This window comes from Burkholderia sp. AW49-1, assembly GCF_053427845.1.
The window spans coordinates 57,672-113,899 of record NZ_JBSAXF010000015.1 but is presented as its reverse complement, the minus strand read 5'-3'; the positions used below and the strand labels follow the sequence as shown (position 1 = coordinate 113,899).

The following is a 56,228-nucleotide window of genomic DNA, read 5'->3' as shown; positions in this document are numbered from 1 at the left end:
CCGGCGCCGATGCATCGAACGAACCGGCTGAACCCGTGCTGCCCGCCGCGACGACGATTTCGTCGGCGCCACCCGCGATCGTCGACCGCCGGATCGACTGCATCGTGCCGATCCGCCTCGGCGCGCCGCTGCCGGGCGACAAGATCCTGCCGGTTGCGCAGCGGCTGCGCCGCGCGGGCAGCAAGCCCGTGCATATCGAGGGCAAGCCGGAAGGCGGCCAGTGGGAACTGCTGCAGAACGGCGTGCGCTATGAAGAGCTGCGTGCCGCCGCCCAGCTCGCGAACCGCAGCGGCGCGCTGAACGAACTCGAATTCTCCGAATTCGTGACGGGCGTCCAGCAATTCGCCGACGCGATCGACGGCGCACCGGAATTCCCGGACATGATGGAGACGGTCGCGATGGCGCGCGAACTCGACGGCTTTGCCGCGCAGTGCGACGCGCAGTTGTCGATCAACGTGATGTCGGACGGCGCGCCGTGGTCGGCGAACTACGTGCAGGCCGTCGCTTCCCAGGACGGGCTGCTGCTGTCGCGCGACGGCACGCGCTTCGTGAAGCTCGACGCGAAGCAGAACCCCGTGTTCATGCTGCAGTTCGGCGACACGAACTTCCTGCGTGACGACCTGACCTACAAGGGCGGCAACATGATCACGCTGGTGCTCGACGTGCCGGTTGCCGAAGAGGACATCCTGCCGTTCCGGCTGATGTGCGACTACGCGAAGTCGCTGTCCGAGCGCATCGGAGCGCGGGTCGTCGACGATTCGCGCCGGCCGCTGCCGGAATCGACGCTGGTGGCGATCGACCAGCAACTCATGAAGCTGTACGCGAAGCTCGAGGAAGCGGGCATCCCGGCCGGTTCGCCGGTCACGCGTCGCCTCTTCAGTCAGTAACGCGTTTCACGGGCGACGGCCTGCGGTGCCGTCGCCCGTTGTCGTTGCAGTGCCGAACACACACCGCCGTGTGCACCGCAGCGGACCTGCGCGGCACGCATCGCGTGCCCCCGCCGCGGCGTCAAACTGAGATAATCGAACATCCGATTTTTCAGAGCGAATTGCCGCCAGCATGGCCCGAACCCAAGCCGAACCGCCAGCCAGCCACCCCGACGCGCGTGCCGCGTGGCTGCGCGATCAACTCGAGCGGGCGAATTACGCCTATTACGTACTCGACCAGCCGGATCTGCCCGACGCCGAATACGACCGGCTCTTCGGCGAGCTGCAGCAGCTCGAAGCCGATCATCCCGAACTCGTGACGCCCGATTCGCCGACGCAGCGCGTCGGCGGCGAAGTGGCGAGCGGTTTCGCGCCGGTCATCCATGACGCGCCGATGCTGTCGTTGAACAACGGCTTCGCCGACGAGGACATCGTCGCGTTCGACAAGCGCGTCGCCGATGCGCTCGACAAGACGACCGATCTCGCGGGCTCGGTGACGGACCCCGTCGAATACGCATGCGAACTGAAGTTCGACGGGCTCGCCATCTCGCTGCGCTACGAGCACGGCGTGTTCGTGCAGGCATCGACGCGCGGCGACGGCACGACCGGGGAGGACGTGACGGAGAACGTCCGCACGATCCGCTCGATCCCGCTGAAGCTGAAGGGCGCGCACGTGCCGGCCGTGCTCGACGTGCGCGGCGAGGTGCTGATGTTCAAGCGCGATTTCGCACGCCTGAACGAACGCCAGCGCGCGGCCGAACAGCGCGAATTCGCGAATCCGCGCAATGCGGCGGCCGGCAGCCTGCGCCAGCTCGACCCGAAGATCACCGCGCAGCGTCCGTTGTCGTTCTTTTCATACGGGATCGGCGTGCTCGACGGGATGCCGATGCCGGACACGCACAGCGCGCTGCTCGACTGGTACGAATCGCTCGGCCTGCCGGTGAACCGCGAACGTGCGGTCGTGCTCGGCGCCGAAGGCCTGCTCGGTTTCTTCCGCAAGGTCGGCGAGAAGCGCGAATCGCTGCCGTACGATATCGACGGCGTCGTCTACAAGGTCAACCGGCGCGACGAGCAGGACCGCCTCGGCTTCGTGTCGCGCGCGCCGCGCTTCGCGCTCGCGCACAAGTTCCCTGCACAAGAAGCATTGACGAAGCTCGTCGCGATCGACGTGCAGGTCGGCCGCACGGGCGCGATCACGCCGGTCGCGCGGCTCGAGCCGGTGTTCGTCGGCGGCGCGACGGTAACCAACGCAACGCTGCACAACGAGGACGAAGTGCGCCGCAAGGACATCCGGATCGGCGATACCGTGATCGTGCGGCGCGCGGGCGACGTGATCCCCGAAGTCGTCGGCGCGCTGCTCGACCGCCGGCCGGCCGATGCGGCCGAGTTCGTGATGCCGACCGAGTGCCCGGTATGCGGCTCGAAGATCGAGCGCCTGCCCGACGAGGCGATCGCGCGCTGCACGGGCGGCCTGTTCTGTCCGGCGCAGCGCAAGCAGGCGCTGTGGCATTTCGCGCAGCGCCGCGCGCTCGACATCGACGGGCTCGGCGAGAAGATCATCGATCAGCTCGTCGATCTGAACCTCGTGCGCACGCCGGCCGACCTGTTCAATCTCGGTTTCGCGACGCTCGCGGAACTCGACCGGTTCGCCGAGAAGTCCGCGCAGAATCTTCTCGATTCGCTCGAAAAGGCGAAGCACACGACCCTCGCGCGCTTCATCTACGGGCTCGGGATCCGCCATGTCGGCGAATCTACCGCGAAGGATCTCGCGAAGCATTTCGGATCACTGACGCCGATCATGGACGCGTCGATCGAGGAACTGCTCGAAGTGAACGACGTCGGGCCGATCGTGGCCGAGTCGTTGCACCAGTTCTTCGCGGAGGAGCACAATCGCACGGTGATCGAGCAGTTGCGTGCGCCCGGCAAGGTCACGTGGCCCGAAGGCCCGCCCGCGCCGAAGGCGCCGCAGGGCGTACTCGCCGGCAAGACGATCGTGCTGACGGGCACGCTGCCGACGCTCACGCGCGACGCGGCGAAGGAGATGCTCGAAGCGGCGGGCGCGAAAGTCGCGGGCTCGGTATCGAAGAAGACGGATTACGTGGTCGCCGGCGCTGACGCCGGCAGCAAGCTCGCGAAGGCCGAGGAACTCGGCATCCCCGTGCTGGACGAAGACGGACTGCACCAACTCCTGGAGGGCAACACGCCATGATTCGCGAGATCCTGAAGATGGGCGATCCGCGCCTGCTCGAAGTCGCCAAGCCGGTCGAGCGGTTCGATACCCCCGAACTGCACGAGATCGTCGCGGACATGTTCGAGACGATGCATCACGCGAACGGTGCGGGCCTTGCCGCGCCGCAAATCGGCGTCGGTCTGCAGATCATCATCTTCGGCTTCGGCAGCAACAACCGCTATCCTGACGCACCGCCCGTGCCCGAGACGGTGCTGATCAACCCGAAGCTCGAGTACATGCCGCCGGACATGGAAGAGGGCTGGGAGGGCTGCCTGTCGGTGCCGGGCATGCGCGGCGTCGTCAGCCGCTATGCGAAGGTGCGCTACAGCGGCTTCGATCAGTTCGGCGCGAAGCTCGACCGTGTCGCCGAAGGCTTCCACGCGCGGGTCGTCCAGCACGAATACGATCACCTGATCGGCAAGCTGTATCCGATGCGGATCACCGACTTCACGCGCTTTGGCTTCACCGAAGTGCTGTTTCCGGGGCTTGATCCGGCCGACGACGACTGACCTTCATGCGGCCGCGCGCGCCGCTGCCGTACCGAAACGAAAAAGCCCGCTTGCGCGGGCTTTTTGCATTGCGCGGCACGCAGTGCGTGCCCGCCGTCAGAACGACTCGTCAGCCGACAGATAGCGCCATTGCCCTTGCGGCAACGCGCCGAGCATCACGCGGCCCATCCGCACGCGTTTCAGGCCGATCACTTCGAGACCGACCAGCTCGCACATGCGGCGGATCTGGCGTTTCTTGCCTTCGCGCAGCACGAAACGCAGCTGTTCGCCGTTCTGCCAGCTCACCATTGCGGGCTTCAGCGGGACGCCGTCGAGCTCGAGACCGTGGCGCAGTTTCGCGAGCGATTCCGCGGGGAAGTGCTGGTCGATGTCGATCAGCCGTTCGCCGAAGCGCACGCGCACCAGGTATTCCTTGTCGATGTCCGACTGCTCGCCGATCAGTTGCTTCGCGATCCGGCCGTTCTGCGTCAGGACGAGCAGGCCGGTCGAATCGATGTCGAGCCGCCCGGCGGGTGCGAGCGCATGCAGGTGCTGCGGCGAGAAGCGCAGTTGCGAGCGGTCGCCGCTCCACTGGTTCGCGCGCGTGATCAGCACCGATGCCGGCTCGTAGCCGTCTTCCGCCTGACCCGACACGTAGCCGACCGGCTTGTGCAGCAGGATCGTCACCTGCGCGGCCTGCGCGGCGGACGCGCGCTCGTCGATCTCGATCTTCTGGTCCGGACGGACCTTGGTGCCGAGCGTGTCGATGCGTTCGCCGTCGACGAGCACCCAGCCCTTTTCGATCCATTCGTCCGCTTCGCGGCGCGAGCACAGGCCGAGTTCGGACATGCGCTTCGACAGGCGCATCAGGCCCGTTTCGTCGCCGTGGTCGACGCGGCGCTTGACCGGTTGCGCAGTCTTCAGCGCGGCGCCGGTCGAGCGGCGTTCCGTGCTGCTACGTTCGTTGTCGCGTGCGGGGCGCGCCGGGCGATCGGACGACGTGCGGCGTTCCGCGAAGCTGCGCTTTTCGGCTGCGCCGGCCGCCTTGTCGCGGTAGGGTGCGCGTGCAGCGCCTTCGGCGCCTGCGCGGCGCGGGCGTGCATCGTCGTCATTGCGACGGGCCGGGCGGTCGGATGTCGTGCGGCGTTCGCCGAAGCTGCGCTTTTCGCCTGCGCCGCCTGCCTTGTCTCGATAGGGCGCACGTGCGCCGCCTTCAGCGCCTGCGCGGCGCGGGCGCACATCGTCGTCGCTGCGGCGAGCCGGGCGATCGGACGACGTGCGGCGTTCGCCGAAGCTGCGCTTTTCGCCTGCGCCGGCCGCCTTGTCGCGGTAGGGGGCACGTGCAGCGCCTTCGGCGCCTGCGCGGCGCGGGCGTGCATCGTCGTCGCTGCGACGCGCGGGGCGATCGGACGACGTACGGCGTTCGCCGAAGCTGCGCTTTTCGCCTGCGCCGGCCGCCTTGTCGCGGTAGGGGGCACGTGCAGCGCCTTCGGCGCCTGCGCGGCGCGGGCGCGCATCGTCGTCGCTGCGACGCGCGGGGCGATCGGACGACGTACGGCGTTCGCCGAAGCTGCGCTTTTCGCCTTCAGCGACTGCCTTGTCGCGGTAGGGCGCACGTGCACCGCCTTCGGCACCCGCACGGCGCGGCCGCGCATCGGGCTTGCCGTCGGTGCCGCGATACGGACGGGCGTCGCCGCGTTCGGCTCGGCCGCCAGGCTTCGCATCGCTGCGATAGCCGCGTTCGGCGCCGCCGTCACGCGGCGTGCGCTTCGCCGGAGCGCGATCCGCACCCGGGCCCTCCGCGCCGCGCGGCTTGAACGCGCGTTCGCCGGCGGCGGCCGGCGAGGTGGCCTTCTTCGGGCGCGGCGGCTTGTCGGCCGCGGACGGCGCGGCGGGGCGCACCGCCTTGCGGGCGACGAGGCTGCCGGAGCGGACGGGTGCGCGGGTCGGCGACGCCGGCCGCGGATTCTTGACGGTCAATTTGGTGCGCATAAACGCTGGGATTCATTCAGACTGCGATCGCGCGCAGCAATTCGGTTTCGAGCTGGATCTGCAAGCGGTTGTCGGACAGGCCGGCACCGTCGAGCAGGAAGATGTCCTCGACGCGTTCGCCGAGCGTATTGATCCGCGCCGCGTGGACGCCGACCCGATGCTCGGCCAGGACGCGCGCGATCGAATAGAGAAGGCCCGGCCGGTCGTTGGCGGACACGGACAGGATGTAGTACTGACCGCGCTCGTCGGCCCGGAGGTCGACGCGCGGCGTGATCGGAAACGTCCGGGACAGCCGCGACAGACGACCCTTGGACGGCTCGGGCAGCGACGCGGCTTCTGCAAGGCGCGTCGCGAGTTGCTGTTCGACGAGATTCGCGATGTCGCGGTAGCGCACGTCGCGCTCGGTCTGCGTGACGATGAAGTTGTCGAGCGCATAGCCGTGCCGCGTCGTGCTGACGCGCGCATCGAGCACCGACAGCCCGTTGCGGTCGAAGTACGCGCAAATGCCCGCGAACAGGTCGGGGCGGTCCTTCACATACACGAGCACTTGCAGCGCGTCGCCGATCGGCGACGGCCGCGCGCGGACGATCGCGGTTTCGGCGTTCACGTGCCGGTACAGCACGCGCGTCTGCCATGCGATGTCGGCCGCGTCGTGGCGCAGGAAAAAGCCGATGTCGAGCTGATCCCACAGCGCGCGGTGCGCGTCGTCGGGCACGGTCTCGAGGCGCAGCAGCGCGAGCGCCTGCTCCTGTCGCGACTTCAGTTCCGAATGCGCGTCGGGATTGGCGCCGCCGAGCACCGCCAGCGTGATCCGGTAGAGGTCTTCGAGGAGCTTGCCCTTCCACGTGTTCCACACCTTCGGGCTCGTGCCGCGGATATCGGCGACGGTCAGCAGGTAGAGCGCGGTGAGGTAGCGCTCGTTGCCGACGACTTCGGCGAAGCGCTTGATGACCTCCGGGTCGCTCGTGTCCTGCTTCTGCGCGACCTGGCTCATAGTCAGGTGATGCTGGACGAGCCACACGATCAGCGCCGCGTCGTCGCCGGCGATTCCGTGCTCGCGGCAAAAACGCCGCGCGTCGGCCATCCCGAGCGTCGAGTGGTCGCCGCCGCGGCCTTTCGCGATGTCGTGGAACAACGCCGCGACATAAAGCACCCACGGGCGCTCGAAATTGCCGATCAGCTGGCTGCAGAACGGGTACTCGTGCGCGTGCTCGGCCACCGCGAAGCGGCGAATGTTGCGCAACACCATCAGGATGTGCTGGTCGACCGTGTACACGTGGTACAGGTCATGCTGCATCTGGCCGACGATGCGGCGGAAATTCAGCAGATAGCGGCCGAGCACGCTCGTCTGGTTCATCAGCCGGAACGCATGCGTGATGCCTTCGGGCTGCTGCAGGATCTGCATGAACGTGCGGCGGTTCTGCGGATCGCGCCGCCATGTGTCGTTCATGATCTCGCGCGAGTTGTACAGCGCGCGCAGCGTGCGGGCGGACAGGCCCTTCACGCCGCGGGTCGCCTCGTACAGCAGGAACGCTTCGAGGATCGCGTCCGGATGGCGTTCGAACACGCCGTCGTCGACGATCTCGAGCATGCCCTGCTTCTCGACGAAGCGATCGGGCGACAGCACGCGCGTGATGCCGCTCGTCGCGGGGAACAGCTGTGCCTCGATGTTCTGGATCAGGATCGTCGCCAACTGCGTGACCGCTTTCGCGGCCCAGTAGTAACGGCGCATCAGCTGCTCGCTCGCACGCTTGGCCTGCGTCGGCTGGTAGCCGAAGCTCTCGGCGGCCTGCGTCTGCAGGTCGAACACGAGCATGTCCTGGCGGCGTCCGGCGATCACGTGCAGCCGCGCGCGCAACGTCTTCAGGAATCCCTCGTTGCGGCGCAGCTCGCGCGCCTCGCGATCGGTGATGAGGCCGCGCGTGTCGAGCTCGCGCCAGCTGCTGCCGAAGCCGGCCGCGCGCGCGATCCAGAGGATCGTCTGCAGGTCGCGCAACCCGCCCGGGCTTTCCTTCACGTTCGGCTCGAGGCTGTACGGCGTGTCCTGGAACTTCGCGTGGCGCTGGCGCATCTCGAGCACCTTCGCGGTGAAGAACGCGCGCGCGTCGAGCGCCTCGTGATACCTGACGGTGAAACGCTCGAACAGCGCGGTGCTGCCGACGATGCGGCGCGCCTCGAGCAGCGAGGTCTGCACGGTGACGTCCTGCGATGCTTCCTCGATGCATTGGGCGACCGTGCGCACGCTGCTGCCGATCTCGAGGCCGAGATCCCATGCCATCCCGATGAAGCGCTCGATGCGCGCGTCGAGCGCCGGGTCGTGCGCATCGGGCAGCAGCACGAGGATGTCGACGTCGGAGTAGGGCGCGAGCTCGCCGCGCCCGTAGCCGCCGACGGCGACGAGTGCGAGCGTCGCGGGCAGCCCGCAGTCGTCCCACACGCGCTTGAGCACGTCGTCGGTGAGTTTCGACAGCGCGTGCATCAGCGACGCGACGTTCGTCGCGCTGCGAAAGCGCTCGAGCATGTCGGCCTTGGCGGCCTTGAATTCGGCGCGCCGCGACAGCGCTTCGGGCGAGGGGGCGGCGTGAGCGCTCATGGGCGGGCCGTTCAGGTCAGCGGGTCAGGGGCGGACTGGCGCGGCGGCGCTCAGACCGCGGCGGCCGGTTGCGCGAATACCGGGCGCGCCGGCGTGCCGGCGGACACGGTCAGCACCTCGTAGCCCGTCTCGGTGACGAGCACCGTGTGCTCCCACTGCGCGGACAGGCTGCGGTCGCGCGTCTTGACCGTCCACTGGTCCGGCATCGTGCGGATATCGCGCTTGCCGGCGTTGATCATCGGCTCGATCGTGAAGATCATCCCGGCCTTCAGCTCGATGCCGGTGCCCGGACGGCCGTAGTGGACGACCTGCGGATCCTCGTGGAACACCGTGCCGATGCCGTGGCCGCAGTATTCGCGCACGACGCTGTAGCCCTGCGCTTCCGCATGCTTCTGGATTGCGTAGCCGATGTCGCCGAGGTGGGCGCCGGGCTTGACCTGGTCGATGCCGAGCCACATGCACTCGTAGGTGGTCTGTACGAGGCGCTTCGCGAGGATCGAGCCCTCGCCGACGATGAACATCCGGCTGGTGTCACCGAAGTAGCCGTTCTTGATCACGGTGATGTCGATGTTCAGCGCGTCGCCGTTCTTGATCACTTTTTCGCCCGGAATGCCGTGGCAGATCACGTCATTGACCGAGATGCAGGTGGCCTTCGGGTACGGCGGATAGCCGGGCGGCTGATAATTCAGCGGCGCGGGGATCGTGCCCTGCTCGTTGAGCATGAATTCGTGACAGAGCCGGTCGAGTTCGGCGGTCGTGACGCCCGCGACGACGTGCGGCGTGATGAAGTCGAGCACTTCGCTCGCGAGACGGCAGGCGACGCGCATCTCGGCGATGTCGTGTTCGTTTTTGAGCGTAATGGCCATCGAGGTATGCCTGGAATGCGGTGAATTGACGGATTATCGCACCTTATGGCGGGCCTCGCAGCCCCTGCCGGCGGTGCCGATGCGGGTTTTCGCGGATTGTCCGGCCGACTGCCGCGCGGCAAGCGAAAGTGCCGGGCGACTTGAGAGCCGACAAATCGGCGTGCTATACTCTTTGGCTAAGTCGACATCCAAATGCCGAACATGTCCGTCATCGGGCGGTGCGGGGCGGCATGGCGATGAAAGGCTTGCGGCACGGGCATTTTCGCACGTGCCGAATCGCAAGCCGGCGCAACCAGGGTGCCGGCCGCGCGGAACGAGGGTCCTTCGGGGCGCGTTCGCGCGGCGGTACGGCAGCCGGCTTAAGACCCAACCCTCGTGGAGAATTTACATGGCAGTCACGATGCGCCAAATGCTGGAAGCGGGTGTCCACTTCGGTCACCAGACCCGTTTCTGGAACCCGAAGATGGCTCCGTTCATTTTCGGTCACCGCAACAAGATTCACATCATCAACCTCGAAAAGACGCTGCCGATGTTCACGGACGCACAGAAGTACGTGCGCCAGCTGGCAGCGAACCGCGGCACGATCCTGTTCGTCGGCACGAAGCGTCAATCGCGTGACACGATCGCCCAGGAAGCGCAGCGCGCGGGCATGCCGTACGTCAACGCACGCTGGCTCGGCGGCATGATGACCAACTTCAAGACGCTGAAGGTTTCGATCAAGCGCCTGAAGGACATGGAAGCGGCAGTCGAGGCAGGCGAACTCGAGAAGATGAGCAAGAAGGAAGCGCTGCTGTTCGAACGCGAAATCGCCAAGCTGCAGAAGTCGATCGGCGGCGTGAAGGACATGGGCGGCATTCCGGACGCAATCTTCGTCGTCGACGTCGGCTACCACAAGATTGCCGTGACGGAAGCGAACAAGCTGGGCGTGCCGGTCATCGCCGTGGTCGATACGAACCACTCGCCGGAAGGTGTGGATTACGTGATCCCGGGTAACGACGACTCGAGCAAGGCAGTCGCGCTGTACGCCGAAGGCGTGGCCGACGCGATCCTGGAAGGCCGTGCGAACGCGGTCAACGAAGTGGTCCAGGCAGCGCGTGGCGACGACGAGTACGTCGAGGAAAACGCGTAACTGGCCCCGAGCCGGCGCAAAAAGGGGGCTCTCAACAGGCCCCCTTTTTTTAAGCTTGTGCGCCGGACCTGATCGCGCCGAATCGGCGCGGGTCCGGAAACGATTTTCGGCCGTTCGCGTCCAAGCGGGCGGCGTTGTGAATACAGACTCAAGGAGCGAATGATGGCGGCAATTACCGCAAGCATGGTGGCAGAACTGCGCGCAAAGACCGACGCACCGATGATGGAGTGCAAGAAGGCGCTGACGGAAGCTGATGGCGATCTGGCCAAGGCTGAAGAGCTGCTGCGCGTGAAGCTCGGCAACAAGGCGAGCAAGGCGGCATCGCGCGTGACGGCTGAGGGCGTCGTCGCATCGTTCGTCGGCGGCAACGCGGGCGCGCTGGTCGAACTGAACTGCGAAACCGACTTCGTCGCGAAGAACGACGACTTCCTCGCATTCTCGAAGACGGTTGCGGAACTCGTTGCGACGCAAAACCCGGCCGACGTGGCAGCGCTGTCGGCACTGCCGCTCGAGGGCTCGACGGTCGACGCAGTGCGTCTGGCACTGATCGGCAAGATCGGCGAAAACGTGTCGATCCGCCGTTTCGTCCGTTTCGAAACCGCGAACAAGATCGCAACGTACCTGCACGGCGCGCGTATCGGCGTGATCGTCGAGTACACGGGTGCGGAAGAGCAGGTCGGCAAGGACGTCGCGATGCACATCGCCGCGATGAAGCCGGTCGCGCTGTCGTCGGCCGACGTGCCGGCGGAACTGATCGAGACGGAGCGCCGTGTCGCCGAGCAGAAGGCTGCCGAATCGGGCAAGCCGGCTGAAATCGTCGCGAAGATGGTCGACGGCAGCGTCCAGAAGTACCTGAAGGAAGTGTCGCTGCTGAACCAGACGTTCGTGAAGAACGACAAGCAGACGATCGAGCAGATGCTGAAGGCAGCGAATGCGGCAGTGCAGAAGTTCGCGCTGTTCGTCGTCGGCGAAGGCATCGAGAAGCGCCAGGACGACTTCGCCGCCGAAGTGGCCGCGCAAGTCGCAGCAGCAAAGCAGCAGTAAGCAGTCAGGCAGTATCCGCGGCGGGCGTCCGCTCCGCCGCGGCCGGCGGCGCCGCCGGCCGGCCGGGAGCCCCCGTCCGACCGTCGGCGCTTGCCCGAATCAGTATTTCGCCCCTACAGTTCGTGGTTGTCATCCTCTCGTCGCTCGGAAGCCCCTATGTCCAATGCCTATAAACGCGTCCTCCTCAAACTCTCCGGCGAAGCGCTGATGGGCGACGATGCCTTCGGCATCAATCGCGCGACGATCGAGCGGATGGTGGCGGATATCGCCGAAGTCGTGGGTCTCGGCACGCAACTCGCGGTCGTGATCGGCGGCGGTAACATTTTCCGCGGTGTCGCGGGTGGCGCGGCCGGCATGGACCGCGCGACGGCCGACTACATGGGGATGCTGGCGACGATGATGAACGCGCTGGCGCTGCAGGACGCGATGCGCCACGCCGGCATCGTCGCGCGAGTGCAGTCCGCGCTGCGCATGGACCAGGTCGTCGAGCCGTACATCCGGCCCCGTGCGATCCGCCAGCTCGAGGAAGGCAAGGTCGTGATCTTCGCGGCCGGCACGGGCAACCCGTTCTTCACGACGGACACGGCCGCCGCGCTGCGCGGTTCGGAAGTGGGCGCCGAGGTCGTACTGAAGGCGACCAAGGTCGATGGCGTATATTCTGCCGATCCGAAGAAGGATCCGTCGGCCACGCGCTACACGACGATCAGCTTCGACGAGGCGATCAGCCGCAATCTGCAGGTGATGGACGCGACGGCCTTCGCGCTGTGCCGCGACCAGAAGCTGCCGATTCGCGTGTTTTCGATCAACAAGCCGGGCGCGCTCAAGCGTATCGTGCTGGGCGAGGACGAAGGTACGCTCGTCCACGTGTAAACTCCCGCGGGTGCGGGCAAGCGGCGTGGGTCGCCGGCTGCGGTGCGTGGCGCGCCGGGCGGGGCCCGCGTTCTTTGAAGGTTGGAAGGTTTGGAGGTTGAAATGAGTGTCGCTGATGTCAAGAAGGGCGTAGAGCAGAAGATGCAGCGCTCGATCGAAGCGTTCAAGAACGATCTGGCGAAGATCCGTACGGGCCGTGCGCACACCGGTCTGCTCGATCACGTGCAGGTCGACTATTACGGTTCGATGGTGCCGATCTCGCAGGTTGCGAACCTGACGCTCGTCGACGCACGCACGATCGGCGTGCAGCCGTGGGAAAAGAACATGGTCGCGAAGGTCGAGAAGGCCATCCGCGAAGCCGATCTCGGCCTGAACCCGGCGACGGCCGGCGACCTGATCCGCGTGCCGATGCCCGCGCTGACGGAAGAGCGCCGCCGCGAACTGACCAAGGTGGTCAAGAGCGAAGGCGAAACGGCCAAGGTCGCGATCCGCAACCTGCGCCGCGACGCGAACGAGGCGCTCAAGAAGCTCGTGAAGGACAAGGAAATCTCGGAAGACGACGAGCGCCGTGCGAGCGACGACGTGCAGAAGCTGACCGACAAGCACGTTACCGAAGTCGACAAGCTCGTGCAGAGCAAGGAAGCCGAGATCATGACGGTCTGACGACCGTCCTCGCGCGCCGCCTTCTTCCCGCATTACTGTCTCAACGGCCATGACCTATACCAGCTCTACCGTTCGCGTGCCTGACGTCGGCGCCGTGCCGCGTCATATCGCGATCATCATGGACGGCAACGGCCGTTGGGCGACCGAACGCCGCTTGCCGCGCGTTGCGGGGCACACCCGCGGCGTGGATGCCGTGCGGGCGGTGGTCGAAGGTTGCGCGCGCGCCGGCGTCGAATACCTGACACTGTTCGCGTTCAGTTCGGAAAACTGGCGCCGGCCGAACGACGAAGTGTCGTTCCTGATGCGGCTGTTCATCACCGCGCTCGAGCGCGAGATCGGCAAGCTGCATGCGAACGGGATCCGTCTACGGGTGGTGGGCGATCTCGAGCGCTTCGAGCCGCGCATCCGCGAACTGATCCGCCGCGCCGAAACCAAGACGGCGCGCAACACCCGTCTCACCCTGACGATCGCCGCGAACTACGGCGGCCGCTGGGACATCCTGCAGGCGACGAAGAAGCTCGTCGAGCAGGCCGTGCGCGAAGGCCGCGAGGTCGACGTGACCGAAGACGCGTTCGCGCCGCACCTGGCGATGGCCTACGCGCCGGAGCCCGATCTCTTCATCCGCACCGGCGGCGAGCAGCGCGTCAGCAATTTCCTGTTGTGGCAGCTCGCATACGCCGAATTCTATTTCACCGACAAATACTGGCCGGACTTCGACGGCGCGGCGCTGGCCGACGCGATCGCGTCGTATACCGAGCGCGAGCGCCGTTTCGGGCGCACCAGCGCGCAGCTCGAACCACAATCGCAGAACGCCGACTCCCTTTCATGCTGAAGACCCGTGTGATCACGGCGGTCGTGATGCTGGCAGTGTTGCTGCCGGTGACGCTGTTCGCGCCGCTCGCCGCGTTCGGCGCGCTGATCGGCGTCGTGCTCGTGTTCGCCGCGTGGGAGTGGGCGCGCCTGCTCAAGCTCGGCGCGACCGGTTCCGTCGTCTACGCGATCGTCGCGGCGCTGGCGCTCGCGGCGACCGCGCCGCTCGGCGTCGAAGCCGCTTCGTCTCGTCCCCTTTTCATGGCGGCGGGCGTGTTCTGGCTGCTGGTCGGCCCGTTCTCGCTGCGGCGCAAGCCGGAGCTCGCGGGCGGCGTGTGGCGGCCGTTCCTGCTCGCGGCCGGGCTCGTGGTGTTCGCAGCCTGCTGGCACGCGGTCGTCGCGGCGCGTGCGCAGGGCGTTGCGTTCGTGCTGTCGCTGCTTCTGGTCGTCTGGCTGGCCGATATCGGCGCATACTCCGCGGGCAAGGCCTTCGGAAAGCGTAAACTGGCCGTTACGATCAGTCCCGGCAAGAGCTGGGAAGGCGCGATCGGCGGCTGGCTTGTCGTGATGGTCGTCGCGGGTGTCGCGATGGCCGCGCACTGGTTCGAGCCGACCCTGTTTTCCGCATTCGCCGCGCGCTACGGGATGCCCGGCGCGTGGGCCGCGCTGACGCTGCTGGTCGTCTACAGCGTGATCGGCGACCTGTTCGAGTCGTTGCTCAAGCGTCAGGCGGGCGTGAAGGATTCGAGCGGCTTGCTGCCCGGTCACGGTGGTGTGCTCGACCGCGTCGACGCGCTGTTGCCGGTGCTGCCGCTCGCAATGCTGCTGCTTGGTTAAACCACTATTTCTGCTATGCAAAAACGTCTGACACTGCTCGGTTCCACGGGCTCGATCGGAGACAGCACGCTCGACGTGGTCGCCCGCCATCCCGAGCGTTTCTCGGTCTACGCGTTGACCGCGCACCGCAACGGCGACAAGCTCGTCGAGCAGTGCCTGCGCTTCGCACCCGAAATCGCGGTGGTCGGCGATGCGAACACGGCGGCGCACGTCGAGGCGAAACTGCGCGCGTCGGGCAGCAAGACCACGGTGCTGTACGGGCCGCAGGCGCTCGTCGACGTGTCGAAGAGCGACGGCTGCGATACGGTCGTCGCCGCGATCGTCGGCGCGGCCGGCCTCGCGTCGAGCCTCGCGGCCGCGCGCGCCGGCAAGCGCATCCTGCTCGCGAACAAGGAATCGCTCGTGATGTCGGGCGCGATCTTCATGGACGCCGTGCGCGACCATGGCGCGATCCTGCTGCCGGTCGACAGCGAACACAACGCGATCTTCCAGTGCATGCCGCGCAACGAGAACGAGCACGGCGGGATCTCGAAGATCATCCTGACCGCGTCGGGCGGCCCGTTCCGCACGCGTGAGCCGGCCACGCTCGTCGACGTGACGCCGGACGAAGCATGCAAGCACCCGAACTGGGTGATGGGCCGCAAGATTTCCGTCGATTCCGCGACGATGATGAACAAGGGCCTCGAAGTCATCGAGGCGCACTGGATCTTCGGCCTGCCGGGCGACCGGATCGACGTGCTGATCCACCCGCAGAGCGTGATCCATTCGCTCGTGTCGTACCGCGACGGCTCGGTGCTCGCGCAGCTCGGCAACCCCGACATGCGCACGCCGATCGCGCACGCGCTCGCGTTCCCGGAGCGCGTCGACGCCGGTGTCGACCAGCTCGACCTCGCGCAGATCGCCCAGCTGTCGTTCGAGAAGCCCGACTACACGCGCTTCCCGTGCCTCGCACTGGCGCTGAAGGCGCTTGAGGAGGGCGGTATCGCGAGCGCCGCGTTGAACGCGGCGAACGAAATCGCGGTCGAAGCATTTCTCGAGCGCCGGATCGGCTTCATGGCGATCGCGGCGACGGTCGATGCGGTGCTCAACGCACTGCCGAACCGTAACCCGAACGGGCTCGAAGACGTCCTTGCGGCGGACGCCGAGGCACGCCGCCTCGCCGCCGAGATCATTGCGAAAGCGCCTGCGCCACGCGTGGAGCGCGCTGTCTGAATGAGGTGCTCATGAACGTGCTGGTCGAACTGATCGCGTTTGCGGTGGCGATCGGGGTGCTGGTCGTCGTGCATGAGTACGGACATTATCGCGTCGCGCGCTGGTGCGGCGTGAAGGTGCTGCGTTTCTCGATCGGTTTCGGCCAGCCCGTCGCGCGCTGGGTCAGCCGCAGGACGGGCACCGAATGGACGCTCTCGGCGTTGCCGCTCGGCGGTTACGTGAAGATGCTCGACGAGCGCGAGCCGGGGGCGGGCGTCAAGCCCGAGGAACTTGATCAGGCGTTCAACCGGCAATCGGTGTTCAAGCGCATCGCGATCGTCGCCGCGGGCCCGATCGCGAACTTCCTGTTGGCAATCGCCCTGTTTTCCGTCGTATTCGCAACTGGTGTGACCGAGCCGGCCGCGGTGCTCGCGCCGCCGGCCGCCGGCACGGTGGCCGCCCGCGCGGGCTTCGACGGCGGCGAGACGATCGTGTCGATCCGCGACGCGCGCGTAGGTGACGCGCAAGGTGGAGAGGCCGTGCCGGTGCGCTCGTGGTCGGACCTGCGCTGGAAGCTGCTGTCCGCCGCGTTCGATCATCGCGAGGTCGTGCTCGGCGCGCGCGACGGCGGCGCGTCGACGTTCGACTTCCGCGTCGACCTGCGCAATGTTCCCGAAAGCCAGCTCGACGACGATTTCATGATGCACCTGGGCTTCGAGACCGGCGGCGGCACGCTGTCGGTGGCGTCGGTGCAGCCCGGCAGCGCGGCCGAGCAGGCGGGCCTGAAGGCCGGCGACAAGCTGCTGGCGCTCGACGGCAATCCGATCGGCGGCGCATCGCGCTTCATCGACGCCGTGAAGCACCATGCGGGCCAGGCGGTCGAACTGCAGGTCGAGCGTGGCGGTGCCGCCCGGACGGTGTCGATCGTGCCGCAGGCGCAGCGCGACGATGAAACGGGGCAGCAGATCGGCCGTATCGGCGCGGCGCTGTCGATGCACACGCCGTCGGTCGACGTGCGCTATGGGCCGATCGAGAGTCTGCGGCTCGGCGCGCACCGCACGTGGGACATCGCGGTTTACTCGTTGAAGATGTTCGGACGGATGATCACGGGCGATGCGTCGCTGAAGAATCTGTCCGGCCCGGTGACGATCGCCGACTACGCCGGCAAGAGCGCGCGGCTCGGTCCGTCGGCCTTCCTGTCGTTCCTCGCCCTTGTCAGCATTAGCCTCGGGGTGCTGAACTTGCTGCCGATTCCCGTTTTGGACGGGGGGCATCTGTTATATTATCTGGTTGAAGCCGCGACCGGGAAAGCCGTCTCGGAGCGTTGGCAGCTGATTCTGCAAAGAGCCGGGTTGATCTGCATCGTCGCGTTGTCGGCGATCGCGCTGTTCAACGACCTGGCTCGGTTAATCCATTTCTGAAGCGTCAGGCGGCGGCCAGTCGGCCGCCGCCTGATTTGATGCAGCTAAATATTGGGGATGCACGTTGTTCAAACCTCATCGCTTTGTACCTAAGACAGTTGCAGCGGCCGCGCTCGCCGCGCACGGCCTCGCGGCGCATGCAGCGGCACCGTTCGTGGTGCAAGACATCAAGATCGAGGGGTTGCAGCGCGTCGAAGCGGGTTCGGTGTTCGCCTACCTGCCGATCAAGCAGGGCGATACCTTCACCGACGACAAGGCATCCGAAGCAATCCGCGCGCTGTACGCCACGGGTTTCTTCAACGACGTGCGCATTGCCACCCAGGGCAACGTCGTGATCGTGCAGGTGCAGGAGCGTCCGGCCATCGCGTCGATCGACTTCACCGGCACGAAGGAATTCGACAAGGACAACCTGACGAAGGCGCTGCGCGCGGTGGGTCTGGCCGACGGCCGCTACTACGACAAGGCGCTCGTCGACAAGGCGGAGCAGGAGCTCAAGCGTCAGTACCTGACGCGCGGCTTCTATGCGGCCGAGGTCAAGACGACGGTCACGCCGGTCGACGCGAACCGCGTGTCGATCCTGTTCGCGGTCGCCGAAGGCCCGAGCGCGAAGATCCGCCAGATCAACTTCATCGGCAACAAGGCGTTCAGCACGAGCGCGCTGCGCGACGAGATGCAGCTGTCGACGCCGAACTGGTTCTCCTGGTACACGAAGAACGACCTGTACTCGAAGGAAAAGCTCACGGGCGACCTCGAAGCCGTTCGCTCGTACTACCTGAACCGCGGCTACCTCGAGTTCAACATCGAGTCGACCCAGGTGTCGATCTCGCCCGACAAGAAGGACATGTACCTGACGGTCACGCTGCACGAAGGCGAGCCGTACACGGTGTCGGGCATCAAGCTGTCGGGCAACCTGCTCGACCGCGAAGCCGAACTGAACAAGCTGATCAAGATCAAGCCGGGCGATCGCTTCTCGGCCGAAAAGCTGCAGCAGACGACGAAGTCGATCGTCGACAAGCTCGGCGAATACGGCTATGCATTCGCGACCGTCAACGCGCAGCCGGACATCGACCAGGCAAACCACAAGGTGAACCTGAATCTCGTCGTCGATCCGAGCCGTCGCGTGTACGTGCGCCGCATCAACGTGGTCGGCAACACGCGTACGCGTGACGAAGTCGTGCGCCGCGAAATGCGCCAGCTCGAAAGCTCATGGTTCGATTCGAACCGCCTCGCGCTGTCGAAGGACCGCGTGAACCGTCTTGGCTACTTCACCAACGTGGACGTGACGACGGTGCCCGTCGAAGGCACGAACGACCAGGTCGACGTGAACGTGAAGGTCGATGAAAAGCCGACCGGCGCGATCACGCTGGGCGCGGGCTTCTCGTCGACGGACAAGGTGGTGCTGTCGGCCGGCGTGTCGCAGGACAACGTGTTCGGCTCGGGCACGAGCCTGTCGGTGAACGTCAACACCGCGAAGAGCTACCGCACGCTGACCGTCACGCAGGTCGACCCGTACTTCACGGTCGACGGCATCAAGCGGATCACGGACGTCTACTACCGCACATACCAGCCGCTCTACTATTCGACGAGCTCGAGCTTCCGGATCATCAGCGCGGGCGGCAACCTGAAGTTCGGCATCCCGTTCTCGGAAGTCGACACCGTCTACTTCGGCGCGGGCTTCGAGCAGAACCGTCTCGACGTCGACTCGAACACGCCGCAGAGCTACCAGGATTACGTGAACGAGTTCGGCCGCGTGTCGAACACGGTGCCGCTGACGGTCGCGTGGTCGCGCGACGCGCGTGACAGCGCGCTGATCCCGAGCCGCGGCTACTTCACGCAGGCGAACGTCGAATACGGCGTGCCGGTCGGCAAGATCCAGTACTACAAGGCCGACCTGCAGGCGCAGTACTACTATTCGTTCTCGCGCGGCTTCATCCTGGGCCTGAACCTGCAAGGCGGCTACGGCAACGGTATCGGCAACCCGTACCCGATCTTCAAGAACTACTACGCGGGCGGTATCGGCTCCGTGCGTGGCTACGAGCCGAGCTCGCTGGGCCCGCGCGACACGAAGACGAACGATCCGATCGGCGGTTCGAAGATGGTGGTCGGCAACATCGAGCTGACGTTCCCGCTGCCGGGCACCGGCTACGATCGCACGCTGCGCGTGTTCACGTTCCTCGACGGCGGTAACGTGTGGGGCAATGCGCCGGGCGGCACGAGTACCGGCGCGAACGGCCTGCGTTACGGCTACGGTGTGGGTCTCGCGTGGATCTCGCCGATCGGCCCGCTGAAGCTGAGCCTCGGCTTCCCGCTGCAGAAGCATGAAGGCGACCAATACCAGAAATTCCAGTTCCAGATCGGGACGGCGTTCTGATCGAACGCAAGACAACAGCAACGAGAGGGTAATTTTGCTAACCGGTAAGTTTTCGAAACGAGTGATGTGTGCGCTGACCGTTGCGCTGGCCTTGGGCGCGGCGACGGCACATGCTCAGGACGTCGCCCGCATCGCGGCGGTCAATTCGGATCGGATCCTGCGCGAGTCGGCCCCCGCCAAGGCGGCGCAGACGAAGCTCGAAGCCGAGTTCGCGAAGCGCGACAAGGATCTGCAGGATCTCGCGGCGCGCCTGAAGTCGATGTCCGATTCGCTGGACAAGAGCGGTGCGTCGCTGTCGGCGGCCGATCGCGCGCAGAAGCAGCGCGATCTCGCGCAGCTCGATACCGACTTCCAGCGCAAGCAGCGCGAGTTTCGCGAAGATCTGAACCAGCGCCGCAACGAGGAACTCGCGGCGGTGCTGGAGCGCGCGAACAAGGTCATCAAGCAGATCGCCGAGCAGCAGAATTACGACCTGATCGTGCAGGAAGCCGTGTACGTCAGCCCGCGCATCGACATCACCGACAAGGTGCTCAAGGCGCTCGCGTCCGGCTCGACGAACTGAACGGAGCAGACGACGAATGGCATTGACGCTTGAGGCACTCGTAAAGCGGTTCGGCGGCGAGATCGTCGGCGACGCCCAGTGCAAGGTGGGCGGCCTCGCGCCGCTCGACCAGGCAGGCCCTCAGCAGCTCGCGTTTCTCGCGAATCCGAAGTACCTGTCGCAGGTCGAGTCGACCCGCGCCGGCGCGGTACTGATCGCGCCGAAGGATCTCGAAAAGCTGGGCGCGGCCGCTGATGGCCGGATTGCCGGCTCCCGCAATTTCATCGTGACGCCGAATCCGTACGCGTACTTCGCGCGCGTCGCGCAGATGTTCATCGATCTCGCCACGCCGCCGCGCGCGGCTGGCGTGCATCCGAGCGCGACGATCGATCCGGCCGCGCAGGTCGCCGCGAGCGCGGTGATCGGTCCGCACGTGACGATCGAGGCCGGCGCGGTGATCGAGGACGGCGTGCAGCTCGACGCGAACGTGTTCGTCGGCCGCGGCACGACGATCGGCGCGGGTTCGCATCTGTATCCGAACGCATCGGTGTACCACGGTTGCAAGATCGGCCCGCGCGCGATCATCCATTCGGGTGCCGTGATCGGTTCCGACGGGTTCGGCTTCGCGCCGGATTTCGTCGGCGAAGGCGAGGCGCGCACCGGCAGCTGGGTCAAGATCCCGCAGGTCGGCGGCGTGTCGGTCGGCCCGGACGTCGAGATCGGCGCGAACACGACGATCGATCGCGGCGCGATGGCGGACACCGTCATCGAGGAATGCGTGAAGATCGACAATCAGGTGCAGATCGCCCACAACTGCCGGATCGGTGCCTACACGGTGATCGCCGGCAAGGCGGGCATCGCGGGCAGCACGACGATCGGCCGCCACTGCATGATCGGCGGCGCGGCCGGGATCGCCGGCCACGTGACGCTTGGCGACTATGTCATCATCACCGCGAATTCGGGCGTGTCGAAGTCGCTTCCGAAGGCAGGCATCTACACGAGCGCGTTCCCGGCCGTCGACCACGGCGAATGGAACAAGAGCGCCGCGCTCGTGCGCAACCTCGACAAGCTGCGCGACCGCATCAAGGCGCTCGAAACCGCGCTGGCCGCCCAGGGCGGCACGGACGCCTGACCGACACCATGCGAGACCACGAACCGGGCACGGCCAGCGCATCCGGCCCGGTTTGCCAGACTGGGCCGCGCGGCGGCCCGCTTCAGCCTTTGCATCACCACCGCGCAGCTTCTGCGTGAGACGAACCATCATGAGCACTGAAAAAATCAATCTCGACATCCACAAGATCCTCACGCTGCTGCCGCATCGCTACCCGATTCTGCTCGTCGATCGCGTGCTCGAACTCGAGCCGCACAAGGGAATCAAAGCGCTGAAGAACGTGTCGATCAACGAGCCGTTCTTCCAGGGGCACTTCCCGAAGCGGCCGGTGATGCCGGGTGTGCTGATCCTCGAGGCGCTCGCTCAGGCGGCCGCGCTGCTGACGTTCGCGGAAGAGCAGCCGAAGGATCCGGAGAACACGCTGTACTACTTCGTCGGCATCGACGGCGCGCGCTTCAAGCGTGTGGTCGAACCGGGCGACCAGCTGATTCTGAACGTGACGTTCGAACGCTACATCCGCGGCATCTGGAAGTTCAAGGCTGTGGCGGAAGTGGACGGCAAGGTCGCGGCGGAAGCCGAATTGATGTGCACGGTCAAGACGGCCGACGCGGCGCCCTGAGCGACGCGGCACGCATGGGTAACGTAACGCGGGCAACGCGACACATCACATCGAGAGGCAACGGCGCATGACCAGGATTCATCCTACCGCGATCGTCGAACCGGGCGCGCAGATCGACGAGTCCGTCGAGATCGGGCCGTACGCGATCGTCGGGCCGCACGTCACGATCGGCGCGCGTACGACGATCGGCTCGCACAGCGTGATCGAAGGTCACACGACGCTCGGCGAGGACAACCGCATCGGCCATTACGCATCGGTCGGTGGCCGTCCGCAGGACATGAAGTACAAGGACGAGCCGACGAAGCTCGTGATCGGCAACCGCAACACGATCCGCGAATTCACGACGATCCACACCGGCACTGTGCAGGACGTCGGCGTGACGACGCTCGGCGACGACAACTGGATCATGGCCTATGTGCACATCGGTCATGACTGCCGCGTCGGCAACAACGTGATCCTGTCGAGCAACGCGCAGATGGCCGGTCACGTCGAGATCGGCGACTGGGCGATCGTCGGCGGGATGTCGGGCGTGCACCAGTTCGTGCGCATCGGTGCGCACTCGATGCTGGGCGGCGCCTCGGCGCTCGTGCAGGACGTGCCGCCGTTCGTGATCGCGGCCGGCAACAAGGCCGAGCCGCACGGCATCAACGTCGAAGGCCTGCGCCGGCGCGGTTTCTCGCCCGACGCGATCTCGGCGCTGCGCAGCGCGTACCGCCTGCTGTACAAGAACGGCCTGTCGCTCGAGGAAGCGAAGGTGCAGTTGCGCGAGCTGGCGGCCGCGGGCGGCGAAGGCGACGCCGCGGTTGGCGCGCTCGTCGCGTTCATCGACGCGTCCCAACGCGGCATCATCCGCTAAGCGATGTCGCTCCCGACCAATCAGCTCCGGCTCGCGATGGTGGCCGGCGAGCCGTCGGGCGATCTGCTCGCGGCGTCGCTGCTCGGCGGGCTTCAAGAGCGGCTGCCCGCGTCGACCCGCTACTACGGGATCGGCGGGCAGCGGATGCTCGCGCACGGCTTCGACTCGCACTGGCAGATGGACAAGCTGACGGTGCGCGGCTACGTCGAGGCGCTGGGCCAGATTCCCGAAATCCTTCGGATTCGCGGCGAACTGAAGCGCCAGCTGCTCGCGGAGCGGCCCGACGCATTCATCGGCATCGACGCGCCCGACTTCAACTTCAACGTGGAGCAGGCGGCGCGCGACGCGGGCATCCCGTCGATCCACTTCGTGTGCCCGTCGATCTGGGCATGGCGCGGGGGGCGGATCAAGAAGATCGCGAAGTCCGTCGACCACATGCTGTGCCTGTTCCCGTTCGAACCGGCGATCCTCGACAAGGCGGGCGTCGCGTCGACGTATGTCGGCCATCCGCTTGCCGACGAGATTCCGCTCGAGCCCGACACGCATGGCGCGCGCATCGCGCTGGGTTTGCCCGCGGACGGCCCCGTGATCGCGGTGTTGCCGGGCAGCCGGCGCTCGGAGATCGGACTGATCGGCCCGACGTTCTTCGCGGCGATGGCGCTGATGCAGCAGCGCGAGCCCGGCGTGAGGTTCGTGATGCCGGCGGCGACGCCTGCGCTGCGCGAACTGCTGCAGCCGCTCGTCGACGCGCATCCGCAGCTCGCGCTGACGATCACCGACGGCCGCTCGCAGGTCGCGATGACGGCCGCCGACGCGATTCTCGTGAAGAGTGGCACTGTCACGCTGGAAGCCGCGCTGTTGAAGAAGCCGATGGTGATCTCGTACAAGGTGCCCTGGTTGACCGGGCAGATCATGCGCCGGCAGGGCTACTTGCCGTACGTCGGCTTGCCGAACATTCTGGCGGGGCGCTTCGTCGTGCCCGAGCTGCTGCAGCATTTCGCGACGCCCGAGGCGCTCGCCGATGCGACGCTCACGCAGCTGCGCGACGACGCGAACCGTCGCACGCTGACCGAAGTGTTTACCGAAATGCATCTCTCGCTGCGGCAGAACACGGCCGCGAAAGCGGCCGAAGCGGTCGTGCGCGTACTCGAGCAACGGAGGGGGCGCGCATGACGGCAGCCCGTGCACCACGCCGCCGCGCGTCGATCGACGTGCAGGGCGGCTTCGACTTCAGCCGGCCCGACGAGATCGTCTGCGGCGTCGACGAAGCGGGCCGCGGCCCGCTTGCGGGGCCGGTGGTCGCCGCCGCGGTGATCCTCGATCCCGCGCAGCCGATCGACGGGCTCGACGATTCGAAGGCGTTGTCCGCGAAGAAGCGCGACGCGCTGTACGACCTGATCGTCGCGCGCTCGCGCGCGTATTGCGTCGCTTCGGCGAGCGTCGACGAGATCGATACGCTCAACATCCTGCACGCGACGATGCTCGCGATGAAGCGGGCCGTCGAAGGCCTGTCGGTGCTGCCGACGCTCGCGCAGATCGACGGCAACCGCTGTCCGACACTGACGGTGCGTGCCGAGGCGATCGTCAGCGGCGACGCGCTCGTGCCGAGCATTTCGGCTGCATCGATCCTCGCGAAGGTCACGCGCGACCGCATGCTCGTCGACCTGCACGAACGCTTCCCGGTATATGGCTTCAACGTGCATGCCGGCTACGGCACCGAGAAACATCTTGCCGCGCTGCGCGAGCACGGCCCGTGCGAGGTCCATCGACGCTCGTTCGCGCCGGTGCGTGCGGCACTCGACCTGATTCGATGAAAAGCATCACTTCCCGCGACAACCCGCTGTACAAGCGCCTGAAGGCGCTCGCGGGGTCGACGTCCCAGCAGCGGCGGGGCGGCCAGGCGCTGCTCGAGGGTTTTCACCTCGCCAGCGCGTATCTCGATACGGGCGCGACACCCGAGCTGTGCGTCGCGACCGAAGGCGCGCTCGCGCACGACGAAGCGCAGGCAATCATCGCGCGTGTCGACGCGCAGCGGGTCGTCACGCTGCCCGACGCATTGTTCGGGCAACTGTCGAACGTGGTCAGCGGCGTCGGTTTCCTGTTGCTCGTCGAGCGGCCCGCGCAGCCGCTGCCGGAGCGCGTCACGCACACGTCGGTCGTGCTCGACGGCGTGCAGGACGCCGGCAACGTCGGCTCGATCCTGCGCAGCGCGGCGGCGGCCGGCGTGCGGCACGTATTCTGCGCGCCGGGCACCGCCTACGCGTGGTCGTCGAAGGTGTTGCGTTCGGCGATGGGCGCGCATTTCCTGCTGTCGATCCACGAGGATGTCGAACCGGACGCGCTCGCCGCGCGCCTCGACGTGCCGGTCGCGCTGACCGATTCGCACGGCGCGCAGGCAGTCTACGACTGCGATCTGGCCGGGCCCGTTGCATGGGTGTTCGGCAACGAGGGCGCTGGCGTGTCGGCGTTCTGGCGCGACGCGGCCACGCATCGCGTGACGATCCCGCAGCCGGGCGGCATGGAGTCGCTGAACGTCGCGGCGGCGGCGGCGGTGTGCCTGTTCGAGCAGGTGCGGCAGCAGCGGCGCGCGTGACATGGCGACGTGACGCACGGCGTTGCCCGCGCGCGTATCCCGCCCATGAAAAAAGGCCGCGTTCGACGCGGCCTTTCTGCTTCTGGCGGCGGCCTGGCCGCCGCGCCGGCGGGCAAGTCGTCAGTACGACTGCCGGTCGAGACGGATTTCCTGCAGGATCGTCGTCGCGATCTCCTCGATCGACTTGTGCGTCGACGACAGCCACTTGATCCCTTCGCGACGCATCATCGCCTCGGCCTCGTTGATCTCGTAGCGGCAATTCTCCGGCGCCGCGTACTTGCTGCCCGGGCGGCGCTCGTTGCGAATCTCCGACAGGCGTTGCGGGTCGATCGACAGCCCGAACAGCTTGTCGCGATGCGGCGACAGCGCCGACGGCAGCTTGCCGCGCTCGAAGTCTTCCGGAATCAGCGGATAGTTGGCTGCCTTCACGCCGTACTGCATCGCGAGATACAGGCTCGTCGGCGTCTTGCCGCTGCGTGACACGCCGACCAGGATCACGTCTGCCTCCGACAGGTTGCGGTTCGACTGGCCGTCGTCGTGCGCGAGCGAGAAGTTGATCGCCTCGATCCGCGTCTTGTATTCCTCGGTATCGGCATTCTGGTGGCCGCGGCCCATCGCGTGGCTCGATTTCAGTTCCAGTTCCTGCTCGAGCGGCTCGACGAAGCGCTGGAACATGTCCAGCACGAGCGCGTTCGAGCGCTTGACGATGTCGTTCGACTCGCTGTCGACGAGCGTCGTGAACACGATCGCGCGGCGGCCGTCGTGCACCGCGGCTTCGTTGATCTTCTCGACGGTCGCAAAGGCCTTGTCGAGCGAGTCGACGAACGGCAAGCGCACGAGGCGGAATTTCTGGTCGAACTGGGAGAGGATCGAGTGCGCGAAGGTTTCGGCAGTGATCCCGGTGCCGTCGGAGACGATGAAAACGGTAGGCAGCATGAATCTGGGCGTCGAACGTGAAGGGCGGTTGCGCGGGCGGCTGGAGGTTCACCTCCAGACGCAGTGACAAGGTCGCGCCACATCCGGCAGCCGGCACGGTAGAATAGCGGCAACCTGTTGGATAAGCAATTGCGGGGGCAGGGTGCGAACGGCACCTCGGGCTTGCCGTGATCGATCTAAAACTCCCGGCAAGTTCGACGATTTGTCTGAATATATCGTCCTTCTGCCGGGATTTTTGCAAATCGGGTCGGAAGATTTTCGCCGCTGCGATTGTTTCTCCAACAGGTTGCGCAAGACGCGCCGCGCCTTTTTGCAAGCGCCCGCGTCCGAGCCCACTTGCGCAATCGAGCATTTTTTTCACACTTAGGGGCTTGTATGACTAACGCAGCAAACGTCGCAAAGGACCAGGCGTATGTAATCCCGTTCGAGCAGTTGCGGATGACCGATGTGGAGATCGTGGGCGGCAAGAATGCGTCGCTCGGCGAGATGATCAGCCAGCTTTCCGAAGCAGGCGTTCGCGTACCCACCGGTTTCGCCACGACCGCGCTCGCATTCCGTGATTTCCTCAAGCACAACGATCTGACCGATCGCATCGCCAAGCGTCTCGAGTCGCTCGACATCGACGACGTGAAGGCGCTCGCCGAAGCCGGTGCCGAAATCCGCAAGTGGATCGTCGATGCACCGCTGCAGGCACGTCTCGAGCAGGAAATCCGCGCACAGTTCGAAATCCTGAAGAACGGCTCGCCGGGCGAGCTGTCGTTCGCCGTGCGTTCGTCCGCGACCGCGGAAGACCTGCCCGACGCGTCGTTCGCCGGCCAGCAGGAGTCGTACCTGAACGTCGTCGGCATCGACGACGTGCTCGATCGCATGAAGCACGTGTTCGCGTCGCTGTACAACGACCGCGCGATCTCGTACCGCGTGCACAAGGGCTTCACGCACGCGGAAGTCGCGCTGTCGGCCGGCGTGCAGCGCATGGTCCGCTCGGACGTCGGCGCGGCCGGCGTGATGTTCACTATCGACACCGAATCGGGCTTCAAGGACGCCGTGTTCATCACGTCGAGCTATGGCCTGGGCGAAACCGTCGTGCAGGGTGCCGTGAACCCGGACGAGTTCTACGTGTTCAAGACGACGCTCGCGCAGGACAAGTACCCGATCATCCGCCGCTCGATCGGCTCGAAGCTGATCAAGATGGAATTCACGCAGCCGGGCGAGCCGGGCCGCGTGAAGACGGTCGACGTGCCGCACGAGCAGCGCAACCGCTACTCGATCACCGACGAAGACGTGATCGAGCTGGCGAAGTACGCGGTCATCATCGAGAAGCACTACCAGCGTCCGATGGACATCGAGTGGGGCAAGGACGGCCGCGACGGCAAGATCTTCATCCTGCAGGCGCGTCCCGAAACGGTGAAGAGCCAGGCGACCGGCAAGGCCGAGCAGCGCTTCAAGCTGAAGGGCCAGTCTCAGGTGTTGGCGACGGGTCGTGCGATCGGCCAGAAGATCGGCGCGGGCCCCGTGCGCGTGATCCAGGATCCGTCGGAAATGGAACGCGTGCAGCCGGGCGACGTGCTGGTGGCGGACATGACCGACCCGAACTGGGAGCCGGTGATGAAGCGTGCGGCGGCGATCGTCACGAACCGTGGCGGCCGAACCTGCCACGCGGCGATCATCGCGCGTGAGCTGGGCGTGCCGGCAGTCGTCGGCTGCGGCGACGCGACCGACGTGTTGAAGGACGGCGCGCTCGTCACGGTTTCGTGCGCGGAAGGCGACGAAGGCAAGATCTACGACGGGCTGCTCGAGACGGAAGTCACGGAAGTGCAGCGCGGCGAACTGCCGGAAATCCCGGTCAAGATCATGATGAACGTCGGCAACCCTCAGCTCGCGTTCGACTTCTCGCAACTGCCGAACGGTGGTGTTGGCCTCGCACGTCTCGAGTTCATCATCAACAACAACATCGGCGTGCACCCGAAGGCGATCCTCGAGTACCCGAACATCGACCAGGATCTGAAGAAGGCGGTCGAGAGCGTCGCGCGCGGTCACGCGTCGCCGCGCCAGTTCTACGTCGACAAGCTGACGGAAGGCGTCGCGACGATCGCCGCGGCGTTCTATCCGAAGCCCGTGATCGTGCGTCTGTCCGACTTCAAGTCGAACGAGTACAAGAAGCTGATCGGCGGTTCGCGCTACGAGCCGGACGAGGAAAACCCGATGCTGGGCTTCCGCGGCGCGTCGCGCTACATCGCCGAAGACTTCGCGCAGGCGTTCGAGATGGAGTGCCGTGCACTGAAGCGCGTGCGCGACGAGATGGGCCTGACCAACGTCGAGATCATGGTGCCGTTCGTGCGGACCGTGAAGCAGGCGGAGCGCGTCGTCGGCCTGCTCGAGAAGTTCGGCCTGAAGCGTGGCGAGAACGGCCTGCGCCTCGTGATGATGTGTGAAGTTCCGACCAACGCGATCCTCGCCGAAGAGTTCCTCGAGCACTTCGACGGTTTCTCGATCGGTTCGAACGACCTCACGCAGCTCACGCTCGGCCTCGACCGCGACTCGGGCATGGAGCTGCTGGCCGTCGACTTCGACGAACGCGATCCGGCCGTCAAGTTCCTGCTCAAGCGGGCGATCGATACCTGCCGCAAGATGGGCAAGTACGTCGGCATCTGCGGTCAGGGCCCGTCCGATCACCCGGACTTCGCACAATGGCTGACCGACGAAGGCATCGTGTCAATCTCGCTGAACCCGGACACGATCATCGATACGTGGCAGGCGCTCGCCAACCGGAAGTAACGGTCGGTAATGGCCGTTCGGCGCAAGCGCGGTACCGCCGCGCTTGCGTTGAAGGCAAAATGCAAGGTTCGTGTTATAAACACCCCGGTAAGCGCCGGGGTGTTTTTGTTTGTCGGTACGTAACGGGGTGACCCGGCCGACCCGGGCGTGCCGGCCGCGTTCGCTTGCGGCAGCGAAGAATATAGTGAGCGTACGGGACCGTTTTTCTGGAGACCACAATGATGTCGGGGCATCTGTTCTGGTGGGTCGCGGTGGGCGTGCTGGTCGTGGCAGAGTTGCTCACGGGCACGTTCTACCTGCTGATGATTGCGCTCGGCTTTCTCGCGGGCGGATTGCTGCAACTGGCCGGTTTCGCGCCGCACGTGCAGTTCGGCGTGGCCGCTGCGGTCGCGATCATCGCGATGATCGTGCTGCGCCGCTCGGGGCTCGGGCGCAAGCAGAAGCGCGACACGTCGACGAATCCCGACGTCAATCTCGATATCGGCTCGACCGTCACGGTCGACGCGTGGCATGACGGCCGCGCGCGCGTGCAATATCGCGGCGCCGACTGGGACGTCGAGCTCGCGCACGGCGAGCGCGACGATGTGCGCGTGTATCAGGTGCGCGCCGTGCGCGGCAATTGTCTCGTGGTCGTAGCGAAACCCGCTGGCTGATCGTCCGCTGATACAACAAGGAGAGAACATTTCATGGATTCGCTGATCATCTGGGTCGTCCTGCTCGTCATCGCCATCGTGATCGTGTCGAAGACGGTGAAGATCGTGCCGCAGCAGCACGCGTGGGTGCTCGAACGCTTCGGGCGCTATCACGCGACGCTGTCGCCCGGTCTCAATATCGTGCTGCCGTTCGTCGACCGGATCGCCTACCGGCACGTGCTGAAGGAAATTCCGCTCGACGTGCCGAGCCAGGTCTGCATCACGCGCGACAACACGCAGTTGCAGGTCGACGGCGTGCTGTACTTCCAGGTGACCGATCCGATGAAGGCGTCGTACGGATCGAGCAACTTCGTGCTCGCGATCACGCAGCTCGCGCAGACGACACTACGGTCGGTGGTCGGCAAGCTCGAGCTCGACAAGACCTTCGAGGAACGCGACTTCATCAACCACAATATCGTGTCGGCGCTCGACCAGGCTGCCGCGAACTGGGGCGTGAAAGTGCTGCGTTACGAGATCAAGGACCTGACGCCGCCGAAGGAAATCCTGCACGCGATGCAGGCACAGATCACCGCCGAGCGGGAAAAGCGCGCGCTGATCGCCGCATCCGAAGGCCGCAAGCAGGAGCAGATCAACCTCGCGTCGGGCGCGCGCGAGGCGGCAATCCAGAAGTCGGAAGGCGAGCGGCAGGCCGCGATCAACCAGGCGCAGGGCGAGGCGGCCGCGATTCTCGCGGTGGCCGAGGCGAACGCGCAGGCCATCCAGAAGATCGCGAACGCGATCCAGTCGCAGGGCGGGATGGATGCCGTGAACCTGAAGGTTGCCGAGCAGTACGTCGGTGCATTCTCGAACCTCGCGAAACAGGGCAATACGCTGATCGTGCCGGCGAACCTGTCGGATCTCGGCACCGCGATTGCATCGGCGCTGACGATCGTCAAGAACGCGGCGCCGGCCGCGAGCGGAAAGGGCTGAGCGCACACGCGGCTCGGTGAGCCGTCCGGCCGATGCGTGCGGCCTGCATGCGGCGAATCGTCACGCCACGGCATCGCGGTCCTGCTCGCATGACGATAAGCGGCGCACGGTTTCATCAGGAACCATGAGCGGCTGCGCGATCGGCGCAACTATGCATCATGGTTCACAAAAGCACACGGCCCGCTTCGAGCGGGCCGTGTCGTTTGCGATGCGGGATGTTGTGCGTCAGGTACCGGCGCGCATGATGCGGGCCTTTTCGCGCTCCCAGTCGCGTTTCTTTTCGGTTTCGCGCTTGTCGTGCAGCTTCTTGCCCTTCGCGAGCGCGATGTCGCATTTCACGCGACCGCCCTTGTAGTGGAAGTTCAGCGGCACGAGCGTGTAGCCGCGTTGCTCGACCTTGCCGATCAGTTTCTTGATTTCGTCGCGATGCAGCAGCAGCTTGCGCGTGCGGACCGGATCGGGCTTGATGTGCGTCGAGGCTTCGGGCAGCGGGCTGATGTGGGTGCCGATCAGGAAGATCTCGGCGTTCTTGACCACGACGTAGCCTTCCTTGATCTGGCCGCGCCCGGCGCGCAGCGCCTTGACTTCCCAGCCCTCGAGCACGAGCCCCGCCTCGTAGCGTTCCTCGATGTGATAATCGAAGTGCGCTTTCCTGTTGTCGATGATGCTCATGAAAGGATCGGGCCAACTCGTTTAAAATCACGATTTTAGCAAAGCGGGGCGGGAATCGCCCGCCTTGCGTTCTTACCTCGAGCGATGCCGCGCGATTTATGGCAGATGTCCAAAAAACAGTATTGATCCGTCATTCGGCGGAACAGATGTTCGACCTCGTCACCGACGTGGCCGATTACCCCAATTTCCTGCCCTGGTGCGGCGGCGTCGAGATTCGCCGTCAGGACGACAGCGGGATGGAAGCGCGCATCGACATCAACTTCAAGGGCATCAAGCAGCACTTCGCGACGCGCAACACGCAGCAGCGCCCGACGCGGATCGACATGGAGTTCGCGGACGGCCCGTTCCGGAAGTTCACGGGTTCGTGGCGCTTCATCCCGCTGCGCTCCGACGCATGCAAGATCGAATTTGCGCTGCACTACGAGTTCTCGAGCATCCTGCTCGAGAAGATCATCGGGCCGGTGTTCAGCCATATCGCGAACACGTTCGTCGATTCGTTCGTCAAGCGCGCCGACCAGCGCTACGGGAAGGGGTGACGCGATGCTGTCGATCGAAGTCTGTTACGCGCTGCCGGATCGCCAGACGCTGATTTCGGTGTCGCTGCCCGAAGGCGCGACCGTGCGCGCGGCGATCGATGCGAGCGGCGTGCTCGCGCTGCACCCGGAAATCGACCTCGCGCACGCAAAAACCGGCGTGTTCGGCAAGCTCGCGCCGCTCGACGCGCCGCTCGCCGATCATGATCGTGTCGAGATCTACCGCCCGTTGATCGTCGATCCGAAGCTCGCGCGCCAGCGGCGCGTCGACAAGACCCGCCGCGAGGGCTCCATCGAGGGCCGCAAATGGATGCACAAGGACGCGCGCTGACGCGTCGCGCCAGCATCGCTCGATTTCCTTCTGTCCCGATTCGTCAGACGAGGCTCGCACGCGCTCAGTGGGCCGTGATATTCGCGTTCGCGGCCGTGCGGCCAGGCGTGTCGCCGTGCCGGCGCACCGACCCGTACACGCCCGCCAGCAGCAGCGCGAGCGCCGCGATTTCGAGCTCGCGCGGCATCCGGTGGTCGTAGACGAATGCGTAGAGCATCGCGAACACGGTCTCGAACACGATCAACTGGCCGGACAGCGTGAGCGGCAGCCGCTTCGATGCCGCGTTCCACAGTCCGTTGCCGAGCCACGACGCGCCGATCGCGAGCGCGAGGTTCAGCAGCCAGAACAGTTGCCAGCGCGATGCCGGGACTGCCGCCTGGGCCGTGCCGGCCGGCAGCGCAAGGATCGCGAGCCAGCAGAGGCCGCCGATCAGGCCCGTCACGACACCCCACAGCACCGACCATTCGTTGCCGCCGAAATGATGGTGGCGCTGCAGATAACGCGTGTTCGCGACCGCGTACCAGGTCCAGCTCGCGAGCGCGCCGGTTGCGCACGCGATGCCGGCGAGCTTCTGGCCGAGCGTCGTCGCATGCGCGGCTTCCGATGTGAAGAGGTCGACGTTGATGCAGACGATGCCGGCGATCACCAGCGCGAGCGGGGCGACGAGGCGCCGCAGCGGCATCGCGCCCTGGTCGCCGAGGCCGGCGAGCGTGACGGTCACGGGCAACACGCCGACGATCAGCGAGCTGGGCGCGATGCCGATCAGGTGCACGGCGCCGGACAGCAGCATGTAGTACGCGACGTTGCCGATCAGCGCGAGCTTCGCGAGCGTGACGAGATCCTCGCGGGTCAGCCGCACGAGCAGCGAACGGGCGGCCGGCAGCGCCGCCGCCAGCGACACGAGGCCGTACATCGCGTAGCGGCCCGCGCTCAGCAGCAGCGGCGAGAAGTCGGTCATCAGCCGCGGCACGAGAAAGACCATCCCCCACAACGCGCCCGCGAGGACGCCATACACCACACCGCGCTGCATCGACTGCTCCGAACGAATGACTGACGAGCGCGCATCTTAACGACGGCGGCGCGACAGCGTCTTGTTCATTCCTGCACTCCAGAGCGGACGCGGTTCGGAATCGGCCGGGAGCGCCATCGCGATTCGTGCTGGCGTTGACCGGGGATGGCGGCGGGCCGGGCGGCCCGTCGATGATCGGCGATCAGCGCTCGATCGGCTCGGATGCCGCCGCACCGTCGCCCTCCGCGCGTGCTCGCGCAGGGCGCCGCACGGCGCGCAGCTTGCCGCTATTGCCGCCGCCGCAGTAGAAGAGGTCGCGACCGTCGGATTCCAGCCCCGACACGCCGACACCGGGTGGCATGTCGACCTGTTCGAGCACCTGGCCGGTGCGCGGGTCGATCCGCCGCAGCGCGCTTTCGTCCGCTTCCCAGGTGCCGTGCCACAACTCGCCGTCGACCCACGTCACGCCGGTGACGAAGCGGTTCGACTCGATCGTGCGCAGCACGGCGCCCGATTGCGGATCCACCTGATGAATCTTGCGCTCGCGGTACTGGCCGACCCACAGCGTACCTTCGGCCCACGCGAGCCCCGAATCCGCGCCACCGCCGGGCGCGGGGATCGTCGCGAGCACGCGGCCCGAATCGGGATCGATCTTCTCGATGCGGTCCTCGACGATCTGGAACAGATGACGCCCGTCGAACGCGGTGCCTGCGTGCGCGGCGACGTCGAGTGCGCGCACGGTCGCGCCGCGTTCCGGGTCGAGCGCGTTCAGCTTGTCGCCGGACGCGAACCAGACGCGCTGGCCGTCGAACGTGACGCCGTGCACGCCGTCGACGCCCGGAAACGGGCCGTATTCGCGGAGGATGTCTGCGGTGGAGCGTTTCATGTCTGTCACCTCGTCGTTGGTGTGCCCATCCTAGTCGCCCGGCAGCGGTGCGGGGAGTAACAAGGTCGTCGCGAATCCGGGCGGCGGCGGTGTCATCCAGCGGCGCGCGCGCCCGCGGCCGAGCGCCTGCACCTTGTCCGCTTCGGCGAGCGCGTCGAGCGCGCGCTGCACGGTGCGCTGGCTCGTGCCGAGCGCGAGCGCGAGCCCGGAGCTCGACCATGCTTCGCCGTCCGCGAGCAGCGCGAGCACGGCTGCATGGCGATCGTCGACCGGACGTGCGAGCACGACGGTCTCGCGGGGGCCGAGCGGCTCGAGGGCGAAGCCGCGAGGCGTCGCGCTGACGTTGGCGAGCGGGCGCAGCATCGCACGCAAGCGACCGATCTCGACGCGCAGGCGTGCGCGATGCGATTCGTCCGCGTGTTTCGCACGAAACGCCGCGGCGACGAGCGCGTTTCTCGACACGTCGCCGGGCCACGCCTCGCCCAGCGCGCGGGCGAGCACGAACAGCACCGGGCGGCGCGCGAGCGACACGGTCGTGCGTGCGTCGCGTACGGCGTGGCGGCATGCATCCACGACCAGCGTGTTCGATTCCAGCAGCGCCTCGACCTCGTCGAGCAGCACGAGCCGCGACGCACCGCGCGCGATGAGCCGCGCGGCCGGCGTATCGAGCATGCGCGCGGCCGTTTCGACTTCGGCCGTCAGCGCGGCGATGCCGGCGTTCTGTGCGGCCGCGCGGGCACGGGCGAGTGCCGTGCGCGCGAAGTGCGGGCGGATGCGGCGCATCGCGATGCCGGCCGCGATCAGTTCGTGGGCCGCGCGCGATGCGGCGGGCAGCGGTGCGGGATCGAGGTTCGCGAGCTGCCGTTCGGCATCGTCGACGTGCCCGATCAGCAGCAGCCGGCGCACGCCGAGATAGCGCGCATGCGCTGCGTTCGCGCGGTCGCCGTGTGCGTCGAGTGTCGCGCAGGCGGCTTCGAGCGCGCGCGACGGCCAGCCGAGGTCGCGGGACGCCAGCGCGATTTCGGCTTCCGCGACGACGCAGCGCGCCCGCGCGAGCGCTTCCTTCGCGCCGAACGCGCGTGCCGCGCCGCGCACGAGCGCCCGCGCGCGCTCGAAATCGCCGAGCTGCGCCATCGCGATTCCGCGCAACGCGAGCGCCGGCGCGTCGTTGCGCAGTGCGACGCGGTTCAGCGCGCCGAGCGGGTCGCCCGCCGCGAGCGCCCGCGCGGCGGCCGTGATCAGCGAATCCATCCGAATCCCGACACAGTTGTCACTCCCTCCGGTCCGATGCCCGGCCCTAATCTAGCACCACGCACACGGCGGAGGCGCCGTGCCCGGATATCCATCGAAAGGAGGAACCTGCAATGACGAACCATCTCACCGGAACGCGCGCCGAATGGCTGACTGCGCGCCGCGCGCTGCTCGATGCGGAAAAGGCGTTGACGCGGCAAAGCGACGAACTCGCGCGGCGGCGCCAGGCGCTGCCGTGGGTGCGCATCGACAAGGCCTACCGGTTCGACACCGAGGACGGCCCGGCAACGCTCGACGACCTGTTCGGCGGCCGTTCGCAACTGCTCGTCTATCACTTCATGTTCGGTCCCGACTACAAGGCCGGCTGCCCGTCGTGCTCGGCCCTCGCCGACGGTTTCGACGGTTTTGCGGTCCACCTCGCGAACCACGACGTGACGCTCGCGGCGGTGTCGCGCGCGCCGCTCGCGAAGCTGCTCGCGTACCGGCAGCGGATGGGCTGGCACTTTCCGTGGGCGTCGTCCGACGGCGGCGAGTTCAATTTCGACTTCAACGTGTCGTTCACCGAAACGCAGCAACGCACCGGCGACGTCGAATACAACTATGCGCGGGCCGGTCACGCGATGGATATGGAGCCGCCGCCGGCGGCCGTCGCCCAGTTCGCGGCGACCTGCGGCACCGACGCCGCCACGTACGCCCGCGACCGGCCGGGGATGAGCGCGTTCGTACGCGAGGATGGCGTTGTTTACCACACGTATTCGACGTACGCACGCGGGCTCGACGGACTGTGGGGGATGTACCAGTGGCTCGATCGCGCACCGCTCGGGCGCAACGAGTCGGGCGTGTGGTGGCGCCGCCATGACGAGTACGCGCGAGGTTGAGCGCGGGTCGGGGCGCGGCGGGAGCGGGCGATGAGCGCCACGACGAAACCGGCTGCGACCGGCGCTGCTGGCGGTGGCCCGTGGGCATTCGGCGCCGCGCTCGTCGCGGTATTCGGCACCGCCATCTGGGCGACGCTCGCGCAGCACGCATCGATGGGCGCGATGGGCGGCATGCCGATGGCGGGTGGCTGGACGCTGTCGGCCGGATGGCTCGGGCCGTGCGGATGGCAGGCCGGGCGCGCGTTCGCCGCATTCGCAGGCATGTGGGGCGCGATGACGGTGACGATGATGCTGCCGATGCTGGCGCCGGTGCTCTGGCGATACCGGCGGAGTCTCGTGCCGTTGGGCGAGGCGCGCGCGGCGTGGTTGGTCGTGGTCGCGGGCGCCGGGTATTTCTCCGTGTGGATGGCGACGGGCGCGCTGGTGTTTCCTGGCGGCAACGCATTGGCGGCGGTCGCCGCGCGGTTGCCCGCGCTCGCCGCGGCGATGCCGCTCGCCGCCGGCGCGGTCGTGCTCGGCGCGGGCGTGCTGCAGCTGTCCGGCTGGAAGGCACGCCGTCTCGCTTGCTGCCGGCATGCACCGGACGACGCATGTGCGGGGTGGGCGGGAGGCGGGGCCGCGGTTGCTTGGTGGTACGGCGTGCGCACCGCGCTACGTTGCGGCGCCTGCTGCGGGAACCTGATGGCCGTTGCCTTGGCCGCCGGCATGATGGATCTGCGCGTGATGGCCGTCATGACCGTGGCGATCGCCGCCGAGCGGCTGGCGCCGGGCGGCGAACGCGTCGCGCGGATCGTCGGCGGCGTCGCGATCGGCACCGGCGTGGCGATGATTGCGTGTGCCGCGGCCGGGCTGGTCTAGCGGCGCTCGTGGCCGCCCGGATGTGCCGGGCGGGATTGCCCGAGGCCCCGCCGGCGGGGCCGGCGCCGTGCGGCCACGACGTGCGATCGGCCGGATTCCGGCGGGCTGCGCGAATGGGTCGATGCGGGGGTGAAACGAAAGGCGATCGAAAACGAACCGAACGGCGATCCGAACGATTCGGCCCCCGAACGCTTGAAAACGCCTAACCCGTTGTTCGTGTTGTGAAAATTCGCAGCGCTTCGCGTATAATTCGCTTTTGCGCCCATAGGATTTGCCATGCGTCTGATCCAAAAAGCACTCACTTTCGATGATGTGCTCCTCGTTCCCGCCTTCTCCGACGTTCTCCCGCGCGACACCAGCCTGAAAACCAAGCTGACCCGCAACATCTCCCTGAACATGCCGCTCGTGTCCGCCGCGATGGACACGGTCACCGAAGGTCGCCTCGCGATCGCGATGGCGCAGCAGGGTGGTGTGGGTATCGTCCACAAGAACCTCACGCCGGCCGAGCAGGCTCGCGAGGTCGCGAAGGTCAAGCGTTTCGAATCGGGTGTCGTGCGCGACCCGATCACGGTTCCGCCGCAGATGAAGGTGCGCGACGTGATCGCGCTGTCGCGTCAGCATGGCATCTCGGGCTTCCCGGTCGTGGAAGGCCCGCAACTCGTCGGCATCGTCACGAACCGCGACCTGCGTTTCGAATCGCGCCTCGACGAACCGGTCAAGTCGATCATGACGCCGCGCGAGCGCCTCGTCACGGTCAAGGAAGGCACGCCGCTCGCCGAAGCGAAGGCGCTGATGCACAGCCACCGCCTCGAGCGCGTGCTGGTCGTCAACGACGCATTCGAACTGCGCGGCCTGATGACCGTCAAGGACATCACCAAGCAGACCGAACACCCGGATGCGTGCAAGGACGAACACGGCAAGCTGCGCGCAGGCGCGGCGGTCGGCGTCGGTCCGGACAACGAAGAGCGCGTCGAGCTGCTGGTGCAGGCCGGCGTCGACGTGATCGTCGTCGATACCGCGCACGGCCACAGCAAGGGCGTGCTCGAGCGCGTGCGCTGGGTCAAGCAGAACTTCCCGCACGTCGAGGTGATCGGCGGCAACATCGCGACGGCAGCCGCCGCGAAGGCGCTCGTCGAATACGGCGCGGACGCGGTCAAGGTCGGCATCGGCCCGGGCTCGATCTGCACGACGCGGATCGTCGCGGGCGTCGGCGTGCCGCAGATCAGCGCGATCGCGAACGTCGCGGAAGCGCTGAAGGGCACCGGCGTGCCGTGCATCGCCGACGGCGGCGTGCGTTTCTCGGGCGACGTGTCGAAGGCCCTCGCGGCCGGCGCGAACGCGGTGATGATGGGCAGCATGTTCGCGGGCACCGAAGAGGCGCCGGGCGACGTGTTCCTGTACCAGGGCCGCCAGTACAAGTCGTACCGCGGCATGGGTTCGGTCGGCGCGATGAAGGACGGCGCGGCAGACCGCTACTTCCAGGACAACTCGGCGAATATCGACAAGCTCGTGCCGGAAGGCATCGAAGGCCGCGTCGCGTACAAGGGTTCGGTCAACGCGATCCTGTTCCAGCTGGTCGGCGGCGTGCGCGCGAGCATGGGCTACTGCGGCTGCCGCACGATCGACGAGCTGCACGACAAGGCCGAATTCGTCCAGATCACCGCGGCGGGCATGCGCGAGTCGCACGTGCATGACGTGCAGATCACGAAGGAAGCACCGAACTACCACGTGGACTGATCGCCGATGAAACCGTTGCTGCGAGCCGTGCTGATCGTCGATGCCGTGCTGCTGCTGGCGTTCGGCGTGCTGTTCGTGCTGACGCCCTGGCAGGCGCTGTTCACCGCGCTGCAGCTGGCGAACATCCAGCCGGCGATGCTCGGCCAGGCGTTCGGCATCGCGCTGCTCGGCCTCGCGTGGCTCGCGTTCCATGCGGCGGTCAACGGCGATCTCACGGCGCCCGTCGCGCGTGCGGTCGGCCATGTGAACTGGCTGATCGGCGTGCTGGCGGTGGTGTGGTCGTTCGGCACCGGCAACGGTCCCGCGCTCGCGGCCGCCGGCCGCGTGCTGTCGACGATGGCCGGTGTCGCGCTGATCGTGCTCGGTGTCGGCGGCGTACGCCTCGCTTCGGCCGTGCGGCGGCGCGAGAAGGCGCAGGCGCTCGAGGCCCGGGACGCGCAGCGTCCGGCAGCACCGGCGCCGGCCTCCGCCCCGCAGCAGCGGGTCGAACCGGTCGTCGGCCGTCCGGCGGCGCCGTCGGCAGCCGCCGCATCCGACCGCGTGTCAGGCAGCGTCGCGTTCGACGCACGCCCGCCGTCGCAGGATTGACCCGCGATGCGTCGCGCGAGCCGCTTGCCGCCCGACGCCGTTGTCCATGCTATTGACGCAGCGCTTCATGCGCTGCTTTTCTTATTCTCTTCATCCTGTCCGCAGCCATGCACGACAAAATCCTGATTCTCGACTTCGGTTCGCAAGTCACCCAACTGATCGCGCGCCGCGTGCGCGAAGCGCACGTCTACTGCGAAATCCATCCGAACGACGTGTCCGACGACTTCGTCCGCGAGTTCGCGCCGAAGGCGGTGATCCTGTCGGGCAGCCATGCGAGCACGTACGAAGACCACCAGCTGCGTGCGCCGCAGGCCGTGTGGGATCTCGGTGTGCCGGTGCTCGGCATCTGCTACGGCATGCAGACGATGGCCGTGCAGCTCGGCGGCAAGGTCGAGTGGAGCGACCATCGCGAATTCGGCTACGCGGAAATGCGCGCGCACGGCCATACGCGCCTGTTCGACGGCATCGAGGATTTCAAGACGGCCGAAGGCCACGGGATGCTGAAGGTCTGGATGAGCCACGGCGACAAGGTTGCCGAGCTGCCGCCGGGCTTCGCGCTGATGGCGTCGACGCCGAGCTGCCCGATCGCCGGCATGGCCGACGAGGCGCGCGGCTACTACGCGGTGCAGTTCCACCCGGAAGTCACGCACACGGTGAAGGGTCGCCAGATCATCGAACGCTTCGTGCTGCAGATCGCCGGCGCGAAGCCCGACTGGATCATGAAGAACCACATCGAGGAAGCCGTCGCGAAGATCCGCGAGCAGGTCGGTGACGAGGAAGTGATTCTCGGCCTGTCGGGCGGGGTGGATTCGAGCGTCGCGGCGGCGCTGATCCATCGCGCGATCGGCGACCAGCTCACCTGCGTGTTCGTCGACCACGGCCTGCTGCGCCTGAACGAAGGCACGATGGTGCTCGACATGTTCGAGGGCCGCCTGCATGCGAAGGTCGTGCACGTCGACGCTTCCGAGCAGTTCCTCGGCCATCTGGCCGGCGTGACCGATCCGGAAGCGAAGCGCAAGATCATCGGCCGCGAGTTCGTCGAAGTGTTCCAGGCGGAAGCGAAGAAGCTGTCGAAGGCGAAGTGGCTCGCACAGGGCACGATCTATCCGGACGTGGTCGAGTCGGGCGGCACGAAGACGAAGAAGGCGACGACGATCAAGAGCCACCACAACGTCGGCGGCCTGCCGGAAACGCTCGGCCTGAAGCTGCTCGAGCCGCTGCGCGACCTGTTCAAGGACGAAGTGCGCGAACTGGGCGTCGCGCTCGGCCTGCCCCCGGAGATGGTGTACCGCCATCCGTTCCCGGGCCCGGGCCTCGGCGTGCGGATTCTCGGCGAAGTGAAGCGCGAATACGCGGACCTGCTGCGTCGCGCGGATGCGATCTTCATCGAGGAACTGCGCGGCACGACCGCCACTGCGCAGGACGCGGCCGCGGGCCTGTGCGGCGAGGCCGACGTCGGCAAGACCTGGTACGACCTGACGAGCCAGGCGTTCGCGGTGTTCCTGCCGGTGAAGTCGGTCGGCGTGATGGGCGATGGCCGCACGTACGATTACGTGACGTCGCTGCGCGCGGTGCAGACCACCGACTTCATGACCGCGCACTGGGCGCACCTGCCGTACGCGCTGCTCGGCCGCGCATCGAACCGGATCATCAACGAGGTGCGCGGGATCAACCGCGTGGTGTACGACATCTCGGGCAAGCCGCCGGCGACGATCGAGTGGGAATGATCCGGCGCCGGGGCGAGCCTCGGTAGCGGACCACGGCATCTGACGATGCGGACGCCCGGCAGGGATGACCTGCCGGGCGTTGTCGTTTGTGCGGTCGGCGAGTGACGGGCGCACGGAAGCGGTGTAAGTCGCCGTCTGGGGGAGGCCGAAACGGGCGGCCCGATGCGAGTCGATTCGTCGACGATCAGTCGGCCGAGCGGCGAGTTGTCAGCACATCGCATGATGCGATGCCCGCATCCGGCTCGCCGCTGCCAAGTTCCGCCAGATATGGCCACGGATAGATGCCGCGCGCGTGACCGTCGCCGAACAGCAGGCGGATGCCGTAACCGGCCGCTTCCACCCCGTTCAGCGTCAGGTCGAGCGGCGCGTCGACTTGCCTGCCGTCGAGCCGGATCTTCCGGCACGCGGCGCACGGACAATCGCCGCGCAACCTCGCAAAGCCGATACGCTGCGTGGTGCCGTCCGGCCAGTACAACGTCAACGCACGAGTCGCATGATCGAGACGAATCTCGGCCGGCGGCGTCATCGTGCACCTCCTCCAAGCTGTGCGATGGCGATCCGCACGGCCTTGCGTACTTCGGGATCGCGATCGTCCAGTGCGTCGCGCAGCGCGGGCAGCGTCGCGGGATCGCGCAGTTCGCCGAGCGCGAGTGCGGCCTCCTTGCGCAGGTTGCTGATCGCATGCGACAGCAGCGCGGCGACGGCCGGCGCCGCGGCGGCGTTGCGCAATTGCCCGAACGCGCGCAACGCACGCAAGCGCACCTGCCAGTAATCGTCATCGAGCGCGGCGACGAGCGGCACGCGTGCGATCGAGACACGCAGCTTGCCGAGCGTCGCGGCCGCTTCCTCGCGTACCTGCCATTCGGCGTCGCGCAGCGCGGCAAGCAACGCGGTGACGACGGCCGTGTCGCCGGATGCCGCGAATCCGACCGCGCCGACCGCGACGCGCCGCACGTCCGCATGCGTGTCGGTCGTGGCGATGCGTGCGAGCGGCGACAACGCGCGGACGTCCTTGAGCCAGCCGAGCACGGCGACGGCTTCGGCGCGCACCACCGCCGCCGGCGCGTCGAGCGCGTGCAACGCAGGCGCGAACGCGTTGGGGTCGCGCAGTTCGCGCAGCGCGCGCAACGCGGCGCCGCGCACGAACGGCTCGACGTGCTCGGCCCAGCGGCACAGCACGGCACCGGACGCGACATCCTTCAGTTCGGACAGGCTGTGTGCCGCGGTCGCGCGTACGTCCTCGTCGGAATCGAGCAGCGCGTGGCACAGCGTGTCGACGACGTCGGGCCGCTCCCAGGCGGCGAGCACCCGCGCCGCTTCGCCGCGCACGTCGGCGGCCGGATCGTCGCGCAGTGCCGCAACGAAGATCGGCACGAGATCGGGATCTTCGAGATCGGCGAGTTCGAGCAGCGCGATGCGGCGCACGGATGCGTCGGGCGCCGCAACACGCGCGACGAGCGCGGCAAGGTCGGAAGCGTGCGCGCCAGGTAGCGGGAAAGCAGGGGAGGAAGCGGTCATGGGCAAGATCCGGAGCATTAACGATGCGTAAGAGGCGTGACGAACAACACGGTCGCGCCGATCCGCGACCCAATGGCGCGCAGCAGCGTCCGCATCATGCGGCGCCTCTGCGCGTTGAGCACGCCGAACGATTCATCCATCGGCAGGATGCGCGGCCGGATGATCGGCGCACGCGCGATGTCGGCGCACGGGCGGTCCGCCGGGTCAGCGCAGCAAGTACGGGATGTCGACCTTGACCGCGCCGGTCGGGCAGTCGCGTTCGCATGGCATGCAGTACCAGCATTCGTCGAACTGCATGTAGGCCTTGCCTTTGGTCACGTCGATCGCGAGCAGGTCGAGCGGGCATACGTCGACGCAGACGGTGCAGCCCTTGTCGGCGATGCAGCGATCCTCGTCGATCGTCACGGGCGCGCTGCTGCGCAGAAAGATGTCTTGCGGGGTATGGGGCACGGTCAGGCTCCTCGGAGTCGGAGAGCGGCCGCGAGGGCGGCCGGTTCGCGGATGCGCAGGTGCGCGTAGGCGCTGCGTTCGTCGTCGGCGAGCGGCACGACATAGGGCTCGACCGGCCGCTTCTCGCTGCGCATCGTGCCGTCGGCATCCTTGCGCAACCATGTGTGGCAGAACCATTCGGCGTCGTCGCGATGCGGAAAATCGACGCGATGGTGATATAGCCCCCAGCGGCTCTCGGTGCGGAACAGCGAGGCACGCGCGGCCATTTCGGCGCAGTCGCGGATCGCGCGCACTTCGGCCGCGCGCATCAGTTCATGAGGGTGGTTCGCCTTGAGTTCTTCGATATCCTCAATAATGGCGTCAAAACGTTGCAGCCCGATTTCCATCTTGCGCGTCACCTTCGGCGGTTGCAGATAATCGTTCACCATGCGGCGCAGCTTGTATTCGACCTGCGCCGGCGCGAGGCCATGCTCGCGCGTGAGCGGTGCGAGCACGCGGGTGCGTTCGGCCGCGACCTGTTCGTCGTCCACCGGCGCGTGAACGCGGCCGGCCACGTAGTCGGCCGCGTTCTGCCCGGCGAACCAGCCGTAAGTGAACGCGCCGAGCATGTAGTTGTGCGGGACGGCTGCCATGTCGCCGGCCGCGTAGAGCCCCGGCACGGTCGTTTCGGCGCGGGCGTTCACGTACACGCCGGACGCGCTGTGGCCGCTGCAGAAGCCGATCTCGGAGACGTGCATCTCGACCATCTGGTGCCGGTAGTCGGTGCCGCGGCCTGCGTGGAAGCGACCGCGGCTCGGCCGCTCGTTCGTGTGCAGGATCTGCTCGATGGTCTGGATCGTTTCTTCGGCGAGGTGGTCGAGCTTCAGGAACACCGGGCCGTTGCCGCTTTGCAGCTCCTGGTAGAACTCCCACATCATCTGGCCGCTCCAGTAGTCGCATTCGATGAAGCGTTCGCCCTTGCCGTTCGCGGTGAAGCCGCCGAGCGGGCCCGTCACGTACGCGCAGGCCGGGCCGTTGTAGTCCTTGATCAGCGGATTGATCTGGAAGCATTCGAGGTTCGCGAGCGCCGCGCCGGCGTGGTACGCCATCGCGTAGCCGTCGCCCGCGTTGGTCGGGTTTTCGTACGTGCCCATCAGATATCCGGACGCGGGCAGCCCGAGACGGCCGGCCGCGCCGCAGCACAGAATCACGGCCTTTGCGCGGATCACGTGAAAATCGGCCGTGCGGCAGTCGAAGCCGAGCACGCCGCTCGCGCGGCCCTGCGCGTCGGTCAGCACGCGCGTCGCGACGATCCGGTTCGTGATCGCGATGCGCGCGCGCTTCAGCTGCCGGTACAGCACCTTCTTGATGTCGTGACCTTCCGGCATCGGCAGCACGTACGAACCCATGTGGTGGACTTTCTTTACCGCGTAGTCGCCGGTGCCGTCCTTTTCGAACTTCACGCCCCAGCGGTCGAGCTGCTCGATCGTCGCGAAGCTGTGCGTTGCATATGCGTATACGGCTTGCTGGTCGACGATCCCGTCGTTGGCGATCGTGATCTCGCGCGTGTACTGCTCGGGTGTCGCGTGGCCGGGAATCACCGCGTTGTTCAGGCCGTCCATCCCCATCGAGATCGCGCCGCTGCGCTTCACGTTTGCCTTCTCCAGCAGCAGCACGCGCAGCGACGGATCGCGCTCCTTCGCCTTGACCGCCGCCATCGGGCCGGCCGTGCCGCCGCCGACCACGACGATGTCGTATTCGAGTACATGGGTGTTCATTGCGGATTCCTTAAGGGTTGGTGCGTCTTCTGCCGGTCGATGCGCAGCCGGTACTGGAACGCGTCGCCGCGGAAGTACAGGTGTTCGTAGTCGATTGGCGCACCGGACGCGTCGTGCGTCAGGCGCTCGATCCGCAAGACGGGGCTGCTTTCCTCGACGCGCAGCGCATCGACGATTTCATCGTCGGCGAGGATCGCGTCGATCGACACGTCGGCGTGACCGAGCGGCACGCCGCAGTCGTTCTCGAGAACCTCGAAGATGTCGCGGGTTGCCAGATCGGCACCCGCGAGCCGCTTGCCGAGCGCCGCGGGCACCCACGTCTGCTCGAGCGACACGGGCTCGCGGTTCAGCAACCGCACGCGGTGGATCTCGGCGAGCGGTGCGCCTTCCGGCACGTTCAGCTTCGTCGCGAGATGGCGGTCGGCCTTCACGGTGCGAAAGGCGCGCAACTGGTTGACGATCTCGTAGCCCATCGACGACATCGCCTCGGCGAAGCCCTGCAGCGACGTCACGTTCTGGAATGCCTTCGGCTTCGACACGAACGTGCCCTTGCCGTGCAGCCTGAACAGCAAGCCTTCCTTCTGCAGGTCGCCGAGTGCCTGGCGCACCGTGATGCGGCTCACGTCGAACATCGTGCAGAGTTCGTGCTCCGACGGCATCCTGCTGTGCGGCGCATAAGTGCCGTCGAGGATACGCGTGCGCAGCGTGTCCTTGATCTGCACGTAGAGTGGGGCCGCCGATAGCGGCACGACGTTGGATGAGGTCATCGGTCAACTTGTCATGACAAGAGGACTCGAGTGTAGTGAGCGCGCTCGCGCGCCCAAACCAACGATTTCTGATTTCGACTTTCCGATTCCCGGAAAGCGGGGCGGTTGCGCGGCCGAGGTTCGTCCGCATCGGCGTTTTGTCGGTTGCGCGAAGCAGCAGACAATCGGAGATTCGTGCTCGCATGTGCCGCGCATGTCGATTTCTCGCTACGTCGTTCGTCGTATCGATATCGACCGGATTCGCGACGGCGTCCGCAGTCCGGTTCCGCATCGATGCCTGACCGACAGAGCGAAAGGAGGTGCCAGATGCCTGATTCCCGCTATCGCTGGGTGATCGTCGCCGCGGGCGGCCTGATGGGCTGCATCGCGATCGGCGCGATGTTTTCGCTGCCCGTGTTCCTGCGGGCCATCGCACGCGACACCGGCTGGTCGATGACCGGCATTTCCGCCGCGATGACGCTCGGCTTCATCGCGATGGCCTTCGCGAGCATCGGCTGGGGCAGCCTGTCGGACCGGATCGGCACGCGTGCGGTGGTCGTGACGGGCGCCGTTCTGCTGTCGGCGAGCCTGGCGCTTGCGAGCCGAGCGCCGTCGCTGCTCGCGTTCCAGCTGATTTTCGGGCTGGCCGTCGGCAGCGCGACGGCCGCGGTGTTCGCGCCGATGATGGCCTGCGTGACGGGCTGGTTCGACACGCACCGCAGTCTCGCGGTGTCGCTGGTGTCGGCCGGCATGGGCATGGCGCCGATGACGATGGCGCCGCTGGCGGCGTGGCTCGTGTCGGGCCACGGCTGGCGCACGTCGATGCTGCTGATCGCCGCGTTCGCGGCCGCCGTGATGATTCCGGCGTCGCTGCTCGTGCGCCGCGCCCCCGCGCTCGACGGGCCGCAAGCCGAGCCGGCGCCGGCCGGCGGGCCCGGGGCCGCGCCACTGTCGGTCGGCGGCGCGCTGCGTTCGCCGCAGTTCATCGTGCTGCTGCTGACCAATTTTTTCTGCTGCGCGACGCATTCCGGCCCCATCTTCCATACGGTCAGCTACGCGGTGACGTGCGGGATTCCGTTGATCGTCGCGGTGTCGATCTACAGCGTCGAAGGGCTCGCCGGCATGGGCGGGCGCATCGCGTTCGGGCTGCTGGGCGACCGCCTCGGCGCGAAACGCATGCTGGTGGCGGGGCTGCTCGCGCAGGCGCTCGGCGCGCTCGGCTACTACTTCGTGCGCACGCTCGACGGGTTCTACGTGGTCGCGATGCTGTTCGGTTTCATCTATGCGGGCGTGATGCCGCTCTATGCGGTGCTCGCGCGCGAGAACTTCCCGCTGCGGATGATGGGCACCGTGATCGGCGGCTGCGCGATGGCCGGCAGCCTCGGGATGGCGGCCGGGCCGGTGGCGGGCGGTTTGATCGTCGATGCGCTGGGCAACTATGGCTGGATGTACCTCGGATCGTTCGCGATCGGCGTCGGCGCGTTCCTCGTCGCGATGATGTTCCGGCCGTTTACGAAGGCGCGATCGCACGTGGTCGCCGCATGACGGGGCGGTCTCAAAACGGCGATTTCGGCGGGGCGTCGAACGCCGGTCGCCGCTGGCGAAAATAAAAAAACAGGGCCGGACGTCACCCGCGGAAACGACGTCAAAATCGCGCGGAGCCTGCTGCGGCGCAGCACAGCGGCAAGTCGCGGCGATCGGCGCGCATGCGCGCCGATTCGGCCCCTAAAAACACAATATCGAGCATGCCTTCGAAGGGCCTGTCATACGCACGTCACCCTGCTAGAATTCGGCTGCCGCATTTGTTCCGATTGACTGATGAGATTGCTTGACGCACTGGTCGAACAACGCATTGCCGCCGCTGCTGCGCGGGGCGAGTTCGACGATTTGCCGGGTACTGGCGCGCCGCAGGCGCTGGATGACGACCTCCTCGTACCCGAGGAGGTGCGGGTGGCCAACCGCATCCTGAAGAACGCGGGCTTCGTGCCGCCGGCCGTCGAGCAACTGCGCGCGCTGCGCAACCTGCAGGACGAACTGCAGGCGGTCAGCGACCGTGCCGCGCGCTGCAGGCTGCAGGCGAAGATCCTCGCCCTCGACATGGCGCTCGAATCGCTGCGCGGCGGCCCGATGGTGATGCCGCGCGACTATTGCCGGCGCATCGCGGAACGTCTGTGCGAGCGCGGGCTCGACGACGCGTCCGCCGAAGCGGGGCCGATGTGAGCGCCGACGCGCTCCATGACGCGGCAGCCGGATCGGTTGCCGCTCCCGATTCTCCCGTTTCCGAAGCCATACCCGTGTCGGCGCGCGACCTGCATTTCATGCGGCTCGCGCAGGCCGCGGCCGAAGAGGCGCGCGCGGCCGGCGAAGTGCCGGTCGGCGCGGTGCTCGTGCGCGGCGACGAGGTGATTGCACGCGGCTTCAACCATCCGATCGGCGGGCACGACCCATCGGCCCATGCGGAAATGGCCGCGTTGCGCATGGCCGCTCAGCATCTGCAGAATTACCGGATGCCCGGCTGCGAGCTGTACGTGACGCTGGAGCCGTGCCTGATGTGCGCGGGCGCGATCATGCACGCACGCATCGCGCGAGTCGTCTACGGCGCCGCCGATCCGAAGACGGGCGCGTGCGGCAGCGTGATCGACGCGTTCGCGAATCCTCAGCTCAACCACCATACCGACGTGACCGGCGGCGTGCTCGCCGACGAGTGCGGCGCCGCGCTGAAGTCGTTCTTCGCGGAGCGCCGTCGCGCGCTGCGTGAGGCGCGGCTCGCACGCGACGCCGAATCCGGCGCGCCGTAACGCCTGCCGCGCCCGTCGCCCGGAGCGGGGCGGGCAGCACGGTTCCGTGAACCGGAGACGGTTCGGACCCTCTAAGCAGGTTTGACGATCCCGATACCTTTCGCCATGTCCCTCCAGCCCGCTGCGTCCTACACCATCCGCCTGCTGGCGCCGTCCGGCTATCCGCACGACCCCGATGCGATCAACCGCGCGCTCGAGCGCCTGAGCGGCTCGCAACATCGCATCGAGAACATCGAGGCGACGCAACGCCGCTTCCAGCGATTCGGCGGCACCGACGGCGAGCGGGCCGGCGACCTGAACCGCCTCGCGGATCCGGAGCGCGCGCTGCCGGACATCGCACTCGCGGTGCGCGGCGGCTATGGCGCCGCACGCATCCTGCACGGGCTCGATTATCGCGGGCTCGAGCGCCGCCTGCGCGACCAGCCGATCGCGCTCGTTGGCCACAGCGACTTCACCGCGATCCAGCTCGCGCTGTACGCGAAGGCGCGCATCAAGACGTTCGGCGGCCCGATGCTGTCGGCCGACTTCGGCGCGGAGACGCCGAGCGACTTCACGATGCAGCACTTCTGGCGGACGCTGTCACAGCCGACCACGACGATCATCGCCGAGGCGCCGCAGGTGCAGACCGTGGACGTGGCCGGCACGCTGTGGGGCGGCAACCTGGCGATCCTCACGTCCCTCGTCGGCACGCCTTACATGCCCGACATCGAGGGCGGCATCCTGTTCGTCGAGGACGTCAACGAGCAGCCGTTCCGGATCGAACGGATGATCTACCAGTTGCATCTGTCGGGAGTGCTCGCGCGCCAGCAGGCGCTCGTGCTCGGCCAGTTCACGGGCGCGCGGCCGTTCGAGTACGACAACGGCTACGACATGCAGGCGATGATCGACCAGGTTCGTTCCGTGGTCGGGATTCCGGTCGTCACGGGGCTGCAGTTCGGTCACGTGCCCGACCTGCTGACGTTGCCGTTCGGTGCGCAGGCGCAGCTCGTCGCGAATGCGCACGGTTTCCGGCTCACGTTGTCGGACTACCCGCATCTCGGTTGAGTCGGACAGGTACGATCGAAAGGCGGGGGTCTCCCGCCTTCTTCTTTAAGTAAGCGCGCAACTAACGGTCGTAGTTTTTCGTTGCCGCCGATGAGGTTGGCGGCGGCGCGTGCACCAGGTTTGTCAACAAAATGACCGGAAGGGTATACACCGTGAGCGGCCATGGGAAAGCCGGAGACGCTTGCCGTGCCTGAATTTGGCGTACAGTGCACCGCTCTGGAACAGGGAGATGCACGCAGATTGTGCGCATTCTGAGAAAAGAATTGTTGACAATCTTTATGTCCGTCCTAGGATGAGGACCATCACGCGATGCAAAACATGAACGACTCCGATATCCATCCGTCCGGCGCTGCCGGTCCCGAAGCGATCGCCGAGCGGATCCGCACGGCGATCCTCGAGCATCGGCTCGCGCCAGGCGCGAAGCTGACGGAGGCGCAGCTCTGCGACGTATTCGGCGTGAAGCGCGGAACGATCCGGCAGGCGCTGTCGCAGCTCGCGGCCGACAAGCTGGTCGATCTCGAGCCGAATCGCGGTGCGTTCGTCGCGAGTCCGACACTGCAGGACGTGCACGAGGTGTTCGAGATGCGCCGGATCATCGAGCTGGCCGTCGTCGAGCGGCTCGCGACGGGGCCGGGCGCGAAGCGGCTGAAGGGCGTCGCGGCGCTGATCGACAAGGAACGCAAGGCGTTCGAGCGGCACGATTTCGCGGCGTGGATCCGCCTGTCGGGCGAATTCCACACGGCGCTCGCGGCGCTGACGGGCAATGCGACGCTCTGCGAGTGCCTCGACGGGCTCGTCGCACGCTCGACGCTGATGTCGGCGCTGTATGAATCGCATGGGCGCAGCCCGTGCTCGTGCGACGACCATGACGAGATCCTGACCGCGCTGGAAGCGGGCGATTCGAAGCGGGCAGTGACGCTGATGGCGCACCACCTGCAGCATGTCGAATTGAAGATGCTGGACCGGCCCGCGCAAGGGCAGGTCGATTTGCGCGAAGTGTTCGGCGGCGCCTGAGCGGCGACGCGAATCCGGCCGCGCGCCACACGACGAGAGCAATGCAGGCCGGCGGTTTGCACCGCCGGCCGCCAGTCCGACTCCGGGCGATGATCCGGAGCGATATCGATGACGGTGGAGCGGCTGTTCGGCCGCGTCAAGGAGAAGTCATGGCTCAGTTCAGTGTGGCGCACGACAGCGCGTATCCGGCGGAAGAAGGCGGCGAGGGCGGCGGGCCCGTGTTGCCGGACGGTTACAGTCAACGTTTGTACAACGAAGATTTGGCACCCCTTAAGAATCAGACGTGGGGCGCTTACAACATCTTCGCATTCTGGATGTCGGACGTGCACAGCGTCGGCGGCTACGTGTTCGCGGGCAGCCTGTTCGCGCTCGGGCTGACGAGCTGGCAGGTGCTGATCGCGCTGATCGTCGGCATCACGATCGTGAACCGGCTGTGCAACCTGATCGCGCGGCCGAGCCAGCAGATCGGCGTGCCGTATCCGGTCGCGTGCCGCGCGACGTTCGGCGTGCTCGGCGCGAACGTGCCGGCCGTGATCCGCGGGCTGATCGCGATCGCGTGGTACGGCATCCAGACCTATCTCGCATCCAGTGCGCTCGTGATCGTCGTGCTGAAGTTCTTTCCGCAATGGCTGCCGTACGCGGACGTCCATCGCTACGGCTTCCTCGGTTTGTCGGCGGTCGGCTGGGCCGGCTTCATGTTGCTGTGGGTGCTGCAGGCGCTCGTGTTCTGGAACGGGATGGAGACGATCAAGAAGTTCATCGACTTCGCGGGCCCGGCCGTCTACGTCGTGATGTTCATCCTGGCCGGCTACATGGTGTGGCGCGCGGGCTGGCGCAACATCGGCATCAACCTCGGTGGCGTGAAGTATCACGGCGCGGAAGTGATTCCGGTGATGATCACGGCCGTGTCGCTCGTGGTGTCTTACTTCTCCGGGCCGATGCTCAATTTCGGCGACTTCTCGCGCTACTGCCGCTCGTTCGGCGACGTGAAGCGCGGCAACTTCTGGGGACTGCCGGTCAACTTCCTCGCGTTCTCGCTCGTCACGGTGATCACCACTGCCGCGACGCTTCCGGTGTTCGGTGAACTCATCACCGATCCCGTCGAGACGGTCGGCCGCATCGACCATCCGACCGCCGTGATCCTCGGCGCGCTGACGTTCACGATCGCGACGATCGGCATCAACATCGTCGCGAACTTCGTGTCGCCCGCGTTCGACTTCTCGAATGTCGCGCCGCGGCTGATCAGCTGGCGCGCGGGCGGGATGCTCGCCGCCGTCGCGTCGATCTTCATCACGCCGTGGAACCTGTTCAACAACCCGGCCGTGATCCATTACACGCTCGACGTGCTCGGCGCATTCATCGGCCCGCTGTACGGCGTGCTGATCGCCGACTTCTACCTCGTCAAACGCGGCCGGCTGGTGCGCGACGACCTGTACACGATGTCGGAACACGGCACCTACTGGTACACGGGAGGCGTGAACCGCCGCGCGCTCGCCGCGCTGCTGCCGGCCGCGGTGATCGCCGTCATCTGCGTGATGGTGCCGGGCTGGCAGGCCGCCGCGAACTTCTCGTGGTTCATCGGCGCGGGGCTCGGCTTCGTGTTCTACCGGCTGCTCGTGAGCACGAAGGCCTGAGGAGCGCGCGATGAAGATCAAGCTGATCAATCCCAACACGACGCAGCGGATGACCGATGCGATGGGCCGCTGCGCGCGTGAAATCGCGGCGGCAGGCACCGAGATCGTCGCGGTGAGCCCGCCGATGGGGCCACCGTCGATCGAAGGCTATTACGACGAGGCGCTCGCGACGCCCGGGCTTCTGGCCGAGATCGCGCAGGGCGAGCGCGACGGCTGCGACGCGTACGTGATCGCATGTTTCGGCGACCCGGGCCTTTATGCGGCGCGCGAACTCGCGCGCGGGCCCGTGATCGGGATCGCCGAGGCGGCGATGCATGCGGCAAGCGTGCTCGCGCCCGGCTTCTCGGTCGTCACGACCCTCGCGCGCACCTGCGGGATGGCGTGGCATCTCGCGGAGCGCTACGGGATGAAGCGGTTCTGCCGCAACGTGCGGGCGACCGACGTCGCGGTGCTCGAACTCGACCGCCCCGGTTCGGCGGCGCGGCGAATCATCGTCGACGAATGCCGGCGCGCGCTCGACGAGGACGGCGCCGACGCGATCGTCCTCGGCTGCGCCGGGATGGCCGAATTCGCGCACGAGATCGAGCAGCAGATCGGCGCGCCGGTGGTCGAAGGCGTCACGGCGGCCGTCAAGTGGGCCGAGGCGCTCGTCGCGCTGCGCCTCGCGACCGCGAAGCGTGGCGACTATGCGCGGCCGCTGCCGAAGCGCTACAACGGCGAATTCGCGCGTTTCAGCCCGCCGGAGGGCGCGCCCGCGCCGGCCGCCGCCACGGCGCGAAGCGGAAGCGCCGCGTCGGAACCGGTCCCGAATTTGCCGCAATCGCACATACACGCCGTCTGACATGCACTATCTGCGCCGCTGTATGGGCGCGTATGAACGTTTTCGCTACACTGGGCCGTCATCGCATCGGCCCCTGCGGCCGGCCTTCGGCACCCGCGCGGGTCGATGCGAACCCATTACTTCAGCAAGCTTTCGCCGCACTTCGAACCCATGTCACTCGATCCCAACTATCCTCGCGACCTGATCGGCTACGGCCGCCATCCCGTGCAGGCGAACTGGCCCGGGCGTGCCCGCGTCGCCGTGCAATTCGTCCTGAACTACGAGGAGGGCGGCGAGAACTGCGTGTTGCACGGCGACCCGGGCTCCGAGCAGTTCCTGTCCGAGATCGTCGGCGCGGCCGCGTATCCGGACCGCCACATGAGCATGGAATCGATCTACGAATACGGTTCGCGTGCCGGCGTGTGGCGCATCCTGCGCGAATTCGAGAAGCGCGGGCTGCCGCTGACGGTGTTCGGCGTGGGCATGGCGATCGAGCGTCATCCGGAACTCGCGCGCGCATTCGTCGAGCTCGGCCACGAAATCGCGTGCCACGGCTGGCGCTGGATCCACTATCAGAGCATGACGCCCGAGCTCGAGGCCGAGCACATGCGCCTCGGGATGGCAGCGATCGAACGTGTGACGGGCGAGCGCCCGCTCGGCTGGTACACCGGCCGCGACAGCCCGAACACGCACCGTCTCGTCGCGGAATACGGCGGCTTCCTGTACGACTCCGACAACTACGGCGACGACCTGCCGTTCTGGATGGACGTCGAGGTGTCGGGCGGCGGGACGTCGCCGCAGCTGATCGTCCCGTACACGCTCGATACGAACGACATGCGCTTCGCGACGCCGCAGGGCTTCAACACCGGCGACCATTTCTTCGATTACCTGCGCGACGCGTTCGACGTGCTGTACGCGGAGGGCGACGACGCGCCGAAGATGCTGTCGATCGGCATGCACTGCCGTCTGCTCGGCCGGCCGGGACGTTTCCGCGGTCTGCAGCGTTTCCTCGACCACATCGAGAAGCACGATCGCGTATGGGTGACGCGCCGTGTCGATATCGCGCGTCATTGGCGTGAACATCATCCGTATCAGCCCAATCATCGAAACGAAGGGAAAGCATGAAGGCGATGCGTTACACGTTGGAGCAACTGAACACGATGGCGCCGAGCGCATTCGTCGCGGCGCTGTCGGGCATCTTCGAACATTCGCCGTGGGTGGCCGAGGTCGCCGCGGGCGAGCGGCCGTTCGCGAGCATCGACGCGCTGCACGGGACGATGTCGAACGCGGTGGAGACGGGCGGTGAAGTGCGCCAGCTCGCGTTGATCAACGCTCACCCGGAGCTGGCCGGCAAGGCCGCCGTGCGCGGCGAGCTGACGGCCGAGTCGACGCGCGAGCAGAGCGGAGCGGGTCTCGACCAGTGCACGCAGGAAGAGTTCGACAAGCTGCTGACGCTGAACCGCACTTATCGCGAGAAGTTCGGCTTCCCGTTCATCCTCGCGGTGCGCGGCTACGACCGGCACGGCATCATCGCGAACTTCGAGTCGCGCGTGAATCATTCGCGCACCGAGGAGCTGCGCGCGAGCCTCGATCAGATCTACCGGATCGCGCGCTTTCGCCTCGACGACCTGATCGACGCCTGACACCTCACGACGGCCTGCTGCGTCGCGGCGGCCCGATCGCATCACTGAAACAAGGAAACATCATGGCTGTTCCGCTTCTCGATCCCGACGCCCCCGACTTCACGCGGCGCTACGTGAATCTCGCCGACCCGCGCCTCGGTGCGCAGGCGCTCGAGGCCAGCGACGATTTCTTCGCGCCGAAGGACCGGATGCTGAACCCCGAGCCGGCGGTGTTCATCCCCGGCAAGTACGACGACCACGGCAAGTGGATGGATGGCTGGGAGACGCGCCGCAAGCGCACCACGGGCTATGACTGGTGCATCGTCAAGCTCGCGCGGCCGGGCGTGATCAAGGGCTTCGACATCGATACGAGCCACTTCACCGGCAACTTCCCGCCGGCCGCGTCGATCGAGGCGGCATACGTGGCCGACGGTGCCCCGACGCATGCGACGGAATGGATCGAGATCGTGCCGTCGACGACGCTGCAGGGCAACAGCCATCACTACGTCGAAGCGCGCGACGCGCGTGCGTTCACGCACTTGCGCGTGAACATCTATCCGGACGGCGGCATCGCACGCCTGCGCGTGTATGGCCAGCCGCAGCTCGACTGGGCCGGCGCGAGCGCGACCGAGCAGTTCGACCTCGCGGCAATGGAAAACGGTGGCTACGTGGTGGCCGCGAACAACCAGCATTTCGGCGTCGCGTCGAACCTGCTGCTGCCGGGCCGCGGCGTGAACATGGGCGATGGCTGGGAAACCCGCCGCCGCCGCGAACCGGGCAACGACTGGGCGATCATCGCGCTCGCGCAGCCCGGCGTGATCCGCAAGATCGAAGTCGATACCGCGTTCTTCAAGGGCAACTACCCGGACCGCTGCTCGATCCAGGCCGCGTACGTGTCGGGCGGCACCGACAGCTCGCTGATCACGCAGTCGATGTTCTGGCCGGTGCTGCTCGGCGAACAGAAGCTGCAGATGGACAAGCAGCATTACTTCGAACACGAGATCGCATCGCTGGGCCCGGTGACTCACGTGCGCCTGAACATCATTCCGGACGGCGGCGTGTCGCGCCTGCGTCTGTGGGGGACGCTCGACAAATGAAGACGCTCGCAATCGAACCGCTGACCAAGGACGCGTTCGCACCGTTCGGCGATGTGATCGAAACGGACGGCGCGAAGCAGATTCCGATCAATCTCGGCACGACGATTCGCTTTCACGATCTCGCGAAGGTCGACGTGACCGACGAAGACGGCCGCACGCTCGTCAATCTGTTTCGCGGCCAGCCGCGCACGCTGCCGTTCGAGGTGAAGATGCTCGAGCGCCATCCGCTCGGCAGCCAGGCATTCGTGCCGCTGAACGACCAGCCGTATCTCGTCGTCGTCGCGCCGGCGGGCGATCTCGATCCATCGAAGATCCGCGCGTTCGTGACGAGCGGGTGGCAGGGCGTGAACTATGCGAAGGGCGTGTGGCATCACCCGCTGATCGCGCTCGGCGGCGTCAGCGACTTCATCGTCGTCGATCGCGGCGGTGATGGTTTGAACCTGAACGAGCAGGACCTGCAGGAATCGCTGTGGCTCACCGAAGACGCGCTGGATGCACTGACGGCCTGAGCAGCGTTTCGCAGTACCGTTTCACCGAAGAGACCCGCGCGACCTGCGCGGGTTTTTTTATGCTCGTCGGGTTCGCACAGGCCCACGACGTCGCCGCTGCGTCGAAGGCGTCGATCGCGTGCTATCGTGCCCGCATCGCCACCGCACGACGCCCGGTTCCCGGGCCGTCCCCACGATGAGCCAACCTGAAAACGACCTCGCGATCCTGTTGCGCACGATGCAGCCCGAACTGCATCGCGGCGCGTTCGCCTTCGTCGCACTGCCG

General features: G+C 66.8%; 55 protein-coding genes (2 of these 55 cut by a window edge). 41 read left to right on the top strand and 14 right to left on the bottom strand.

Annotation, left to right across the window (positions count from 1 at the left end; genetic code table 11):
- The 3 genes from ACV22W_RS22230 to def form a co-directional block, all read left to right on the top strand.
- A protein-coding gene (locus ACV22W_RS22230) for a cell division protein ZipA C-terminal FtsZ-binding domain-containing protein (protein ID WP_448021763.1) crosses the window boundary here: on the top strand, positions 1-887 show its 3' portion. It extends 409 nt beyond the left edge of the window; only the last 887 of its 1,296 coding nucleotides appear in the window; its start codon lies off the left edge, out of view; it ends in the stop codon at positions 885-887.
- 172 nt (positions 888-1,059) lie between these two features.
- Positions 1,060-3,135: an NAD-dependent DNA ligase LigA gene (gene ligA, locus ACV22W_RS22225; RefSeq protein WP_448021762.1), complete on the top strand. Its 2,076-nt coding sequence runs from the start codon at positions 1,060-1,062 to the stop codon at positions 3,133-3,135.
- The gene (gene def / locus ACV22W_RS22220) at positions 3,132-3,665 is read left to right on the top strand and encodes a peptide deformylase (protein WP_059511077.1); all 534 of its coding nucleotides are present in this window, start codon (positions 3,132-3,134) and stop codon (positions 3,663-3,665) included. Before ligA ends, def begins: the two co-directional genes overlap by 4 nt.
- A 96-nt stretch (positions 3,666-3,761) precedes the next feature.
- Here the strand turns inward: def and ACV22W_RS22215 are convergent, their stop codons facing one another.
- From ACV22W_RS22215 to map, 3 genes are read right to left on the bottom strand one after another with little or no spacing between them, the layout of a single operon-like run.
- Positions 3,762-5,636 carry a pseudouridine synthase gene (locus ACV22W_RS22215; protein WP_448021760.1) on the bottom strand — a complete coding sequence of 625 codons (1,875 nt, stop codon included), beginning with the start codon at positions 5,634-5,636 and terminating at the stop codon, positions 3,762-3,764.
- A gap of 16 nt (positions 5,637-5,652) precedes the next feature.
- Positions 5,653-8,229 carry a [protein-PII] uridylyltransferase gene (locus ACV22W_RS22210; protein WP_448021759.1) on the bottom strand — a complete coding sequence of 859 codons (2,577 nt, stop codon included), beginning with the start codon at positions 8,227-8,229 and terminating at the stop codon, positions 5,653-5,655.
- 50 nt (positions 8,230-8,279) lie between these two features.
- Complete coding sequence (gene map, locus ACV22W_RS22205) at positions 8,280-9,095, bottom strand: type I methionyl aminopeptidase (protein ID WP_012328760.1); 816 nt, start codon at positions 9,093-9,095, stop codon at positions 8,280-8,282.
- A 388-nt stretch (positions 9,096-9,483) separates the two neighbouring features.
- Between map and rpsB the strand changes: the two genes are divergently transcribed.
- From rpsB to ACV22W_RS22125, 16 genes are all read left to right on the top strand, one after another.
- A complete protein-coding gene (gene rpsB / locus ACV22W_RS22200) occupies positions 9,484-10,224 on the top strand; it encodes a 30S ribosomal protein S2 (protein ID WP_006483818.1) in 741 nt (246 codons plus the stop codon).
- 162 nt (positions 10,225-10,386) lie between these two features.
- On the top strand, positions 10,387-11,268 hold the full coding sequence (gene tsf / locus ACV22W_RS22195) for a translation elongation factor Ts (RefSeq protein ID WP_021159104.1): 882 nt from the start codon (positions 10,387-10,389) through the stop codon (positions 11,266-11,268).
- Positions 11,269-11,424: 156 nt separating this feature from the next.
- On the top strand, positions 11,425-12,138 hold the full coding sequence (gene pyrH, locus ACV22W_RS22190; protein WP_011885142.1) for a UMP kinase: 714 nt from the start codon (positions 11,425-11,427) through the stop codon (positions 12,136-12,138).
- A 102-nt stretch (positions 12,139-12,240) separates the two neighbouring features.
- The gene (gene frr, locus ACV22W_RS22185; protein ID WP_124612218.1) at positions 12,241-12,801 is read left to right on the top strand and encodes a ribosome recycling factor; all 561 of its coding nucleotides are present in this window, start codon (positions 12,241-12,243) and stop codon (positions 12,799-12,801) included.
- Positions 12,802-12,850: 49 nt separating this feature from the next.
- Positions 12,851-13,633: a polyprenyl diphosphate synthase gene (gene uppS / locus ACV22W_RS22180; protein ID WP_006758563.1), complete on the top strand. Its 783-nt coding sequence runs from the start codon at positions 12,851-12,853 to the stop codon at positions 13,631-13,633.
- Positions 13,627-14,448, top strand: a complete 822-nt coding sequence (locus tag ACV22W_RS22175) for a phosphatidate cytidylyltransferase (protein ID WP_448021757.1) — start codon at positions 13,627-13,629, stop codon at positions 14,446-14,448. Before uppS ends, ACV22W_RS22175 begins: the two co-directional genes overlap by 7 nt.
- Before the next feature lie 15 nt (positions 14,449-14,463).
- Positions 14,464-15,660 (top strand): 1-deoxy-D-xylulose-5-phosphate reductoisomerase, encoded by a 1,197-nt coding sequence (locus tag ACV22W_RS22170; RefSeq protein ID WP_448021755.1) that lies wholly within the window; start codon positions 14,464-14,466, stop codon positions 15,658-15,660.
- An 11-nt stretch (positions 15,661-15,671) separates the two neighbouring features.
- On the top strand, positions 15,672-17,060 hold the full coding sequence (gene rseP, locus ACV22W_RS22165; protein ID WP_448021754.1) for an RIP metalloprotease RseP: 1,389 nt from the start codon (positions 15,672-15,674) through the stop codon (positions 17,058-17,060).
- Between the two features lie 64 nt (positions 17,061-17,124).
- On the top strand, positions 17,125-19,431 hold the full coding sequence (gene bamA, locus ACV22W_RS22160; protein ID WP_448021752.1) for an outer membrane protein assembly factor BamA: 2,307 nt from the start codon (positions 17,125-17,127) through the stop codon (positions 19,429-19,431).
- 64 nt (positions 19,432-19,495) lie between these two features.
- Entirely contained in the window at positions 19,496-19,993 is a 498-nt protein-coding gene (locus ACV22W_RS22155) for an OmpH family outer membrane protein (protein WP_448021750.1), read from the top strand.
- Between the two features lie 16 nt (positions 19,994-20,009).
- Positions 20,010-21,104 carry a UDP-3-O-(3-hydroxymyristoyl)glucosamine N-acyltransferase gene (gene lpxD / locus ACV22W_RS22150; protein WP_448021748.1) on the top strand — a complete coding sequence of 365 codons (1,095 nt, stop codon included), beginning with the start codon at positions 20,010-20,012 and terminating at the stop codon, positions 21,102-21,104.
- A 130-nt stretch (positions 21,105-21,234) separates the two neighbouring features.
- On the top strand, positions 21,235-21,702 hold the full coding sequence (fabZ, locus tag ACV22W_RS22145; protein WP_006495559.1) for a 3-hydroxyacyl-ACP dehydratase FabZ: 468 nt from the start codon (positions 21,235-21,237) through the stop codon (positions 21,700-21,702).
- A 67-nt stretch (positions 21,703-21,769) separates the two neighbouring features.
- Positions 21,770-22,558, top strand: coding sequence for an acyl-ACP--UDP-N-acetylglucosamine O-acyltransferase (gene lpxA / locus ACV22W_RS22140; protein WP_059701563.1), 789 nt, complete (start codon positions 21,770-21,772; stop codon positions 22,556-22,558).
- A gap of 3 nt (positions 22,559-22,561) precedes the next feature.
- Positions 22,562-23,731: a lipid-A-disaccharide synthase gene (gene lpxB, locus ACV22W_RS22135; protein WP_448021747.1), complete on the top strand. Its 1,170-nt coding sequence runs from the start codon at positions 22,562-22,564 to the stop codon at positions 23,729-23,731.
- Entirely contained in the window at positions 23,728-24,372 is a 645-nt protein-coding gene (gene rnhB, locus ACV22W_RS22130; protein WP_448021745.1) for a ribonuclease HII, read from the top strand. Before lpxB ends, rnhB begins: the two co-directional genes overlap by 4 nt.
- Positions 24,369-25,151, top strand: a complete 783-nt coding sequence (locus ACV22W_RS22125; protein WP_448021743.1) for a TrmH family RNA methyltransferase — start codon at positions 24,369-24,371, stop codon at positions 25,149-25,151. Before rnhB ends, ACV22W_RS22125 begins: the two co-directional genes overlap by 4 nt.
- Before the next feature lie 120 nt (positions 25,152-25,271).
- Here ACV22W_RS22125 and ppsR read toward each other — a convergent pair whose 3' ends face one another.
- Positions 25,272-26,087, bottom strand: a complete 816-nt coding sequence (gene ppsR / locus ACV22W_RS22120) for a posphoenolpyruvate synthetase regulatory kinase/phosphorylase PpsR (RefSeq protein WP_059450011.1) — start codon at positions 26,085-26,087, stop codon at positions 25,272-25,274.
- 375 nt (positions 26,088-26,462) lie between these two features.
- On the opposite strand from ppsR, the gene ppsA reads away from it, so the two are divergent.
- The 3 genes from ppsA to ACV22W_RS22105 all read left to right on the top strand — a co-directional run bounded on the left by ppsA (position 26,463) and on the right by ACV22W_RS22105 (position 30,484).
- Positions 26,463-28,862: a phosphoenolpyruvate synthase gene (ppsA, locus tag ACV22W_RS22115; RefSeq protein WP_448021741.1), complete on the top strand. Its 2,400-nt coding sequence runs from the start codon at positions 26,463-26,465 to the stop codon at positions 28,860-28,862.
- Positions 28,863-29,080: 218 nt separating this feature from the next.
- Positions 29,081-29,515, top strand: coding sequence for an NfeD family protein (locus ACV22W_RS22110; RefSeq protein ID WP_448021739.1), 435 nt, complete (start codon positions 29,081-29,083; stop codon positions 29,513-29,515).
- A gap of 33 nt (positions 29,516-29,548) precedes the next feature.
- Positions 29,549-30,484, top strand: a complete 936-nt coding sequence (locus ACV22W_RS22105; protein WP_448021738.1) for an SPFH domain-containing protein — start codon at positions 29,549-29,551, stop codon at positions 30,482-30,484.
- 225 nt (positions 30,485-30,709) lie between these two features.
- Here ACV22W_RS22105 and smpB read toward each other — a convergent pair whose 3' ends face one another.
- Complete coding sequence (gene smpB, locus ACV22W_RS22100) at positions 30,710-31,156, bottom strand: SsrA-binding protein SmpB (protein ID WP_050012888.1); 447 nt, start codon at positions 31,154-31,156, stop codon at positions 30,710-30,712.
- Between the two features lie 98 nt (positions 31,157-31,254).
- Between smpB and ACV22W_RS22095 the strand changes: the two genes are divergently transcribed.
- Both ACV22W_RS22095 and ACV22W_RS22090 read left to right on the top strand, forming a co-directional pair.
- A complete protein-coding gene (locus ACV22W_RS22095; RefSeq protein WP_059529356.1) occupies positions 31,255-31,692 on the top strand; it encodes a type II toxin-antitoxin system RatA family toxin in 438 nt (145 codons plus the stop codon).
- Positions 31,693-31,696: 4 nt separating this feature from the next.
- Positions 31,697-32,020, top strand: coding sequence for an RnfH family protein (locus ACV22W_RS22090; RefSeq protein WP_448021736.1), 324 nt, complete (start codon positions 31,697-31,699; stop codon positions 32,018-32,020).
- Positions 32,021-32,084: 64 nt separating this feature from the next.
- Here ACV22W_RS22090 and ACV22W_RS22085 read toward each other — a convergent pair whose 3' ends face one another.
- The 3 genes from ACV22W_RS22085 to ACV22W_RS22075 all read right to left on the bottom strand — a co-directional run bounded on the left by ACV22W_RS22085 (position 32,085) and on the right by ACV22W_RS22075 (position 35,166).
- Complete coding sequence (locus ACV22W_RS22085) at positions 32,085-33,050, bottom strand: DMT family transporter (protein ID WP_448021734.1); 966 nt, start codon at positions 33,048-33,050, stop codon at positions 32,085-32,087.
- 181 nt (positions 33,051-33,231) lie between these two features.
- On the bottom strand, positions 33,232-33,915 hold the full coding sequence (locus tag ACV22W_RS22080) for a Vgb family protein (RefSeq protein ID WP_448021732.1): 684 nt from the start codon (positions 33,913-33,915) through the stop codon (positions 33,232-33,234).
- Between the two features lie 30 nt (positions 33,916-33,945).
- A complete protein-coding gene (locus ACV22W_RS22075) occupies positions 33,946-35,166 on the bottom strand; it encodes a helix-turn-helix domain-containing protein (RefSeq protein ID WP_448021731.1) in 1,221 nt (406 codons plus the stop codon).
- 113 nt (positions 35,167-35,279) lie between these two features.
- Between ACV22W_RS22075 and ACV22W_RS22070 the strand changes: the two genes are divergently transcribed.
- The 5 genes from ACV22W_RS22070 to guaA all read left to right on the top strand — a co-directional run bounded on the left by ACV22W_RS22070 (position 35,280) and on the right by guaA (position 40,954).
- Positions 35,280-36,044: a DUF899 domain-containing protein gene (locus ACV22W_RS22070; RefSeq protein ID WP_448021729.1), complete on the top strand. Its 765-nt coding sequence runs from the start codon at positions 35,280-35,282 to the stop codon at positions 36,042-36,044.
- Between the two features lie 30 nt (positions 36,045-36,074).
- Positions 36,075-36,902, top strand: coding sequence for a copper chaperone (locus ACV22W_RS22065; protein ID WP_448021728.1), 828 nt, complete (start codon positions 36,075-36,077; stop codon positions 36,900-36,902).
- A 276-nt stretch (positions 36,903-37,178) separates the two neighbouring features.
- Complete coding sequence (guaB, locus tag ACV22W_RS22060) at positions 37,179-38,639, top strand: IMP dehydrogenase (RefSeq protein WP_059464274.1); 1,461 nt, start codon at positions 37,179-37,181, stop codon at positions 38,637-38,639.
- Positions 38,640-38,645: 6 nt separating this feature from the next.
- The gene (locus tag ACV22W_RS22055; RefSeq protein ID WP_448021727.1) at positions 38,646-39,227 is read left to right on the top strand and encodes a hypothetical protein; all 582 of its coding nucleotides are present in this window, start codon (positions 38,646-38,648) and stop codon (positions 39,225-39,227) included.
- Between the two features lie 107 nt (positions 39,228-39,334).
- The gene (gene guaA / locus ACV22W_RS22050; protein ID WP_448021725.1) at positions 39,335-40,954 is read left to right on the top strand and encodes a glutamine-hydrolyzing GMP synthase; all 1,620 of its coding nucleotides are present in this window, start codon (positions 39,335-39,337) and stop codon (positions 40,952-40,954) included.
- A 184-nt stretch (positions 40,955-41,138) separates the two neighbouring features.
- Here guaA and ACV22W_RS22045 read toward each other — a convergent pair whose 3' ends face one another.
- The 6 genes from ACV22W_RS22045 to ACV22W_RS22020 form a co-directional block, all read right to left on the bottom strand.
- Positions 41,139-41,480 carry a gamma-butyrobetaine hydroxylase-like domain-containing protein gene (locus tag ACV22W_RS22045; protein WP_448021723.1) on the bottom strand — a complete coding sequence of 114 codons (342 nt, stop codon included), beginning with the start codon at positions 41,478-41,480 and terminating at the stop codon, positions 41,139-41,141.
- On the bottom strand, positions 41,477-42,472 hold the full coding sequence (locus tag ACV22W_RS22040) for a HEAT repeat domain-containing protein (RefSeq protein WP_448021721.1): 996 nt from the start codon (positions 42,470-42,472) through the stop codon (positions 41,477-41,479). Before ACV22W_RS22040 ends, ACV22W_RS22045 begins: the two co-directional genes overlap by 4 nt.
- A gap of 17 nt (positions 42,473-42,489) precedes the next feature.
- Positions 42,490-42,612 carry a hypothetical protein gene (locus ACV22W_RS22035; protein WP_448021719.1) on the bottom strand — a complete coding sequence of 41 codons (123 nt, stop codon included), beginning with the start codon at positions 42,610-42,612 and terminating at the stop codon, positions 42,490-42,492.
- A 64-nt stretch (positions 42,613-42,676) separates the two neighbouring features.
- Positions 42,677-42,922, bottom strand: a complete 246-nt coding sequence (locus ACV22W_RS22030; RefSeq protein ID WP_059529554.1) for a 4Fe-4S dicluster domain-containing protein — start codon at positions 42,920-42,922, stop codon at positions 42,677-42,679.
- 2 nt (positions 42,923-42,924) lie between these two features.
- On the bottom strand, positions 42,925-44,679 hold the full coding sequence (locus tag ACV22W_RS22025) for a fumarate reductase/succinate dehydrogenase flavoprotein subunit (RefSeq protein ID WP_448021717.1): 1,755 nt from the start codon (positions 44,677-44,679) through the stop codon (positions 42,925-42,927).
- Positions 44,676-45,446, bottom strand: a complete 771-nt coding sequence (locus ACV22W_RS22020) for a GntR family transcriptional regulator (protein ID WP_448021715.1) — start codon at positions 45,444-45,446, stop codon at positions 44,676-44,678. The genes ACV22W_RS22025 and ACV22W_RS22020 overlap by 4 nt, the downstream gene beginning before the upstream one ends.
- 306 nt (positions 45,447-45,752) lie before the next feature.
- On the opposite strand from ACV22W_RS22020, the gene ACV22W_RS22015 reads away from it, so the two are divergent.
- The 12 genes from ACV22W_RS22015 to ACV22W_RS21960 all read left to right on the top strand — a co-directional run.
- On the top strand, positions 45,753-46,970 hold the full coding sequence (locus ACV22W_RS22015) for an MFS transporter (protein WP_448021713.1): 1,218 nt from the start codon (positions 45,753-45,755) through the stop codon (positions 46,968-46,970).
- A gap of 273 nt (positions 46,971-47,243) precedes the next feature.
- The gene (locus tag ACV22W_RS22010) at positions 47,244-47,645 is read left to right on the top strand and encodes a DnaJ family domain-containing protein (RefSeq protein ID WP_009694817.1); all 402 of its coding nucleotides are present in this window, start codon (positions 47,244-47,246) and stop codon (positions 47,643-47,645) included.
- On the top strand, positions 47,642-48,223 hold the full coding sequence (tadA, locus tag ACV22W_RS22005; protein WP_448021711.1) for a tRNA adenosine(34) deaminase TadA: 582 nt from the start codon (positions 47,642-47,644) through the stop codon (positions 48,221-48,223). Before ACV22W_RS22010 ends, tadA begins: the two co-directional genes overlap by 4 nt.
- A gap of 105 nt (positions 48,224-48,328) precedes the next feature.
- The gene (ldcA, locus tag ACV22W_RS22000; RefSeq protein WP_448021709.1) at positions 48,329-49,267 is read left to right on the top strand and encodes a muramoyltetrapeptide carboxypeptidase; all 939 of its coding nucleotides are present in this window, start codon (positions 48,329-48,331) and stop codon (positions 49,265-49,267) included.
- 309 nt (positions 49,268-49,576) lie between these two features.
- Positions 49,577-50,281: a GntR family transcriptional regulator gene (locus ACV22W_RS21995; protein ID WP_448021708.1), complete on the top strand. Its 705-nt coding sequence runs from the start codon at positions 49,577-49,579 to the stop codon at positions 50,279-50,281.
- Between the two features lie 149 nt (positions 50,282-50,430).
- Complete coding sequence (locus ACV22W_RS21990; protein WP_448021706.1) at positions 50,431-51,915, top strand: NCS1 family nucleobase:cation symporter-1; 1,485 nt, start codon at positions 50,431-50,433, stop codon at positions 51,913-51,915.
- A gap of 10 nt (positions 51,916-51,925) precedes the next feature.
- A complete protein-coding gene (locus ACV22W_RS21985) occupies positions 51,926-52,756 on the top strand; it encodes an aspartate/glutamate racemase family protein (protein ID WP_448021704.1) in 831 nt (276 codons plus the stop codon).
- Between the two features lie 150 nt (positions 52,757-52,906).
- On the top strand, positions 52,907-53,860 hold the full coding sequence (puuE, locus tag ACV22W_RS21980; RefSeq protein ID WP_448021702.1) for an allantoinase PuuE: 954 nt from the start codon (positions 52,907-52,909) through the stop codon (positions 53,858-53,860).
- Positions 53,857-54,378 (top strand): 2-oxo-4-hydroxy-4-carboxy-5-ureidoimidazoline decarboxylase, encoded by a 522-nt coding sequence (gene uraD / locus ACV22W_RS21975; RefSeq protein WP_448021700.1) that lies wholly within the window; start codon positions 53,857-53,859, stop codon positions 54,376-54,378. The genes puuE and uraD overlap by 4 nt, the downstream gene beginning before the upstream one ends.
- Positions 54,379-54,440: 62 nt before the next feature.
- Positions 54,441-55,454: an allantoicase gene (alc, locus tag ACV22W_RS21970; protein ID WP_448021699.1), complete on the top strand. Its 1,014-nt coding sequence runs from the start codon at positions 54,441-54,443 to the stop codon at positions 55,452-55,454.
- A complete protein-coding gene (locus ACV22W_RS21965; RefSeq protein WP_059529590.1) occupies positions 55,451-55,963 on the top strand; it encodes an ureidoglycolate lyase in 513 nt (170 codons plus the stop codon). Before alc ends, ACV22W_RS21965 begins: the two co-directional genes overlap by 4 nt.
- Before the next feature lie 175 nt (positions 55,964-56,138).
- On the top strand, positions 56,139-56,228 hold the start of the coding sequence (locus ACV22W_RS21960; protein WP_448021698.1) for an ACT domain-containing protein. Its footprint extends 321 nt past the window's final position; 90 of the gene's 411 nt are visible here — the first part of the coding sequence; it begins with the start codon at positions 56,139-56,141; its stop codon lies beyond the right edge, outside the window.

Excerpts from the sequence above, each read along its gene's own strand:
- ligA (WP_448021762.1), top strand. The coding sequence starts at position 1,060 with ATGGCCCGAACCCAAGCCGAACCGCCAGCCAGCCACCCCGACGCGCGT.
- def (WP_059511077.1), top strand. The coding sequence starts at position 3,132 with ATGATTCGCGAGATCCTGAAGATGGGCGATCCGCGCCTGCTCGAAGTC.
- ACV22W_RS22215 (WP_448021760.1), bottom strand. The coding sequence starts at position 5,636 with ATGCGCACCAAATTGACCGTCAAGAATCCGCGGCCGGCGTCGCCGACC.
- ACV22W_RS22210 (WP_448021759.1), bottom strand. The coding sequence starts at position 8,229 with ATGAGCGCTCACGCCGCCCCCTCGCCCGAAGCGCTGTCGCGGCGCGCC.
- map (WP_012328760.1), bottom strand. The coding sequence starts at position 9,095 with ATGGCCATTACGCTCAAAAACGAACACGACATCGCCGAGATGCGCGTC.
- rpsB (WP_006483818.1), top strand. The coding sequence starts at position 9,484 with ATGGCAGTCACGATGCGCCAAATGCTGGAAGCGGGTGTCCACTTCGGT.
- tsf (WP_021159104.1), top strand. The coding sequence starts at position 10,387 with ATGGCGGCAATTACCGCAAGCATGGTGGCAGAACTGCGCGCAAAGACC.
- pyrH (WP_011885142.1), top strand. The coding sequence starts at position 11,425 with ATGTCCAATGCCTATAAACGCGTCCTCCTCAAACTCTCCGGCGAAGCG.
- frr (WP_124612218.1), top strand. The coding sequence starts at position 12,241 with ATGAGTGTCGCTGATGTCAAGAAGGGCGTAGAGCAGAAGATGCAGCGC.
- uppS (WP_006758563.1), top strand. The coding sequence starts at position 12,851 with ATGACCTATACCAGCTCTACCGTTCGCGTGCCTGACGTCGGCGCCGTG.
- ACV22W_RS22175 (WP_448021757.1), top strand. The coding sequence starts at position 13,627 with ATGCTGAAGACCCGTGTGATCACGGCGGTCGTGATGCTGGCAGTGTTG.
- ACV22W_RS22170 (WP_448021755.1), top strand. The coding sequence starts at position 14,464 with ATGCAAAAACGTCTGACACTGCTCGGTTCCACGGGCTCGATCGGAGAC.
- rseP (WP_448021754.1), top strand. The coding sequence starts at position 15,672 with ATGAACGTGCTGGTCGAACTGATCGCGTTTGCGGTGGCGATCGGGGTG.
- ACV22W_RS22155 (WP_448021750.1), top strand. The coding sequence starts at position 19,496 with ATGTGTGCGCTGACCGTTGCGCTGGCCTTGGGCGCGGCGACGGCACAT.
- lpxD (WP_448021748.1), top strand. The coding sequence starts at position 20,010 with ATGGCATTGACGCTTGAGGCACTCGTAAAGCGGTTCGGCGGCGAGATC.
- fabZ (WP_006495559.1), top strand. The coding sequence starts at position 21,235 with ATGAGCACTGAAAAAATCAATCTCGACATCCACAAGATCCTCACGCTG.
- lpxA (WP_059701563.1), top strand. The coding sequence starts at position 21,770 with ATGACCAGGATTCATCCTACCGCGATCGTCGAACCGGGCGCGCAGATC.
- lpxB (WP_448021747.1), top strand. The coding sequence starts at position 22,562 with ATGTCGCTCCCGACCAATCAGCTCCGGCTCGCGATGGTGGCCGGCGAG.
- rnhB (WP_448021745.1), top strand. The coding sequence starts at position 23,728 with ATGACGGCAGCCCGTGCACCACGCCGCCGCGCGTCGATCGACGTGCAG.
- ACV22W_RS22125 (WP_448021743.1), top strand. The coding sequence starts at position 24,369 with ATGAAAAGCATCACTTCCCGCGACAACCCGCTGTACAAGCGCCTGAAG.
- ppsR (WP_059450011.1), bottom strand. The coding sequence starts at position 26,087 with ATGCTGCCTACCGTTTTCATCGTCTCCGACGGCACCGGGATCACTGCC.
- ppsA (WP_448021741.1), top strand. The coding sequence starts at position 26,463 with ATGACTAACGCAGCAAACGTCGCAAAGGACCAGGCGTATGTAATCCCG.
- ACV22W_RS22110 (WP_448021739.1), top strand. The coding sequence starts at position 29,081 with ATGATGTCGGGGCATCTGTTCTGGTGGGTCGCGGTGGGCGTGCTGGTC.
- ACV22W_RS22105 (WP_448021738.1), top strand. The coding sequence starts at position 29,549 with ATGGATTCGCTGATCATCTGGGTCGTCCTGCTCGTCATCGCCATCGTG.
- smpB (WP_050012888.1), bottom strand. The coding sequence starts at position 31,156 with ATGAGCATCATCGACAACAGGAAAGCGCACTTCGATTATCACATCGAG.
- ACV22W_RS22095 (WP_059529356.1), top strand. The coding sequence starts at position 31,255 with ATGGCAGATGTCCAAAAAACAGTATTGATCCGTCATTCGGCGGAACAG.
- ACV22W_RS22090 (WP_448021736.1), top strand. The coding sequence starts at position 31,697 with ATGCTGTCGATCGAAGTCTGTTACGCGCTGCCGGATCGCCAGACGCTG.
- ACV22W_RS22085 (WP_448021734.1), bottom strand. The coding sequence starts at position 33,050 with ATGCAGCGCGGTGTGGTGTATGGCGTCCTCGCGGGCGCGTTGTGGGGG.
- ACV22W_RS22080 (WP_448021732.1), bottom strand. The coding sequence starts at position 33,915 with ATGAAACGCTCCACCGCAGACATCCTCCGCGAATACGGCCCGTTTCCG.
- ACV22W_RS22075 (WP_448021731.1), bottom strand. The coding sequence starts at position 35,166 with ATGGATTCGCTGATCACGGCCGCCGCGCGGGCGCTCGCGGCGGGCGAC.
- ACV22W_RS22070 (WP_448021729.1), top strand. The coding sequence starts at position 35,280 with ATGACGAACCATCTCACCGGAACGCGCGCCGAATGGCTGACTGCGCGC.
- ACV22W_RS22065 (WP_448021728.1), top strand. The coding sequence starts at position 36,075 with ATGAGCGCCACGACGAAACCGGCTGCGACCGGCGCTGCTGGCGGTGGC.
- guaB (WP_059464274.1), top strand. The coding sequence starts at position 37,179 with ATGCGTCTGATCCAAAAAGCACTCACTTTCGATGATGTGCTCCTCGTT.
- ACV22W_RS22055 (WP_448021727.1), top strand. The coding sequence starts at position 38,646 with ATGAAACCGTTGCTGCGAGCCGTGCTGATCGTCGATGCCGTGCTGCTG.
- guaA (WP_448021725.1), top strand. The coding sequence starts at position 39,335 with ATGCACGACAAAATCCTGATTCTCGACTTCGGTTCGCAAGTCACCCAA.
- ACV22W_RS22045 (WP_448021723.1), bottom strand. The coding sequence starts at position 41,480 with ATGACGCCGCCGGCCGAGATTCGTCTCGATCATGCGACTCGTGCGTTG.
- ACV22W_RS22040 (WP_448021721.1), bottom strand. The coding sequence starts at position 42,472 with ATGACCGCTTCCTCCCCTGCTTTCCCGCTACCTGGCGCGCACGCTTCC.
- ACV22W_RS22035 (WP_448021719.1), bottom strand. The coding sequence starts at position 42,612 with ATGGATGAATCGTTCGGCGTGCTCAACGCGCAGAGGCGCCGCATGATG.
- ACV22W_RS22025 (WP_448021717.1), bottom strand. The coding sequence starts at position 44,679 with ATGAACACCCATGTACTCGAATACGACATCGTCGTGGTCGGCGGCGGC.
- ACV22W_RS22020 (WP_448021715.1), bottom strand. The coding sequence starts at position 45,446 with ATGACCTCATCCAACGTCGTGCCGCTATCGGCGGCCCCACTCTACGTG.
- ACV22W_RS22015 (WP_448021713.1), top strand. The coding sequence starts at position 45,753 with ATGCCTGATTCCCGCTATCGCTGGGTGATCGTCGCCGCGGGCGGCCTG.
- ACV22W_RS22010 (WP_009694817.1), top strand. The coding sequence starts at position 47,244 with ATGAGATTGCTTGACGCACTGGTCGAACAACGCATTGCCGCCGCTGCT.
- ldcA (WP_448021709.1), top strand. The coding sequence starts at position 48,329 with ATGTCCCTCCAGCCCGCTGCGTCCTACACCATCCGCCTGCTGGCGCCG.
- ACV22W_RS21995 (WP_448021708.1), top strand. The coding sequence starts at position 49,577 with ATGCAAAACATGAACGACTCCGATATCCATCCGTCCGGCGCTGCCGGT.
- ACV22W_RS21990 (WP_448021706.1), top strand. The coding sequence starts at position 50,431 with ATGGCTCAGTTCAGTGTGGCGCACGACAGCGCGTATCCGGCGGAAGAA.
- ACV22W_RS21985 (WP_448021704.1), top strand. The coding sequence starts at position 51,926 with ATGAAGATCAAGCTGATCAATCCCAACACGACGCAGCGGATGACCGAT.
- puuE (WP_448021702.1), top strand. The coding sequence starts at position 52,907 with ATGTCACTCGATCCCAACTATCCTCGCGACCTGATCGGCTACGGCCGC.
- uraD (WP_448021700.1), top strand. The coding sequence starts at position 53,857 with ATGAAGGCGATGCGTTACACGTTGGAGCAACTGAACACGATGGCGCCG.
- alc (WP_448021699.1), top strand. The coding sequence starts at position 54,441 with ATGGCTGTTCCGCTTCTCGATCCCGACGCCCCCGACTTCACGCGGCGC.
- ACV22W_RS21965 (WP_059529590.1), top strand. The coding sequence starts at position 55,451 with ATGAAGACGCTCGCAATCGAACCGCTGACCAAGGACGCGTTCGCACCG.